The following is a 57671-nucleotide window of genomic DNA, read 5'->3' as shown; positions in this document are numbered from 1 at the left end:
GCTGGGCACGGCCGCCGAATCCGCGGCACGGCTCAAACCGGGCCGGCCGGAACCACGGTTGAGCCGTTACGGTGTCGGCGTGCTCGGCTATTCGCAAACGCTCGACATCACCCGTGCCCGACGCGTGCTCGGCTACCGCCCGAGCGTGTCGGTCCGCGAGGGCATTCGTCGCTTCGCGCAAGGATGGTCGCATCATGACGACGCTTGAATGGCGCGCCTACGAGGTGGGCCACTGCCTGCACCCGGAATGCAGCGTGCGCAAGGGCGGGCGCTGGCGCATGACGCGCTTTCCCGCGCTGGCCTTCCTGATTCGTCACCCGCAGCGCGGCGCCGTGTTGTTCGACACCGGATACAGCGAGCATTTCTTCAGCGCCACGGAGCACATGCCCGAACGGCTCTACCGTACCGTCACGCCACCGCGGCTGAAGGACAACGAGAGCCTGCTACGCCAGCTGCAGCGCGACGGCATTGGCGCCGACGACATCGATGCGATCGTGCTCTCGCACCTGCATGGCGATCATGTCGGCGGGCTGCGGGACTTTCCCTCCTCGTCCATCTTCTGCGCCCGCGAAGGTTGGCAGGACCTGCAACGACGCGGTCGCCTGGCGGCCGTGCGGAAAGGACTGCTGCACGACCTGCTTCCGAGTGATTTCCCAAAGCGCGTTCGCTGGATCGAGGATGCGCCGCGCGCCGCCATGCTTCCGGATGCGTTCGCGGAGCTGGCTCCCGGCTACGACCTGTTCGGCGACGGCAGCCTGACGGCGATCGAACTTCCCGGTCACGCGACGGGCCACTTCGGTCTGTTCTTTCACAGCAGCGATCACGAGCCGGTGCTGCTCGTCGCCGATGCCGTGTGGTCCTCGCGCACACTGCGTGACGGCGTGCCGCCGCCGGCCATGGTCACCTCCTGGCTCGGCGATACCGACGCCTACCGCACCACGCTCGAACGCCTTGCGCGCCTGCATCGCGCCTGGCCGCAGCTGCGCATGGTGCCGTCTCATTGCGCGGAACATCGACCATGACGCAGCAATGGGCCGAAAAAGCGGGTGTGGCGCTGGCCTATCTGGCAGCGCGAAAGCGGAACCGGCTGCGCACACGCGAGCAGATCCGCGCGCATCAGGCGCGACGCTGGCGAGCGCTGAGCCGTTGGCTGACTGCCCATGCACCGTTCTATGCCGCATACGCCGGACAGCCGTTCGAGTGCTGGCCCATGATGGACAAGTCGCAATGGATGCAGCATTTCGACACCCTCAACACCGCCGGCATCGCCCTGCACGACGCCTATAACGTGGCCGAACGCGCCGAACGCAGCCGCGACTTCCAGCCGACCCTCGACGGCATCAGCGTGGGTCTGTCGACCGGCACCTCCGGGGCGCGCGGCGTGTTCCTGGCCAGCGCGTCGGAGCGCCGCCGCTGGGCCGGCGCGATGCTCGCCAAACTGCTGCCCGGTGGCCTGCTGGCCCGCGAGCGGATCGCGCTGCTGCTTCGCGCCGGCAGCAATCTGTACGACACCATCCAGGGCGCTCGGCTCACCTTCCGCTACTTCGATCTGGTGCAACCGCTGGACGAACTCGTCGATGAACTCGACGCCTATGCACCGACCATTCTGGTCGGACCGGCGCAGGCCCTGGCGCTGCTTGCACGCCTTCGCTCGCAGGGCCGCGCACGCATCGCGCCACGCCGGGTGATCTCGGCCGCCGAGGTGCTCGATCCCATCGATCGGACCTGCATGGAGCAGACCTGGGGCATCGCAATCGAACAGATCTATCAGGCAACCGAGGGGTTTCTCGGCCACACCTGCGCGCAGGGCGTACTGCATCTGAACGAGGACGGCCTGATTGTGGAACGCGCATGGATCGACCGTGCGCAACGTCGTTTCGTGCCCATCGTCACTGACCTGTATCGCCGCACGCAGCCGGTCGTCCGCTACCGCCTCAACGACGTGCTGGTGCAGCGCGAATTGCCCTGTTCCTGTGGGTCCGCGCACATGGCGCTGGATCGCATCGAGGGGCGCGAGGACGACATCGTGTGGTTGCGAGCCCGTACCGGCGATGCATCCATTCCGCTGTTCGCGGATGCGCTGACGCGTGCTCTGTTGATTGCGGATCCGGCCATCACGGATTACCAGGTTGACCAAATCGCGCCGAATGCGCTGCGGATCGCCATCGAGCCCGCACTGGACGCATCGCGCGAACAGCTACTGCGCGACGCGCTGCATGCACTCTGCGAACGGCTCGATGCCGACATGCCCGACCTGATCTTTGCCGAGATGCCCGCGCATGCGCTCACCCACAAGCGCCGTCGCGTGCGCGGACTGCGACCGACCCGGGAGACGGAACATGCGTAGCGTGCTGATCCTCGGCGCACGTTCACCGGTGGCGCTCGATCACGCGCGCCGTTTCGCCGCGCAGGGCTGGCGCGTGGTCGTGGCCGACAGCGTGCCCTGCCGCATCACGCGCTGGTCGCGTGGCGTCCATGCCAGCGAATCCCTGCCGTCCGCGCGCGGCGATCTGCACGCCTACGCGAAGGCGCTGAACCGGATCATCGCCATACACCGGATCGACCTGGTGCTGCCGACCTGCGAGGAAGTGTTCTACGTGGCGCGCTGCCGTGCGCGCCTGCCGCAGGACGTGCGTGTCGTCGCGCCGCCGTTCGACACCCTGGCCATGCTGCACAGCAAATGGCGCTTTCTGGACGCCGCGCGCGACTGCGGCATCCATGTGCCCGACAGCGCGCTCGTCGACGATATCGACGAAGCGCGCGCATGGGCGGCGGGGCGACCGGTCGTCCTCAAGCCCGAGTTCTCTCGCTTCGGCGTTCACGTGCGCCGCTACCCTGAAGGTATCCCGGACCGCGCCGCGCGCTTTGCCACACAACAGAAGTGGGTCGTGCAAGCCTACTGCCGCGGCGAGGAACGGTGTTCGTACAGTGTCGTCGACCGTGGCCGCCTGCTGGCCCATGTAACCTATCGGCCCGTGTACCGCATCCGGGGCAGCTCCGGCTATGTCTTCCAGGCCTGCAAAGCGCCGGAGATCGAGGCCTTCGTCCGCACCTTTGCGCGCAAGACCGCCTGTACTGGTCAGCTCTCGTTCGACTGGATGTCCGCCGAACCCAATCAGTACGCGGTCCTGGAATGCAATCCGCGCGCAGTGAGCGGCGTGCACCTCTTCGCACGCGACGCGGCCCTGCCCGCCGCGTTGATGGGCGAAACGGATACCTGCGTGCAGCCGGACTTCAGCAGTTTGCGCATGATCGGACCCGTCATGCTGGCCGCAGCGCTGTCGCCGTCGCTGCGAACGGTCCCGTTACGCCAATGGTGGCGCGACCTGCGCGCCGCGCGCGACGTGCTCGGTGTGGAAGGCGACCGCTGTCCGCTGCTGGGCGGCCTGGCCGACTTGGCGTCCTACGCGGGACTGGCCGCACGGCAGCGCTGCTCGATGCGCGAAGCCTCGACGCGGGACACCGAGTGGGACGGCGAACGCATGGAGTGGCCATGAGCATCGCGCCACACGTGTCGCCGGATGCCTTCAACGCCCAGGTCGATGCCTTTCTCGGCGTGCACTGCTCACGGCCGACCCACTCCTTGATCGCCAACGTGCATGCCCGCGTTGACGCCGTGACAGCCGGCGATGTGCGTCTGCCGACGACGATCAACGACGACGAGGGCGAGCAAGCGTGGATCTGCTCGCCGTACACCACCTACTACCGCTATGCGCTGGAGGAAGTCGCGCGATTCGGTCATCCGCTGCTCTCGGCGCCCCTGCGCCTGCTGATCCACGGCGCTGGAGCGCTGCTTCGCCGCAGCCGCATCGATCGCGCCGTCACCCTCAACCACTGGCTTGTCTCGACCAACAGCTACCCATGTCTGCATGACGTCGATCTCGACCGAGCCATCACCGAGGCGAAGGATCGCTGGCCGGACCATGCCCTGTGGTTCCGCTCGCTCAACACGGCGCATCACGCCGACTGGCTGCGCGCGCTGATCCGGCTCGGCGGCGTGCTGCTGCCGAGCCGGCAGGTCTATCTGTTCGACGACGTGGCGTCGCTGGCCCATCGACACCGGGACCTGAAACGCGACCTCGCTCTGCTGCGCAAAGGCGAAGGCGTGACCTGCGCACCACTGCAGGAAGACGATCACGACCGCGCCGCCGCGCTCTATCACGAACTCTACGTCCGCAAGTACTCGCCGCTCAACCCGCAGTATCGGAGCGACCTGCTGCGCGCCTGGAGCCACGCGGGACTGCTGCACCTGCATGGCTTGCGCGATGATCGCGGCGTGCTGCAGGGTGTGGTCGGCATCCTGCGCATGGGCAACCTTCTGACCTCGCCCATCGTCGGCTACAACACCGCCCTACCGCAGAAGCTCGGCCTATACCGCCGGCTCGCCGCGCGGGTACTGCACGAGGCCGCAGAGCAGGACGACCTGGTCAACCTCAGCGCCGGCGTGGCCGACTTCAAGCGCCAGCGTGGCGGCCGTCCCGCGATCGAGTACAGCGTCGTCCTGGTCGATCACCTGCCGCGCGCGCGCCGCCATGCGCTGCGTGCGCTCGGCGGTATCCTGCGCGGCGTCGGCGTCCCCGTCATGAAAAGGTTCCGGCTATGACGCCCTGGCCCTCGCACCTTCGCAGCCAATGGTTCGCGGTGACCTTGTCGCGCAAGGTCGGCCGTGCGCCGAAGCGCTTTCTGCTGCTCGGTCGCCCGATCGTGCTAGCGCGTCTGGACGGACAACGCGTCGTCGGCTTCGAGGATCGCTGCCCGCACCGCCACGCGCCACTGTCGAAGGGACGCTGCATCGACGGTCAACTGCAATGCCCGTATCACGGCTGGCGCTTCGACGCGCAGGGCCGCCTGCAGGCCTTGCCCGGCGCACCACCCGAACAGCGCCTGCCCGGCATTCACGCACGCAGGGTCTGCGTGACCGAGCGCGACGGCGTGATCTGGGTACGCGAGCGCGACGATGACAAACGCGATCTTCCCGAGCGGGTCCGGAGCATGGACACCTGGAACCGGAAGTTCCTGTGGCAGACCGTGTGGCGCGGAAACATCGTCGACGCGCTGGAGAACGTGCTCGATCCGCTGCACACCCATTTCGTGCATCCGGGGCTGGTGCGCAAGGGCGGCGAACGCTGCGCCATGCGCGTGCGCCTGCAACCGAACAACGAGGGCTTCACGGTCGACTACTCCGGTCATGAAACCCAGTCGGGCCTGCTCTACCGCCTGTTCGAATCTCCGCGCGAATCCGAGCGCGCCCATTTCTGCGCACCGGGTACAGCTCAACTGGAATACCGCTATCGCAATGGCAGTCGGGCCTGCATCTCGCTGCACTTCAGCCCCCAGGACGACCGCAACACGCACCTGATCGGCATGCTGCATGTGCAAGGCCGCCGAGTGCCGGCCTGGGCGGTGCGGCTCTTCCTGTGGCCGTTCATCCGACGCGTCGCGAAACAGGACGCGCGCATGCTCGGCTGGCAGGCCGACAACACGCGCATCTTCGGCGACCGGCAGGACATCGTCACGCGCTGCGACATCGTGCGCAGACACCTGATGTCGGCCTGGCGCGACGATCCCGCAAGCATCGACCTTCCCCCGGACGGCATCGATACCGAGTTGTATCTCTGAATATAAAGCCCGGCACGCTTCCCGACGTTGTACGGGAAGGCGTCCGAGCACATCCCATTCCACACCTCCGATGGCGTGGACGATGCCACACGGATCCGGAAAATCCCCCGGCCCGCCATGGTCGCTGCGGAAGCAGAGAGGAGTCCGTGGCCGCAACTTCTGCGCACAATCGACCGAGCGCCATCGACAGCGGCAAGAGCACCCTCTAGAGTCAAAACGTGCCGTATCGCAGCCCAGTGAGCTGAATTTCGATGCACACCCGGCGCCACCCTTTCATTCAGGCGCGGCATCGGCAATTCAGGCACTGATGCCGGCGAGATGGCGGAGACCGGCTATTTTCTTTTCTCGATTGATGCCGCGATGCACAAGGACGCAGCCCCCGTCGAGGCAGTGGACACGGAAGCATGCACGAAGACATTCCCGGAACCGTGAAGAACACCCGATCGAAGATCGATTCATCGCCTGCTGCGTCCATTCGAGGCGACATGCTTCGCACCACGCGATGGGAGGAACTGGGCAACAAGGATCCACGTGTACCGCCAGCCTTCGTGATCGAATTCTCCCCGGACGCACATACCTCATCGGCTTGCGAGCGATACGGCATTGCGCTTCCTTCACAGCTCCACCATGCCGTAGCCAAGCGACAGGCCGAATTCATCATGGGGCGCCTCGCCGCCCACCAGGCCATCGAACGACTGGGTATCGCCGCCTCCACCCCCGGCATCGGCGCCTCGAGAGAACCGCTGTGGCAAGCAGGCGTGACCGGAAGCATCTCGCACACCGATGACATCGCCGCCGCGATTGCTGTCCCAGCGCCGACCGTGACCGGAGTCGGTATCGATATCGAGAAGGTCCCTAACGCCGAAACGCGCGACGCCATTCGTGCGCTCGCGCTAACGCCCGACGAGCAGCGGCTAATGGAAGCCCGACGTGGACACCTAACCACCAACATGCTTCTCATCACCGGCTTTTCCGCCAAGGAGAGCTTCTTCAAAGGCGTGTTCGCTGTCGTGGGTCGCTACTTCGACTTCGACGCCGTGCGCGTTTCCGGCCTGGATGCCGATGCAGGGCGCCTCACGCTGACACTCAGGCAAACCCTTTGCCCATCTCTTGTCGAAGGGCGCTCGTTCGAAGTCGGCTTCAAGACACTGGCCAGAGATACGGTAGCCACCAGTTTCGTGTGGTGAATCATTTATACAGGCCAACATCCACGCACACATGACTGGATGGGGAAATTTCTGACTGAACTCGAAATCGAGACGCCGTTCAGAGGCTGCGCCCGGAATCGACGCCAACGTCGTTCATGTCCACCGTAGTAAATCAAACCTTTCCGACCTGATTTTTAGCCAGCGATCGAGGCTCGTACCTCTGTCCCCGTGCTGAACTTCAGTCCTTTCGCTCGCGGCCTCGACGAAGGCGATGTCCACCGCAATCCCCGCTCATCGCTGTACCCGCAGCGACATAGCAACCTGCCTGCATTCGATCCAAGCGCGATTTTTTTACGCTGCGTTTACGCCCGAGCGACGATGCGCTATCCGCGCTTTACGCCACCGCGCCTAGAGTGCCGCCTCGCCCATCACGGACAGGCATCAAGACATGGTCTCGACCTCGCTGGCCCGACGCGACGCTCACGACGTGAATCCGGTTCATCGAAAACGCTTCGCGGCGCTGGCGCTGGGCGCCGTCGGCGTGGTCTACGGCGACATTGGCACCAGCCCGCTGTACACGATCAAGGAAATCTTCGGCACCCAGGGTATCGCCACCGCGCCGCAGAACGTGCTCGGCGCACTCAGCCTGATCTTCTGGTCGCTGATCGTCGTGGTATCGGTGAAGTACCTGCTGTTCATCCTGCGCGCCGACAACAAGGGCGAAGGTGGCATCGTCGCCCTGATGGCGCTGGCGCAGCGCTGCGCGCGCAGCCGCCCGCGGCTGGTATCGGCGATCGCGATCCTGGGCTTGTTCGGCGCGGCGCTGTTCTACGGCGATGGCGTCATCACCCCGGCGATGTCCGTGCTGTCGGCGGTCGAGGGACTGGAAGTCGCCGCGCCGCGCCTGGCCCACTGGGTGGTGCCGATCACGCTGCTGGTCATCGTCACGCTGTTCGCGCTGCAGAAGCACGGCACCGAGCGCATCGGCGCGGTGTTCGGACCGATCTGCGTGCTGTGGTTCCTGTGCCTGGCCGCGCTCGGCGTGCACGGTATCGCGCAGGAGCCGGGCGTGCTGCGCGCGGTGTCGCCGACCTACGCCGTCGACTTCTTCGTGCACAACCGCGCGCAGGCGTTCTTCGCGCTGGGCGCCGTGGTGCTGGCCGTCACCGGCACCGAGGCGCTGTATGCGGACATGGGCCACTTCGGCAAACGCCCGATCCAGAGTGTATGGTTCGCGTTGGTGCTGCCGGCGCTGCTGCTGAACTACTTCGGCCAGGGCGCGCTGCTCATGCTGCACCCGGCAGCCGTCGCCAATCCGTTCTACCACCTGGTGCCACGCGCGCTGCTGTACCCGATGATCGCGCTGGCCACGGTCGCCACGGTGATCGCTTCGCAAGCGGTGATTTCCGGCGCGTTCTCGATGACGCGCGAGGCGATGCAACTGGGCTACCTGCCGCGCATGCGTGTGGTGCACACCTCGCGCAGCATGTCCGGCCAGATCTATGTGCCGTGGATCAATCGCATCCTGATGGTGCTGGTGATCGGCGCGGTGATCGGCTTCCGCTCCTCGGACAACCTCGGCGCGGCCTACGGCATCGCCGTGACCGGCACCATGGTCATCACCTCGCTGCTCGCGCTGGTCGTCGCGCGGTTCCGCTGGGGCTGGCGTTGGCCGGTCATCGTGCTGATCGGCGCGGGACTGCTCAGCGTGGATCTGGGCTTCTTCAGCGCCAACGCGATGAAGATCGCCAGCGGCGGCTGCTTCCCGCTGGCACTGGGTCTGTTCGTATTCGCATTGATGACGACCTGGCGCCGGGGCCGTGCTCTGGTCGCACGCACGATCCGCCAGGGAGGCGTGGCGCTGGAGCCGTTCCTGCAAAGCCTGGCCGAACATCCGCCGCACAGCGTGCCGGGTACGGCGATCTTCATGACCGCCGACCCCGGACAGGTACCAAATTCGATGCTGCACAATCTCAAGCACAACAAGGTCCTGCACGAACGCAACGTGCTGTTGACGGTGGAAATGCTGAACACGCCCACGGCCGACGCCGACGAGCGCATTGCCCTACGCGATCTAGGACACGGCATGTACCGGTTGCAGCTGCGCTACGGCTTCGACGAGGACCCGGACGTGCCCGCCACGCTGCTGCAGTGCGGGACCGTGGGCGCGAGCTTCGACCTGATGGACACCACCTTCTTCCTGTCACGCGAGACCGTTGTCTCCGGCCATCATGCCGGCGGCATGGCGACCTGGCGCGACCGCCTGTTCGCATTCCTGTCGCGCAACGCGATGACCGCCACAGCGTTCTTCCGCATCCCTGGCAACCGCCTGATCGAGCTGGGCGCACACGTGGAAATCTGAGTCGTGCGCCGCTCCCGCATCACGCCTGCGACAGACCGATATCCGCAGCCTCACGGATGCATTAGGCTTACGCACCAAGCATGAGCGCCCACGCTTCCGACGCCGTCACCGAACCACTTCCGTCCCGCCGGCACAGCGGTTTCGGCGCGTATGTCTACGCGACACTGGCGACGGCGCTCGCGTTCGTGCTCGCCTTCCTCGCCGACCACTATCTCAGTGTCGCCAACCTCGCGCTGATCTTCCTGACCGCCGTCCTCGCCGTCGCCGTGCGTACGCGCATGCGCGTGGCGGCCTACACGGCGGTGCTGTGCTTTCTCGGCTACAACTTCTTCTTCACACCGCCGCGTTACACCTTCACCATTGATTCCGCCGACGATGTGCTTACCGTCGGTCTGTTTCTGGTCGTAGCTTTGGTGTGCAGTCGGCTGGCGACGCAACTGGCCGACAAGGTCGCCTCCCTGCGCGCGGCGCAGGTACGCGCCGGCGCACTGCTGGAACTGGGACAGCAACTGAAAGCCGATAGCGACGAAACCTCCCTGCACAGGGTCACGGTCGAGATCGCCGCACGCACGCTGCAGACCACGACCGCCCTGCTCGTGCGCGATGGCGAACCGCCCACCTGGCGCGTGGCCGCATCCGCGCCGCAGATGCCCACGCTGTCCCCGGAAGACCTCGCCGCCGCCGACTTCTGCGACCGCCTTGCCGCACCGGCCGGACGCGGCACCCGGCGCGCCTCGCGCGCGCGCGGCTGGATGATCCCGCTGCATGCCGAAACCCGACGTCACGGCGTGCTGGCGCTGTTCGACGCCGAGAGCCGCGACCTGCCAGACAACGAGCAGCGCCACCTTGCCGAGGCATTCGTGCGCACGATCACGCAGGCGCTGGAACACGCACGACTGACCGAGGCGCTGGAAAAAGCACGCGTGGAAGGCGAGACCGAGCGCCTGCGCAACGCCCTGCTGTCGTCGGTCTCGCACGACCTGCGCTCGCCGCTCGTGTCGATGATCGGCGCCGCCGACACCTTGTCCAACTACGACCGGGACCTTCCCGAACCGGAACGCCGCCAGCTGCTTGAGGCCATCATCGAAGAAGGCAAGCGACTGGATCGCTACATTCAGAACCTGCTCGACATGGCGCGGCTCGGACATGGCGAGTTGAAGCTGCATAGAGACTGGGTCGATGCCGCCGAAATCGCCGTGGCCGCCGTCGCGCGTCTGCACCGGCTGCACCCGGAACAGACGGTCGAATCGCGACTTCCACGCGACACAGTGCTGCTGTACGTGCATCCCGCCCTGGTCGAACAGGCAGTGTTCAACATTCTGGAGAACGCGGCGCACGTCTCGCCACCGCATAAGCCCATCGACATGAATATCACGCTGCACGACGATTGGCTGCACATCGACATCATTGATCGTGGCCCTGGCATTCCCGACGCCGAACGCGAACGCATCTTCGACACCTTCTATTCGGTTGCACGCGGCGATCGCCAAGCACGCGGCACCGGGCTTGGACTGTCGATCTGTCGGGGCCTGATCGGCGCACACGGCGGTCGCGTCGAAGCTTTATCCACGCCATACGGCGGCAGCATGCTGCGCATCAGCCTGCCGCTGCCCGACCGACCGGAGATGGACGCATGAACGCCATCGCGCCGCGCATCCTCGTCATCGACGACGAGCCGCAGATCCGCCGCTTTCTGGACATCGGCCTGCGTGCCGAAGGCTATCGAGTGCTGCTGGCGGCCAGCGCCGAAGAGGGCCTGAACCTGGCTGCTACGCAGGAACCCGACGTGGTGGTCCTTGATCTCGGACTGCCCGATCGCGAGGGACACGAGGTGCTCGCGGAGCTACGGCAGTGGAGCTCGACGCCCGTGCTCATGCTCTCCGTGCGCGATGCCGAAGCCGAGAAAGTTCGCGCACTGGACCTTGGCGCCCACGACTACGTGACCAAGCCTTTCGGCATTCAGGAACTCATGGCGCGACTGCGTGTGCTGCTGCGCAACCGGGTCGAGGGGGATGGCGAGAACGCGCCCCTGTATGACGATGGCTGCCTGTGCATCGACATGCTGCGTCGCGAAGTTCACCTGGACGGACAACCCGTCGAGCTCACACGCAAGGAGTACGCGGTGCTCTTGATGCTGCTCGCGCATGCCGGCCGCGTGGTCGCTCAGCAATTGCTGCTGCGAAAGATCTGGGGTGCAACGCATGTGCACGATACGCACTATCTCCGCGTCGTGATCGGCCGCCTGCGCCAGAAGCTCGGTGACGACCCGTCCTCGCCGCGCTGGCTGAAAACCGAGCCCGGCGTCGGCTACCGCTTCATCATGGCGGAACCGGCCACCGATTAGACGCGCCCAGGGATGCGCAAAGGAGACGCCGAGCGCATTTCAAAAACGCTGACCGCTCTCTCGCACCATGCCGTGAGAGCGACATGGCGCGAGATAATAGATAGAAGTTTATACGTCCAAAATAGTGATACGTTGCACAAAAAAGGCCTCTCCCGGTTAATTTAAATTTTCATTAAAATATAGATAAATCAACCTCTTGTGATTTATGACCAAGGAAATAAAAAAGAAAAACGATCGAATCGTTTGCCACTGCGGCGCACAGCGGAGTATGTTTTTTATCGACGCAGGACGATCCCCTCGACCTGCGCCTCCAGTCCGCGCAGGCTCGCAGCCTTGCCCGTCAAGGAGGACATATGAATGGCAATCGCGCGCCACGCGGCTCCGCTCACACGGAGGATATTGCTATGAGAATCACCAAATCCCTGACGTCAATGACCGCCCTGGCCTTGTGCCTCGCCGCCGTGCCGGCGTTCGCTGCTCACGCAGCGGGAGCTTCCGTCAACATCGCGCAATCCACGCCGCAGACCACGACGGACGCCTCGTCTTCCCGCATCGTCGTGACAGTTCGCAAGGTGTATTTCTTCGATCAGCTGGATCGCAACCACAACGGCTTGCTCAGCCGCGCCGAGCTGCCGCTCGACCTGCGTGATCTGCGCCGGAACTTCCTGCGCGCCGACTTCGATCACAACGGGCAGATCTCGCCGATGGAATATGTGCTCTTCACGCGTGGCCTGGCGCCGCAGTATGCGGGCGTCTCCCATGCCTATATCTACGTGTATGGCCGTCCCCACGAATACCCGCGACGGATCAGCACGGAAGAAATGTAGCCCTCTACGCGCGGGACCTTCATCGCCCGGAAGGTTCCGCGCGCATCGCGCCGGAAGCGGCTTCAGGACGTGATGCCTTCCCTCGCAGCCGCAACACATAAACGCGCTGCGGGAGTCATCGTCCCACCATCAACGGGTATCGTTTGCGACCGCCTGGTCGCTCCATTCGCGCGCCAGCAGCGCGAAGACCAGATCATCCACCCACTCGCCGCGGAAATACAGGCTCTCCACGTGATGCGCCTCCTTGCGAAAGCCGAGCGCGTGAAGCAACGCGACACTGGCGTGATTGCGCGGATCGACCGACCCCACGATGCGCCGATAACCGAACTCGCCGAAGAGATGTCCGATCACAGCCCGCATGGCTTCGCGCGCATAGCCGCTGCCCTGGTGTGCCGGCATCAGTGAAATACCCAACTCGACGGCATCCTGCTGGCTGGGCGGAAAATGGATGCCCAGGTCGCCGACCAGCTCCCCGCTTTCACGCAGACGAATCGCCAGCTGATTCCAGCCATCGGGTTCGGCGAATCGCCGTGTCGACTGACGCGCAATGAACGCAGCGGCGTCCTCCACGGCATCCGGACGCCAGCCCTGGTACCGCGCGATGCGCGGATCGCTGCGGTACGCGAACAGATCCTGCGCATCCTCTTCGCGCAGCGCATCCAGGCGCAGACGCGCCGTGTGCATGGGGAGATGGGATTCTGCTGGCATGCGGCATCAGGGCATCAGGAACACCGCCCCATTATGCGGCACGTCACCCGGTACCGCAGCCGAACTCGTCCGCGCATCGCTCATGCGTCTCCGGACGGCTGCACCGCATGCTTGTGCGTGTACATGTCGCGATCCGCGGAGGCATACAGGCGGGAGACATCGTCCCCGTCATCGGGGTAGACGGACACTCCGATGCTGGCACTGGCCTGCAACGAGAACGACTCGACCTCGATCGGCGTCTTCAGCACGTCCTGCAGTTTCTCCGCGACCCGCGCGGCAGCGTCGCGGTTCGGCAGGTCCGTCAGAATGACGGCGAACTCGTCCCCACCCAGGCGCGCCAGCATGTCACGCTTGCGCATGCAGGCCGCGAAGCGCTGCGTGATGCCCTGCAGCAGAAGATCCCCGACTGCATGCCCATGCAGATCGTTGACCTGCTTGAAACCATTCAGATCGATGACCAGCACGGCCAGTTTCGATTTCCGCTCGCGGCTCTCGCGCACGGCCTGCAGCAGATAGCGCAGGAACAGGCGCCGGTTCGGGAGATCGGTCAGCGCATCATGCAGGGACGCATGCTCGGCCTTGTTCATCTGCTCTTCGAGCAAGGTGAAGATCAGGCCGGTCGCGACCAGGAACTTGGGCAGGTTCCAGACTTCGTGCTCCACGTGAAGATGCGGCCAGAAGATCCGAATCACCACGCTGACCGGGAACGCCAGCGACCAGGCCAGAAAGCTGAGCGTCGTGAAGCGCACGCCCACACCGGGCTGGTCGCTGGCCATGCGGAAAAACACTGCGGCCGCCAGGTAGTGCCAGAACAGCGACCAGTTCAATGCCATCCCGCCTTGGTCCAGGTACAGCAGAACGGCCTGCACGGCGTAGACCAGCACCAGAATCGCGCCACGCATGCGACGCTCGGTCCGGTCGTCGAGACGTCGCCCGCTGCAGAACACCCACAACGATGACGCCAGGCCGGCCGCGGTCAGAACGTAGTAGAGCGCTCCCTGCTCCACGCCGTAGATCAGCCCGACGTAGAACAGCGCATCCGGAATCGAGGACAGCAGCGTGAGCGGCAGATCGTGTGATCCGGCATCGCGCCGCATGTCGTTGCCGGCCCAGATGAAGGCCAGACTGGTCAACAGCAGCATGACCACAGAGATCGCGCTGGCCGACTCGGCCACGGCCGGAACGTTCTGGCTGACGAACTGAGCCGCGATATGGATCAGGATCAGCACCCAACCCACCAGCCAATAGCGCAGTCGGGTCTGCTGTGTGCGTTTGAGCAGGGACCAGAAAGCCGCAACCAGACCGCCGATCGCCAGAAAATCCGGTAGAACCGTGAAATTCATTTCAACCCACGCACCTGCAACCCGAACACGCGAGATAGGCGGGACGCCGGCCGGGTCTGCATCGGCAAGCGCGCGCATGACACGCGTGCCGACGAGTATAGGGCACGATATCGCCCCACCGCCCAGCGGCTTCCCGCGCGCGGCATCTCAACGATCCCGGATCTTCAGACCGCTCATCAGCAGCTTGAGTTTCGCTGCCATCTTCGGCTGTGGCTGGGCGCCCTCGCTGTGATAGTAGACCGGATACAGCACCTGCGGATCGGCTTCGGCCACCGGCCCGGCCACCGACGTGATCTTCATGATGTCGTCGTCGTTGCGAGCCACGCCGTCATAGGGATGCCGACGATGCTCGACCTTGTGCCAGGTGCTCTTGAAGCTGTCCTCCATGTCCGCGGTCGGCTGCGCCACCCGCGCCACGTTGATGGCGTCGCGATCATAGGGATTGGGCGCGGCCCACACATCGGCCACGTCCCACACCACCTTGCCGTGGTCTTTGAAGAAACTGAAACCGAGGGTGAGCATGCTCTCCGGATCGATCTTCTGCAGTTTCGGCGTCCACGAGAGCTGGAGCTGCTTCGAACGGTAGTCGAAGCGCTTGCCGTAGTCGAAATCGATGTGAATGTGCTTGAACGCATCCGGCAGCAGGTCGCGCTGCGTCAGGAAAGTCTTCCACTGCTTGAGCATGCCGTCGTAGGTGACGTACATGAAATCGCTCAGCGCCTCGGCATTGATCAGGTAGTCGTAGGTCTGGGAAGCCTTGGCGAACTGCATCATGCCGACATAGCCATCCGGCACCGGCAAAGTCATCAGCACTACGTTGGTATTGGCGTAGGGCATCGGCCAGATGCGGATCTGCCAGCGGCGATGCCATTTGTCCTCGTGGACAAAATCGCGCACTGGCTCGCCCATCGAAGTGATCTTCACCCGATCGTTGCCCACCCGGCGCTTCATGTAGCCGGTACGCAGGATCAGGTCCATCAGCGTCTTCGGATCGTGATACAGCTTGGTCGCCGACAAGCTGTCCGGCTTGCGCAGGTGCATCAGCAGGTTGTTGCGGAACGAGCCGACCTCGATGTAGCCGTTGTCGGACAACGTGACCTTGCGCTGCCGCTTGGCGGACAGATCCCACTGCCCGTTGTTGTCGCGCGCGACGACGCTGGGGAAGTTGCTCATGCTGGGCACTTCGTGCAGCAGCTCGTTCGATCCTTCGCCGTTGGGGAACATCTTCGCCGGGTCGTGCGCCAGCAGCTTCGCGAGCTGGTTCTTCGAGTAGGCGCGCTGCAGCTTGTCGTAGGCCTTGAAGAAGCCGCTCTGACTGAGCGGCAGCGCGAACGTGCCCTTGAAGATGTTGTGCAACGTGGTGTCGAACACATCGAACTGGTAGGACACACGCTCGTCGATGACGGCCTTGTCGTCCGGGGCATTCAGCACTTCGCCGATCGGCAGCGCGTAGTTGAGGTTCTCGTTGGCCGACTTCATCAGCACCACGCCCACCACCTTGCCGTGGGTGTCCAGCAGCGGCCCGCCGCTGTTGCCGGGCGAGGCCGCCGCCGAGAAGCGCATCCACTTCCAGCTGCCGGCCTGCTGCTCGGGCGTGTCGGAGGTGTACAGGCCGTCCCGAATGACGATACCGGTGCCCAACGCATTGCCGACCGCGTAGACCACCTTGTTGAGCTGCGGGTGGATGTTCACCGGCAGCGATGCCTCGCTCGGCGGGTTCTTCAGCGAGAACATCACGAAGTCCTTGCGCAGCGAGAACTTCAGGATCTTGTCGATGGGATAGACCTTGCCGCTGGCGTCGCGCAGCGCCAGCGGACCCCACAGGCTGTCCAGGCCAACCATGAGCACATGGCCGGCGGTAACGTAGCGGTTGTGTCCGATCGCGAACGCGGTGCCGATCGAGTAGTACTTGTCAGTGCGCTGCTGGAACGGGAGCAGCTCCATGGGCAGCTTGCGCGCGTAGGTCAGCGGATCGTGCGTGGGCTTGTGCGCGACCACCTCGAAGGTGGAGGCCTGCACGTTAGGCAGAAGTGTCGGTTCCATGCTGGCCGCATGCGCAGTCGCCTGCATCCCCAGCCCACAGAGCATCAGCAGCGCCAGCGCAGCGCCTCGCATCCTTCGCATCATCGTATCCGCCTTTGTCATTCGCATCCGTTGTGTTCCTGTTCCGGTCGCCGTGCCGTCCTTGCGGCGTGTTCTCCGAAACATGCCACAAGCCGAGCCGGGACGCACCGCCCGATTGGCTGCGCCCGACGGCCCGCGTAATTGCTACCCTGTGGGTTCTCCCGCCACCTTCCCCGACCGGACACGCCATGGGCTGCTTCCCGCTGATCCTGACCTTCGTGCTTGGCACCGGCATCGGCTACGCCATCGATGGCCGCGCCGGCGCGCTCTGGGGCGCGGGCATCGGCCTGCTCGTGGGCATTGTGTCCGGAGTGGCCTTGATGAACATGATGCGCCGTCGGCACTGAACGGCCGCGTCACCGCATCGAAGCGCCCGCCGGCTCCCCGTCATGCCGCGATACCCGAGCCGGCGCGATTCCCAGATTCAACCGGAGTACTCCACCATGCAACGTATCGAGCAACACGCCAGTTTCGACGGTTCGCAGGAAGTGTGGTCGCACGACTCGGCGACGCTCGACTGCACCATGAATTTCGGCGTCTACCTGCCGCCGCAGGCAAAACAGGGCCCCTGCCCCGTGCTGTATTGGCTGTCCGGCCTGACCTGCACAGAGCAGAACTTCATCACCAAGGCCGGCGCGCAGCAGTACGCCGCCGAGCACGGCATCGTGGTGATCGCGCCGGACACCAGCCCCCGCGGCGAGAACGTGGCCGACGACGAAGCCTACGACCTCGGCCAGGGCGCGGGCTTCTATCTGAACGCCACGCGCGAACCGTGGGCGAAGCACTACCGCATGTACGACTACGTCACCCGGGAATTGCCGGCCCTGGTCGCCGAACATTTCCCGGTAACGGACGCCCGCTCGATCTTCGGCCATTCGATGGGCGGCCACGGCGCACTGGTCATCGCGCTGAAGAATCCGGGCATGTTCCGCAGCGTGTCGGCATTCGCGCCGATCGTCGCGCCCACGCGCGTGCCATGGGGCGAGAAGGCCTTCTCGGCCTACCTCGGCGACAATCGCGAGGCCTGGAAGGCCTGGGATGCCTGCGAACTCATTGCGCAAGCCAGCGAGAAGCTGCCGCTGCGGATCGACCAGGGCGAGGCCGACCCGTTCCTGGCCGAGCAGCTGCGCCCGCAATGGCTCGAGGACGCCTGCGCCCGCGCGGGCCATCCGTGCGACGTGCGCCTGCGCCCCGGCCACGACCACAGCTACTACTTCATCGCCAGCTACATGGGCGAGCACTTCGCCCATCACGCCGCGGCGCTGAAGGGCTGACCCGCGCCTGCGCGACGAAAGCGCGCGGCCGTTCGGGTCGCGCGCTTTCCGGGAACCGGCACCCGCCGCGCGCCCGGCCGTCGGCCACGGTCGCGCAGCGGGAACCAGGGAATCAGTCGCTCGAAGCGACCTTCAGGTGGCCGGCCTCGACGGCCTTCACGCCCTTGACGCCTCGCGCGTCGCGAATGGCCAGCTGCTTCTCGGCCTCGCTGTGGACGGTGCCGGTCAGCATGACCACACCGTCGGTGGTATCGACCGAGATGTCGGTCATGTGCACGGCCTTGGCCGTGGCGAAGGCGGTCTTCACTTTGGTGGTGATCCAGGTATCGGTGACCTTCTGACCCATGCTGGTGCCGCTGCCATCGGTGTCGGCGGTCCGGTCATCGTCCTCGCCGACCTTCAGCTTGTCGGCCTGCACCGCCTTCACGCCCTTGACGGAATGCGCCGTACGGATCGCCATCTCGCGTTCGGCCTGCGACGGCACCATGCCGGTCAGCATGACCACGCCATCCTTGGTGTCCACCGAGATGTCGGGGAAACGGACGCCCTTGGTGGTGGCGAACGCGGTCTTGACCTTGGTCGTGATCCAGGTGTCCGAAGCCTTCTGGCTCATCGAATCGTGGCCGGCATGCATCGCGGCCGTCGCGCCCTCGTCAGGCGTCGGGCTGGCCAGGGCCGGACCGGTGCTGAAACCGAAAGCAGCCACGAAGCCGGCCGCGATCATCGTCGTGCGAAGCGTCTTGGTCATCATGTGCTGTCTTCTCCTTGTTGAGGATGAGTCGGCGTGCCTGCCGGATAAGCGAACGTCGTGGGGGAGGCACGTCGTTCGGCACAGGACTCAGACAAACATCGTGAAAATGAACAACACATGCACGAATGTGGACACGGCCGGTCGTTCGGCCCACAGCACCCTGCGCGATGGGTCGTGCAACCCACTGCCCATATTGAAAAATTTTTTCCGCGTTCAGCGAAGACTCGATTAGCTGAACGTGATGCGCGCACCCCGATTCCGGGATCTCGCCCCCTGAGACCAGCACGCCTTAAGCTTTTCGTTCCGCTGCCTTCCGGCGCAGCGGGTATCCTGGACACGTGGCGCATGCCCGACCAACAGCCATGCCTCTAGAGCACTTCCATCCCGCTGTCGCTGCCTGGTTCGAGCGCAGCTTCGAAGCGCCGACGCCGGCGCAGGTCGCAGCGTGGCCGTCGATCCGTGCCGGCCAACACACACTGGTTGCCGCGCCGACCGGATCGGGCAAGACCCTGACCGCCTTTCTCGCCGCCATCGATGCGCTGGTGCGCGAAGGGCTGGAGCACGACGGCACGCTGCCGGACGCCACGCAGATCGTCTACGTCTCGCCGCTGAAGGCGCTGTCCAACGACATCCATCTGAATCTGGAGCAGCCGCTGGAAGGCATCCGCGCCGAACTGGAACGGTACGGCCTGCCCGACGTGGTGATCCGCACTGCGGTGCGCACCGGCGACACTCCGCAGCGCGAGCGCACGGCGATGCGCAAGCAGCCGCCGCACATCCTGGTCACCACGCCCGAGTCGCTGTACGTGCTGATGGGGTCGGAATCGGGCCGCGCCACGCTGGCCACCGCGACCACGGTCATCGTCGACGAAATTCACGCCATCGCCGGCTCCAAGCGTGGCTCGCATCTGGCGCTGACGCTGGAGCGGCTCGAAGCGCTGTGCCAGCGACCGCTGACGCGCATCGGCCTGTCGGCGACGCAGAAACCGATCGAACGCGTAGCCCGCTTCCTGGTCGGTGCCGGACGGCACGCTGCCCTGCCCGTCGATGCGCCGACGCCCGACACGAACGACGCGGCACCGGACTGCGTCATCGTCGATGTCGGCTACACCCGCGAACGCGATCTCGCACTGGAACTACCGCCGCTGCCGCTGGATGCGGTGATGTCCGGCGATGCCTGGACGCTGGTGTACCACCGCATCGCCAATCTGGTCGAAAGCCACCGCACCACGCTGGTATTCGTCAACACACGGCGCATGGCCGAACGCACCGCGCGCGCGCTGGCCGAACGGCTGGGCGAGGATGCCGTCGCCGCGCATCACGGCAGCCTGTCCAAGGAACACCGCCTGGCCGCCGAGCGGCGCCTCAAGCAAGGCGACCTGCGCGTGCTGGTCGCCACCGCCTCGCTGGAGCTGGGCATCGACATCGGCGACGTCGAACTGGTCTGCCAGCTCGGTTCGCCGCGCTCCATCGCCGCCTTCCTGCAACGCGTGGGCCGCTCCGGCCATAGCGTTGGCGGCACGCCGAAAGGCCGCCTGTTCCCGAGCACGCGCGACGATCTGATCGAATGCGCCGCGCTGCTGGACTGCGTGCGCCGCGACGAACTGGACGCCTTGCTCGTGCCGCCCTCGCCGCTGGACGTGCTGGCACAGCAGATCGTCGCCGAGGTCGCCAGCCGCGACTGGGACCAGGACGCGCTGTTCGACACCCTGCGCCGCGCGCAGCCCTATGCAGACCTCAAGCGCGACACCTACGACGCCGTGGTGCGCATGCTCGCCGACGGCTTCACCACCCGCAACGGTCCGCGCGCGGCCTACCTGCACCGCGACGCCGTGCACGGCCGCCTGCACGGTCGTCGCAACGCGCGCCTGACCGCGCTGACCTCGGGCGGCACCATTCCCGACACCGGCGACTACTTCGTCGAACTGGAACCGCAGGCGCAGATCATCGGCACGGTGAACGAGGACTTCGCCGTCGAGAGCATGGCCGGCGATATTTTCCAGCTCGGCAACCAGAGCTACCGCATCCTGCGCGTCGAACGTGACCGCCTGCGCGTGGAAGATGCGCGTGGCCTGCCGCCCAGCATTCCGTTCTGGATCGGCGAAGCGCCCGGTCGCACCGATGAACTCTCGGCTGGCGTGGCGCGGCTGCGCAAAACCGTCGGCGAGCGCCTGCACGCGGACGGCAGCGATGCGACGCGCGCATGGCTGCAAGGCGAACTCGGCCTGCCCGAGGCCGCCGCCGTGCAGATCGTCGACTACCTCGGCGGCGCGCAGGCCGTGCTCGGCGCGCTACCGACGCTGGACACGCTGGTCATGGAGCGCTTCTTCGACGAATCCGGCGGCATGCAGCTGGTGATCCACTCGCCCTATGGCAGCCGCATCAACCGCGCCTGGGGCCTGGCGCTGCGCAAGCGCTTCTGCCGCAGCTTCAATTTCGAGCTGCAGGCCGCCGCCACCGAGGACGCCATCGTGCTGTCGCTGTCGACCAGCCACAGCTTCCCGCTGGACGAAGTCGCGCAGTACCTGCACTCGAACACCGCCGAACACGTGCTGGTGCAGGCGCTGCTGGACGCGCCGCTGTTCCCGGTCCGCTGGCGCTGGAACGCTACCAACGCGCTGGCGCTGCCGCGCATGCAGGGCGGCCGCAAGGTGCCGCCGCAACTGCAACGCATGAAAAGCGAGGACCTGCTGGCCAGCGTGTTCCCCGATCAGGTCGCCTGTCTGGAGAACATCGTCGGCGAGCGCGAGATTCCCGATCATCCGCTGGTCGCGCAAACCCTGCACGACTGTCTGCACGAGGCGATGGACATCGACGGTCTGCTGGGCGTGCTGAAGGGCCTGGAATCCGGCGCCATCCGCATGCTCGCGCGCGATCTGCCGGCGCCCTCGCCGCTGGCCGCCGGCGTGCTCAACGCCGCGCCCTACGCCTTCCTCGACGACGCGCCGCTGGAGGAGCGCCGCACCCAGGCCGTGCAGACCCGCCGCTGGCAGGACCCGGACAGCGCCGACGACTTGGCCGCGCTCGACCCCGAGGCCATCGCCGCGGTGCGCGAGGAGGCCTGGCCCGACGTGCGCGATGCCGACGAAATGCACGAGGCGCTGACCGGCCTCGGCGCGATCACCGCCGACGAAATCGCCACGCACGACGGTTGGAACGACTGGCTGCACGCACTGGCAAAAGCCTCTCGCGCCACGGCCACGCGCGACGCCGACGGCCAGGTCCGTTGGGTCGCCGCCGAACGCCTGCCGGCGTGGCAGGCGCTGCATCCCGACGCCACGTTGCAACCGGCCATCACCGCGCCCGCCGAATACGCCGCGCAGGACTGGACGCCCGAGACCGCGCTGGTGGACCTGCTGCGCGGTCGTCTCGGCGGCCTCGGCCCGACGCCGGTCGCCACGCTGGCCGCCGATCTCGGCGCCGGCGAAGGCGACATCGCCATCGCCCTGGCCGCGCTGGAACGCGAAGGCACGGTGATGCGCGGCCGCTTCACCCCCGACGCCCAGACCGAGGAATGGTGCGAACGCCACCTGCTGGCGCGCATCCACCGCTACACGCTGGGCCGCCTGCGCCGCGAAATTCGTCCGGTCCCGCGGCGCGACTTCATGCGTTTCCTGTTCGCCTGGCAGCACGTCGCCCCGGACGCGCGCGTGCGCGGTCCGGACGCGCTGGCCGGCGTGCTGACCCAGCTGGAAGGCTACGAAGCTGCCGCCGGTGCGTGGGAAAGCGAGATCCTGCCCATGCGCGTAGCCGACTACGAAGCCGGCTGGCTGGACGCGCAATGTCGCGCCGGTCGGCTGGTGTGGATGCGCCTGCGCGCACGCAGCGGCGAGCACGCCGCCGCCGGCCCGGTGCTGGCCACGCCGCTGGTGCTGCTGCCGCGCCGCGAACGTGCGCTGTGGACGTCCATCGCCGCCAGCGACACTAGCGAGATGCCGAAGCTGTCTTCCCGCGCCCAGGCCGTCGCCGAGGCGCTGGCCGAGCACGGCGCGCTGTTCTTCGACGAACTCACCGAACACGCGCGGCTGTTGCAGGTCGAGCTGGAGGACGCACTCGGCGAACTGGTCGCCACCGGCATGGTCACCGCCGACAGCTTCGCCGGCCTGCGCGCGCTACTGATTCCCGGCAGCAAGCGCCGCCAGCACAAACGCCGTCGCGTGCGCCATCACGCACTGGGCGAGATCGCCGATGCCGGACGCTGGTCGCTGGTGCGCGCGTCCACGGCCGAACCCGACCCGGACGCGATCGAACACGTCGCCCGCACCCTGCTGCGCCGCTATGGCGTGGTGTGCTGGCGCATTCTGCAGCGCGAGGCGCCGTGGCTGCCGCCTTGGCGTGCGCTGCTGCGCGTCTATCATCGACTGGAGGCGCGCGGCGAGATCCGCGGCGGCCGTTTCGTGGATGGCCTGGTCGGCGAGCAATTCGCCCTGCCCGAAGCCATCGAGCTGCTGCGCCAGACGCGACGCCGCGAGGCCGACGGCACGCTGGTGTGCGTGTGCGGCGCCGATCCACTGAATTTGGTCGGCACCCTGCTGAGCGGACAGCGCATTCCGGCCGTGACCGGTTCGCGCATCCTCTATCGCGACGGCATCGCCATCGCGGCACAGGTGGCCGGTCAGTTCCAGGCGCTCGTCGAGCTTTCATCGGCCGAACAGGCCGCCGTGCGGCAGATCCTGCTGCGCCACGATGCGCGAGCCGAGCCACCCGCACCGTTGCCCGCACCCGATGCGCAGGCGCCATCGGGCCGGCGTTCGTCGGGCTGAAGCGCCCGAACCGGAGAGACCATGCGCAGGCTGCCGGAACCGACCGGCAGCCTGCGCAAAGGACGCCGATCAGCCGTGATCGGTCGAGCGGATGAACGCGGCCACGTTGTCGTGCAGTTTCTTCAGCGACGGCAGGTGCGCGTAGACCATGTGGCCCGACTGGTACAGGTGCACGGAAATGTTCTTGTGCAGACGCTGCGGAATCGGCAGATGGTCCAGCTCGTACTCGGCGGCGAAGAACGGCGTGGCCATGTCGTAGTAACCGCCGTTCATCATCACCTTCAGGTCCGGGTTGGCCTTCATGGCCTCGGCCAGGTCGGTCATGACATTGAGCGACTGCTGGTTGTGGTCATGCGTGAAGTCCCAGTGATCAAAGCCGGCGAACAGGCGGTAATGCTTGTCCTGGCCGAACTTCAGCGTCTTGCGCACGTAGTTGTTGAAGGTCGCCACGTAGGCCGAGCTGATGGCCGAGGACTGCGGATCGTACTGGATGGTCTTGCTCATCGGGTCCATGCTCGGACCGGCGAAGCGCGTGTCCAGACGACCGGTGGAATCGCCTTCCTTGCTGAGCAGCTCGTGCTCGAACATCGGCCCGCTGACGCGCAGGTCCGCCTTCACCAGATAGGCCACCGGCAGGCCGGTGTACTGGTGCAGTTTCTCGGCCACGGCCTGCTTGCGCGCCGGGTCCAGCATGGAGCCGGCGGCCAGCGCCTGGCTGTATTCGCCGGTCGCGAAGGACTCGACCTGCTTCATCAGGGTCGGCAGATCGGCCGGCGGCTGCGGCAGCTTGTGGTGGTACCACGCGGTCGCGGCGTAGGTCGGCAGCGCCAGCACGTACGGTTGGTCGACGCCGGGGTTGTCCGACGGGCTGTCCGGGCTGTTGTCGAAGCTGAGGATCTGCGACAGCAGCACCACGCCGTTGAGGTCGACCGAATCCTGGTTCTCCAGAATGTTCGAGAGTACCGCCGAGCGCGTGGTGCCGTAGCTTTCGCCGAACAGATACTTGGGCGAATTCCAGCGCCCGTAGGTCGACAGGAAGCGGGTGACGAACTGCGCGAACGCCTGGCCGTCGCCGTCGACACTGTAGAACTGCTTGGCGCGCTTCTTCATCAGCGCGTCGCGCTTGTCCTTGCCGGTCTGCGCGATCAGACGCGAAAAGCCGGTGCCCGGTGCGTCGATGAACACCAGATCGCTGGCGTCGAGCAGGCTGTAGTCGTTGTTGACCAGTTTGTACGGTGCCGCCGGCGTGTGGGTGTGGTCGCTGGTCTGCACGCGACGCGGTCCGAACGCGCCCATGTGCAGCCAGACCGAGGCCGAGCCCGGACCGCCGTTGTACAGAAACGTGACCGGCCGCTTCGACGGGTCGGCGCCCTTCTTGAAATAGGCCACGTAGAAGAGACTGGCGGTCGGCGTGTTCTCGTCGTCGCCCTTGCCATGCAGGACGATGGTGCCGGCCACGGCGGTGTACTGGATGCGTTTGCCTTCGACCGTGACGCTGCCGCTGGACACGGATTTCTGCGGTGTGGCGAGGGCCGCGTCGGGCGAAGACGCGGCGTCCGATGCCTTGTTGGCGTCTTTGGCACTGGCGATCATCGGCGTCGCGCACAGGCACAGCGCGGTCAGCGCGGCCCAGGATGCGAATTTACGCATGAGGTTCTCCTACGAGGAACGGGGGACGGCCGCGAACGCGGTCATCCCTTCAGCATACGCCTGAACCACGCGCGCCCCATGGGCATGAAGTCACGCTTCGCTTGCGTATCGGCGGCGCAGACCGCATAACCCGTGCATGCCCGAATTGCCCGAAGTCGAAACCACCCGCCGCGGCATCGCCCCGCATCTGACCGGCCGCCGCATCGAGACCGTGACGCTGCGCCGTCCCGACCTGCGCTGGCCGATCCCGGCCGCGATCGGCGAATGCCTGCCCGGACGCACCGTCGACGCCATCACGCGCCGCGCCAAGTACCTGCTGCTGGAAACCGAAGCCGGCAGCGCGCTGCTGCATCTGGGCATGTCGGGCATGCTGCGCGTGCTGCCGCCGGACACGCCGGTCGGTCGCCACGATCACTACGACCTGCTGCTGGATTCGGGGCAAGCGCTGCGTTTCACCGATCCGCGCCGCTTCGGCTGCCTGCTGTGGCAGGCGCCGGGTGAGGTGCACCCGCTGCTGGCCTCGCTCGGTCCGGAACCACTGTCGGATGCCTTCGACGGCGACCTGCTATGGCACCTGTCGCGCGGTCGACGCAGCGCGGTGAAGACCTTCATCATGGATCAGGCCGTGGTCGTCGGCGTGGGCAACATCTACGCCAGCGAGGCGCTGTTCGCGGCCGGCATCCACCCGGCGCGAGCCGCGGGTCGCGTGTCGCGCGAACGCTACGCCGTGCTGGCCGACGCCATCCGGCGCATTCTCGCGCACGCCATCGAACGCGGCGGCACCACCCTGCGCGACTTCCTCGCCCCGGACGGCGCGCCGGGCTACTTCGAACAGGAGTTGGCCGTTTACGGCCGTGCCGGCGAACCCTGCCGGCAATGCGCGACGCCGGTGCGGTCCGTGACCCTGGGCCAACGCACGACGTTCTACTGCCCGCGCTGCCAGCGCTGAAATCAACCGGCCGGAATGCCGAACACGACGACGGCAAACGCCAGCACCGCGCCTAGCGCGAACAGCACGCGGCGCAACGGCCGCCCTTCGGCGAGCACGAAGGCCAGCAGGCACTGCATCGTGTAGTACACCGCAAAGGCGCGGCTGGCGAAGGCGATGAGGCCGAAGATATCGACGCTCCAGGTCAGAATCAGTGCCGCCACCGTGATGCCGAGATACGCCATGCGCGGCGACACGCGCTGACTGGTGACTTCGTGCAGCAGGCCGCCCGCGCCACCCATGTCCGCGACCGCGGCGGACAGTTGCGAGGCCACTGCGGCCAGCACCAGCAGCGGACCGAGCACGGCGGCGACACCGCCGACAATGTCGACGATCTGTGTCTCCGCGCCCAGGCCCAGCGCGCGCTGCGGCACATGCGGCAGCACCAGTGCAATGAAGGCCACGTAGATACCCGTGGACAGCAACTGCGCCCAGCGCATGCTGCGCACACGCGTGGTCGCGTCGTAGTGTCTGCCGAGGAAGCGCGACGTCTCGAAGCCCTGCACCAGAATCACCGTGCCCAGCAGCACGCGCGCGACGTGCCAGCCGGTGCCGTCCTCGGCGGCCGGCGCATGGCCGTGCACGTCGCCGAGCGCCAGCACCAGGGCCAGCGCCACCAGCAAGCCGCCGATCACCGCCAGCTTGAAGCTGACCGCGAACACTTCCACGCGCTCGATGGCCTTGAAGCCGCGCCAGTATCCGAGCACGCCCAGCGCCAGCACGATCACACTGGTCGCCATACGCTCCCAGGTCGGGTCGACCACGCCGAAACCCTTGAGCAGATACGCGCCAAGCAGGTTCAGGTAATAGGCCACGGAGATGAAATAGGCGAACGCCAGCATCACCTCGGAAAGTCGGTCCAGGGCCTGCAGGTGCGGACGCGTCTCGCTGTCGCGCAATGGTTCGGCATGGACAATGTTGAAGCGGATGGCGGAACCGAACAGCCAGGCCAGCACGCACAGCCCGATCATCGCGGCCGTGGCCCAACTTCCCGCGACGCCGGCCAGCACCGGCCCGACGACGAGAAAGCCCGAACCGATGATCGAGGCCAGCGGCGTCACGGTCGCCCGCCAGGCAGGTCGCCGACGCACGGTCGGCCACAGCAGCACGCCCAGCGCCACCGCGGCCACCACCACTGTCAACGCATTCAGCGCAGGCGCGTGCGAACCCATCAACCTCTTCCCTGAAGCGGTGTGGCGATCACTTCGGCCAGACCAGCTCGACGTGCGTGTTGTTGAAATGCGGATCGTCCAAACTTCCGCCTCGCCGCGCCTTCAATACATCCGGCAGACCCTCGATCTCCAGTTCCTGACCATCGCTGAAATGCGTGCCCATGACCTGCATCTCGACCAGGCGCAGGCACAGCTCTCCGGCGGCGTCGGCCTGCTTGTGCGGCACGCCGCGGATGCTGATGTCGGGGCGACCGAACTTGCGCATGCCGCGCGTGCGTACCCAGGCCATGCCGCCCCCCGCGTCTTCGTCCTCGTTGCACAGGATCAGTACGTGATGGCGCGGCGGAGCGCCGCCCTCGACCATGAAGCGATCCTGCCAGGTTTCCTGGTCGAACAAGCTCAGGATCTGCGGATCGGCCACAGCCACGCCGCCGATATCCATCAGCCCGGCAATCACGCCCAGGGTGTCGCGCAGGTAGTCGAGGCTGGCTGCATCCTCCAGCCGACCGCGCACACTGAGCACTTCCGGCGCCGCCATCGCGGCCTCGAACGCGGTCGGATGATCCTGCCGCAGCATCTCGCCCAGCGCGCCGTGCAGAGGAAAGCCCTCCCACTGCTCCAGCGTCTCGCGCGGATAGCGGAACAGCTCGACGCCCGCGGGCAGGCCCTTGCTGCCGTGCCGCGCGGCGGGAATGCGCAGCTCCTTGGCGAACGTGCCGAAGACGAAGAACAGCAGGACCGCATGTTCGTCGCCGGCCGACCAGTTGGGACGCGGCCATTCGCTCGCGGTGGATCGCGTGTCGCTCATCAGTCGGCTCCGTGTACGTGAAAGGTCAGTCGTCGGCCCGGTCGCCCAGCGGCAGCACATCCTGCTGCAACTCGACGCGGCCCTCGCCGGCCATGATCTTCTTGAATTCGGCGCGGCTCACGGAGACATAACGATCGTTGCCGCCGATCTCAACCTGCGGGCCGTCGCTGACCACCCGACCCTGCTCGTCCACACGCACCACCATCGTCGCCTTGCGGCCGCTGTGGCAGATGGTCTTGATCTCTTCCAGGTTGTCGGCCCAGGCCAGCAGGTGCCGGCTGCCCTCGAACAGATCGCCGCGAAAATCGGTGCGCAGGCCGTAGGCCAGCACCGGGATGCCGAGTGCGTCGACCACGTCGGTGATCTGCCACACCTGCGCGCGGGTCAGGAACTGCGCCTCGTCGACCAGCACGCAGTGCAGGTCGCCACGCTCGGCGATGTCCTTGCGCACGGTGGCCAGCAGGTCGGCGTCGCCGGCGAAGCGCCGCGCGTTCGCCTTCAGACCGATACGCGAAGCCACCACGCCCTCGCCGTAACGGTTGTCCAGCGCTGGCGTCAGGATCAGCGTGCGCATGCCGCGCTCGTGGTAGTTGTACGCGCTCTGCAGCAGCGTGGTGGTCTTGCCGGCGTTCATCGCCGAATAATAGAAATAGAGTTTGGCCATGATCGCCGAAATGTCGTTGGACGGTGCATCGCGCGGCGATGCGTGGACGGCACAGTGTAGCGCGCGCAAAGACCACACTCAGGCCGCCGGCTCCTCTGGTTCGGCATAGCGGCTGCTCACCTGCACGCGACGATCGCGCCGCGCTGCGTGCCAGCGGCGCAATCCGGTCAGCACGAAGGCCGCGTGCATCAGCTTGAACAGCAGCAGTCGACCGCGTACCGCACGCGAATCGAACACGTCGCCGGCCAGCATCGAGATCACGCCGCGCTCCACGCCGAGAATGTCGCGCGGCGCACGGAACATTTTCTTGATCGCAGGCGTGTTGAAGCGGTGTATGAACCAGGCCACGCGCGCCATGCCGCGACGCATGCGTCGTTCCAGCCGCCGCTGCAGACGCCGCTCGCAAGCGGGATCGACAAGCGCACGGTCCACGACCTCGGCGGCCTGCTCGGCGCCATCCATGGCCAGGTACACGCCGGTCGAGAACACCGGATCCAGAAACGCGAAGGCGTCGCCGATCAGCATCCAGCCAGGGCCACCCATGCGGCACGAGTCGTAGGAATAGTTGCCGGCGGCATGCACCTTGCCGTCGATCAATTCGGCGCCGCGCATGCGCTCGCGCGCAATGCCGTGCATGTCCAGCGTATCGCGCAGAAAGGCGGTGCGTCCGCCGCGTCGCTGCTTGAGATAATCCGGGCGGCACACCGCGCCGACGCTCGTCACGCCGTCAGGCAGCGGAATCATCCAGATCCAGCCATGCTCGAAGTGGTAGATGCCGATGTTGCCGGCCTCCTCGCCTTCGCGCCGACGCACGCCCCGGTAGTGGCCGAACAACGCCGCGGTCTGGTGCACGCGACTGCGACGCACCAGCTTGCGCGCACGCCCCAGCACGGCGTCGCGACCGCTGGCATCGATCACGTACTCGGCACGGATACGTATCTCGCCCTGCGCAGTGGCCGCATGCACCCACGATTCACGCGGGCTGCGCTGGTCCACCGCCGTCACACAGGCCTCCTCGCGCGCATCCACGCCTTCGGCACGGGCATGCTCGAACAGCATGCAGTCGAAATCCTCGCGCCGCACCTGATAGGCATGCGGCGGACTGTCGCCAAAACTGCGCTTGAACTCGAACGTGTTGTAACCGCGCTCGTTGTCGGCCTCGAACTCGGCACCGTTCTTGTGCACGCCCAGCGCGCGCACCTTGTCCAGCACGCCCAGGCGCTCGAAGATCGGCAGGTTCATCGGCAGCAGCGATTCACCGATGTGGAAGCGCGGATGACACGCCTTTTCCAGCAGCATCACACGGTAGCCGCGCCGCGCCAGCAACGTGGCAGCCGTGCTTCCCGCCGGCCCGCCACCGATCACCAGTACCTGACACGACATGGTCGTTGTCGCGCTGCTCGCCTGCACTTCGTCTGTACTCCCCGGAACGGCCTTCACGACCGGGATGCTCCACCCCATTCAACGTTGCCGGCATGATATCCAGAAAGCCCGTTTCGTTGTCCGGGACACCGTGCCGACTGACTACCCGTGCGAACAGCGGACAGCGCGCTGCGGATTTTACGAAAATCAGCGCTCCATGCCGGACCCAGCGCTCGGGAACGATGCACCCTGCCGAGCCCGCTTCCGACAGACACCGATTCACCTTCTTCGTCGTCCCCATGGCCGGGACATCTCTGGTGATCGCCGCGGAAAACCCGCGTCCCACCGACATCTTTGCGAACCGGCTTGCATCGCGCGGCACGCCCCGCGATCCTTTGCGCCTGCAGTCCCGCCCGGTTTCCCATGCTCAATCCGCAACAACACGCCGCCGTCGAATACGTGGACGGCCCGCTGCTGGTGCTCGCCGGCGCCGGCTCGGGCAAGACCCGCGTCATCACCGAGAAGATCGCCCACCTGATCGCGCGCCGGAACCTGGCGCCGCACAAGATCGCGGCCATCACCTTCACCAACAAGGCCGCGCGCGAGATGCGCGAGCGCGTGGCGAAGATGATCAGCGCCGAGGCGGCGCAGGCGCTGACCGTGTGCACCTTCCATGCGCTGGGCCTGAAATTCCTGCACATCGAGCACGAACGCGCCGGTCTGCGGCGCAATTTCTCGGTACTGGATGCCGACGACAGCGGCGCGCTCATCAAGGAACTGGCGCCGGCCGGCATCAAGCCGGACGCACTGTGGCGACTGCGCAACCTGGTCTCGCAGGCCAAGAACGCGGGCCTGACGCCGAAGCAGGCCGCCGATGCCGCGCGCGGCGCGCCCGAACTGGAGGCCGCCAGCATCTACGAGCGCTACCAGGCCCGGCTGGCCGCCTACAACGCGGTCGATTTCGACGATCTCATCCGCCTGCCGCTGCAGGTGCTGGAAAGCGACGCCGAGGCACGCGCCGGCTGGCAGGAACGTCTGCGCTATCTGCTGGTGGACGAATACCAGGACACCAACGACGCCCAGTACCGCCTGCTGAAGTGCCTGATCGGCCCGCGCGGCGGCATCACCTGCGTGGGCGACGACGACCAGTCGATCTACGCCTGGCGCGGCGCCAACCCGGAGAACATCGACCAGCTGGGCCGCGACTGGCCCAAGCTGAAGGTCATCAAGCTGGAGCAGAACTACCGCTGCGCCAAGCGCATCCTGCGCGCCGCCAACACGCTGATCGCCAATAACCCGCATCTGCACCAGAAGAGCCTGTGGAGCGAGCTGCCGGACGGCCCACCGATCCGCGTGCTCGAATGCAATGACAACGACCACGAGGCCGAGCGCATCGCCTCCATCGCCTCGCACCTGGCCGAGAAGCACAAGGCGCGCTGGAACGAGTTCGCGATCCTCTACCGCGGCAACCATCAGGCCCGGGCACTGGAAAAGGCGCTGCGCCTGGCACGTGTGCCGTACCACTTGTCCGGCGCGCTGTCGTTCCTCGACCGTGCCGAGGTCAAGGACGTGCTGTGCTACCTGCGCCTGATCGCCAACCCGTCGGACGACGCGGCCTTCCTGCGCGTGGTCAACTGCCCCAAACGCGAGATCGGCGCGACCACGCTGGAAAAGCTGGGCACGCTGGCGCAGACGCGTCACACCTCGATGCTCGACGCCGCCCGCAACGACAGCGCGCTGCGTGCGCTGGCCTCGCGCCCGGCCGCCGCGCTGGCCGGCTTCGTGCGCCTGATCGACGGTCTGCGCCAGACCGCCGCGACCTCCAGCGCCGCCGATCTGGTCGAAGCCGTGCTCGAACGCACTCACTACGGTGCCTACCTCGCCGCGCAGGCGCCCGATCCCGCGCAGCGCGAACGCCGCATGGGCAACCTGCGCGAACTGGTCGAATGGTTCCGCGCCATGGGCAAGGACGGCGGCCGCGCCGGCGACCTGACTTCGCAGCTGGCGCTGCTGACCCACGCCGACCGCGACGATCCCGGCAACGCGCTGCGCATGATGACGCTGCACGCGGCCAAGGGGCTGGAATTCCGCTTCGTGTTCATCGTCGGCTGCGAGGACGGTACCCTGCCGCACGAGGGCGCGATGGACGAGGGCCGCGTCGACGAGGAACGGCGCCTGATGTACGTCGGCATCACCCGCGCCAAGGAACTGCTGACGCTGTCCTTCAGCGCGCGCACACGCCGCTTCGGCGAGCTGCTGACCAACCAGCCCAGCCGCTTCCTGAAGGAACTGCCCGAGGCCGAACTGCACTGGCAAGGTCGAGACCCCAACGCCGACGCCGAGGTCGCGCGCGAAACCGCCGAGTCACACATCGCCAAGCTCGCCGCGCTGCTGGGCGACTGATTCCGCAACAGAGACCGCCTGCGGCCGCGCTACACCAGCGCGGCCTTTTCCAGCTCGCCCTTCAGATAGGCATAGAAAATCGGCGCGGCGATCACGCCCGGCAGGCCGAACGCGGCTTCCATCACCAGCATCGCAATCAGCAATTCCCAGGCGCGGGCGCGGATACGCGTGCCGATGATGGTGGCGTTGAGGAAGTACTCGAGCTTGTGGATGCCGATCAGGAACACCAGCGCGGCGATGCCCGTGCCCAGCGACACCGACAGCGCCACCACCGTGATCAGCGTGTTGGAGATCAGGTTGCCGATCACCGGCAGCAGCCCGGCGATGAAGGTCACCAGCACCAGCGTCTTGGCCAGCGGCAGATGCACGCCGAACAGCGGCAGCACGCCGAGCAGGAACGCCCCGGTGAACACCGTGTTGACCAGCGAGATCTTCACCTGTGCGAAGACGATGTCGTGGAACGCGCCGGCCAGCCGCTCGGCACGCTCGGCCAGCGCCTCCGCCAACGGTCCGCCTTCACCGTGCGGACGCACGTGGCTCAACGCCACCACCGCGCCCAGCACCAGTCCGATGAGAATGTGCACCAGCACGCGCGCGGCCTCCTTGCCGGCCAGCTGCAACGTGCCGGCGTGGGTCTGCAGCCAGTCCAGCGTGGAGTTGCGCAAGTCGTCGACGCTGTCCGGCAGATGGTCGACCACCCAAGGCGGCAGCTGCTGGCGCGCCTTGTCGACCAGCGGCATCAACTGGTCGCTCCAGAAGTCCTGCGGATTGCCCAGTTCGGCATGCAGTACCGAAACGATGCCGAGCACGGCCAGAATCAGCAATCCGACCAGCACCACGGCCAGCACACTGACCACGACCCAGCGGGCGCGGGCGCGGCTGCCGATCCAGCGCCGCTGCAGCATGTTGGTGGAGATCACGATCAGCTCGTAGACCAGCAGTCCCGCCAGCAACGCCGGCAACAGGTGCAGATAGAGCGTCAGCAGCAAGCCGGCCGCAGCCAGTACGTAGCTGGTCAGGGTCAGGTTGCGGGACAAGAAGGCGATGGTGTTCATGGGGCGACGCGCGGCCAGGGAACCGGCAGTCTGTCAGCGACCGCCCCCGCGTGACCAGCCCCGTCGGTCACGCCCGTCTGTCACGACGCTGTCGTACACTTCGCCGAAACTTGCGCCTTTGGCGTGCACTTTTCCCACGGAGAGATTGATGAGGATCGCCCTGCCCCTGTTCGCCGGTCTGCTGCTGGCCGGCTGCGCCGCGACCGCGCCGCAACCCAAGCCCGTTCTCGCACCCGCCCCGGCTCCGGTCACAGCACCCGCGCCCCAGCCGGTCGGTCCGGCGCCCAACGACCTGCTCAACGCGACAGCCTGGACGCAGAACGCGGTCGAGCATGACCTGGTCTTCCGCGAAATCTATCGCGATGCGCAGGAAAAGCTGCTCAAGGCGCTGAAGAACAAGCACTGGGACGCGCTGCCGCACAACGAGCGCACCGGTCCGGTCGCCAAGCTGAAGCCGGCGGTGATTCTCGACATCGACGAGACCGTGCTCGACAACTCGCCCTACGAAGCGCGCCTGATCCAGAGCGGCAAGGCCTACAACGAAGCCACCTGGGGTGCCTGGGTGAAGGAAGCCAAGGCCAAGGCGCTGCCCGGCGCGCTGGCGTTCACCAAGTTCGCCGACAAGCACGGCGTGCGCGTGTTCTACATCTCCAACCGCGCGCAGGATCTGGACCAGGCCACGCTGGAGAACCTGCGCAAGGCCGGCTTCCCGGTCCACGGCAAGAACGCGTTTCTCGGCCTGGGCACCTTCGTCAAGGGCTGCGAGCAGATCGGTTCGCAGAAGACCTGCCGCCGCCAGCTGATTGGCGAGCACTACCGCGTGCTGATGCAGTTCGGCGATCAGGTCGGCGACTTCATGACTGTGCTGAACAACACCACCGAGGGTCGCCGCAAAGCCATGGCGCCCTACGCGGCCTGGATCGGCGAACGCTGGTACGTGTTCCCGAACCCGATGTACGGCTCGTGGGAGCCGGCCATGTTCGGCAACGACTGGGAGCAGCCGGCCAACGTGCGGCGCAAGGCAAAGATCGATGCCTTGCATGCCGATAACTAGCAAGAACATGAAGTTATGAATCAAACCTAGTGCGTTGCATTAGGTTTTGCGCCTCGCTATGCTGAAACCGCCGGTCCCGCCGCACGCGCTGCCCGATCGGCCATTTCCCTACCGGCATGTTTCCGGATCGCCCCGCGTCGGGATCGACGCGGGGCTTTTTCATGCCGACGGTGCCGCCAAGGCATGACTTCCGACCGTGTGTCGATCCACACTTGCCTGCGATCGGACACGCCTCTACGCTGCCGGTCCACACCTTTTCAGGAGTTCGCCCGCATGCTCAACGTCCGATCCCGATGGCTGGTCGCGGCCTTCGCCTTCGCCCTGTTGCCGGCCTGCGGCAAAAGCGACAAGGCGGCGCAGCAGTCCGCTACGGCCAGCACTACGCCGGCCAAGACCGTGCTGACCAGCATCGAGCTGCTGAAGAACGGCCAGTTCGACCCGCTGCTGCAACACGTGCTGCCGCCCGCGGACTACAAGGAAATGCGCGCGCAGTGGACGGCGCAGCACAGCAAGATGAAGCAAATCAGCGAACACGACCGCCAGCAGTTCGCCGAGAACATGGCCAAACTGACCGCGCCGGACGCCGAACAGAAGATCTGGGCCGAGACGCAGCCCAAGCTCCAGCAGCTGGACAAGAAGTACAAGACCCAGCTGCCGATGATGATCGGTGTCGGCCAGATCATGCTCGACACGCAGATCAGCAACGCCAAGAACCTGACGCCGGACCAGAAGAAGCAGGCCACCGACGTGGTCAGCGCGCTGGGCCAGTGGGCGCAGAAGGTGCCCTGGACCGACCCGGACAAGCTCAAGCAGGCCATCGGCGTGCTGACGTCCACGGCGCGCAAGCTCGACATCAAGACGCTGGATCAAGCCACTTCGATGGGCTACGACGAGTCCATGAAGAAGTACGGCGTGGTCTGGGGGGGCGTGAAGAAGGCGCTGAAGGTGTACGGCCTTTCCCTCGACAAGACCCTGGATTCGGCCAAGGCCAAGACGCTGACCAGCGATGCACACACTGCCACGGTGAAGGTCGACTACACCCTGCTGGGCCAGCCGCAGAGCATGACCCTGGATCTGGTCAAGGTTGACGATCGCTGGTACGACAAGGACTTGCTGGACCACTGGCGCAAGGCGCTGGACAGGCATGCGCCCGCCGCAGCCTCCAGCACCGCGACTGCAGGCAACGCCCCCGCCGCGCTGCCCGCCGATTCGGCCAGCAGCGCCAAGTAAGTGCGTTCACGCGATCCGGCATGCCTTGATCACGGCATGCCGGATCGCGACCGTTCCCCGGTACAATATCCGGCATGAACACCCCCGATTCTCCGGCCGAGCGCGGCATGCCGCGTGCGGGCCAGCGCTGGCATCGCTCGCTGCTGTCGCGCCTCATGGAACCCTGGGTGCGCATCAAGCGCGATCCCGCCGAACCGGCCGCCCTGCTGCAGCCGGACGTTCCCGTTTGCTACGTGATCGAACGCCACGGCCTGTCCGATGCGCTGATCCTCGACCGCGCCTGCCACGAAGCCGGCCTGCCCGATCCCGATCAGGCCATCGCCGGCCTGCCGCTGCGCCGCCAGCGTGCGATGTTCGCGCTGAGTCGCCGCTACGGCTGGATCTTCGGTCGCCGTCGGCGCGTCGCCCATGCACCGCTGACGCAGCTGCTGCAGGCGCTGAAGCAATCGCCCGACCGGGACGTGCAACTGGTGCCGGTCTCGATCTACGTCGGCCGCGCGCCGACGCGCGAGAGCGGCTGGTTCCGCGTGCTGTTCTCGGAAAACTGGGTCGTGGTCGGCCGTTTCCGGCGTCTGTTGGCGCTGATGCTGAACGGCCGCGACACCGTGGTGCATTTCTCCGCACCGATCAGCCTGCGCCAGAGCCTGGCCGAGGAATCGCCCGAGGACGTGGTCGACGTCGAGCGGCTGTCGCGCAAGATCGGCCGCGTGCTGCGCACGCATTTCCGCCGCATCCGCGCCGCCGTGATCGGGCCCGATCTGTCGCACCGCCGCACGGTGCTCGACAGCGTGCTCAACGCCGAACCGGTGCGCGCCGCCATCGCCGCCACCGCCACGCGCGAGAAGATCGCGCTGGCCAAGGCCGAACGCCGCGCCTATGCCATGGCCCGCGAGATCGCCGCCGACTACTCGCATCCAGTCGTGCGTTCGGCGTCGTTCCTGCTGTCGTGGTTCTGGAACAAGCTGTACGACGGCATCGCCATGCACCACTTCGACAAGGCGCGCGCCGTCGCGCCCGGTCACGAAGTGGTCTACGTGCCCAGCCACCGCAGCCATGCCGACTACCTGCTGATGAGCTATCAGCTGCACGTGTCCGGCGTGGTGGTGCCGCACATCGCCGCCGGCGCCAACCTCAACCTGCCGGTGCTCGGCAGCTTCCTGCGTCGCGGCGGCGCGTTCTTCCTGCGCCGCAGCTTCCGCGGCAATGCGATGTACTCGACCATCTTCAAGGAGTACCTGGCGCAGCTGGTCGATCGCGGCGTGCCGATGGAGTACTTCATCGAAGGCGGACGCTCGCGCACCGGCCGCCTGCTGACGCCGCGCGCCGGCATGCTGTCGATGACGGTACGCGCGTTCCTGCGCGCGCCGCGCCGCCCGGTGCTGTTCCAGCCGGTCTATATCGGCTACGAGAAGCTGATGGAAGGCACCTCCTACATCGGCGAGCTATCGGGCAAGCCGAAGGAGAAGGAATCCTGGTTCAACCTGCTGCGCGGCGCGCGCCAGGTGCTGCGCCAGCACTTCGGCCATGTCGCGCTGAGTTTCGGCGAACCCATCGAGCTGACACCGATGCTGGACGCGGCCAGCGAAGACTGGAAGAACACACCGCTGGACCCGGAAGCCAAGCCCGAATGGCTGTCGCAGGTCACCGATCAGCTGGCCGAGCGCATCCAGGTCAACATCAACGCCAGCGCCGACGTCAATCCGATCAATCTGCTGGCGCTGACGCTCCTGGCCACGCCCAAGCACGCGATGGCCGAGACCGACCTGCTGGCGCAGCTGGAGCTGACCACGGCCCTGCTGACCGAACTGCCCTATTCCGACCGCGTCACCGTGACCCCGTCCACACCGGCACAGATCATTGCCTACGGCGAGGAAATGGGCTGGGTGCGACGCGTGCAGCATCCACTGGGCGACGTCATCGTGGTCGACGACGAGCAGGCCGTGCTGCTGAGCTATTTCCGCAACAACGTGCTGCACCTGATCGCCTGCGCGGCGTGGGTCGCCACCTGCTTCCTCAACAACAAGCGCATGAGCCGCCCGTCGGTGCTGCGGCTGGGGCAGATCATCTACCCGTTCCTGCGCGGCGAGCTGTTCCTGCGCTGGGACGAAGACGGCTTCCGCGAGCAGCTGCAAGCCACTATCGACTTCTTCCTCGGCCGCGGCCTGCTGGAACCGCAGGGCGACGAGCGCAAGCTGAAACGCGGTCGCGGCGGCGACGACAGCGCCTTCCAGCTGCGTGTCATCGCGCGCAGCCTGATGCAGGCCTTCGAGCGCTACTTCATCGCCATCGCCGCACTGGTGAAGAACGGCCCCGGCACCCTGACCATGGGCGAACTGGAGAAGACCTGCATCCTCACCGCACAGCGGCTGGGCCTGCTGCAGGAACTGACCGCACCGGAGTTCTTCGACAAGTCGCTGTTCCGCGGCTTCATCCAGAAGCTGCGCGAGCGCAAGATGCTGTGGACCGACGACGACGGCAAGCTGGACTTCGACCCGGTGCTCAACGACCTGGTGCGCGACGCGCGCGTGGTGCTGAGCCGCGACATCCGGCACTCGATCCTGAAGATCACGCCCGGCGGCGACGAGAACGACGGCGAAACGCCCGCGGACGCGTCGCCACCCGGCAAGGATTCGAGCGCCTGAGACGCCGGCTTCGTGTAGCATGCGCGGCATGAATAAGCAGTCATCCACCACCCATTTCGGCTTCCGCGACGTCCCCGTCGAGGAGAAGCAGAAACTGGTCGGCCAGGTCTTCACCTCGGTCGCGCGCAACTACGACCTGATGAACGACCTGATGTCGTTCGGCGTGCATCGCCTGTGGAAGCGCCACTTCGTCGCCGTCAGCGGCGTGCGCAAGGGTGACCGCGTGCTGGATCTGGCCGGCGGCACCGGCGACATCGCCGCACTGCTCAAGCCGGTCGTGGGCGAGACCGGCGAAGTGGTGGTCGGCGACATCAACGCCGCCATGCTGTCGGTCGGCCGCGACCGCCTCACCGACCGCGGTCTGGTCCGCGGCCTGCGCTGGGCACAGATGAACGCCGAGGCGCTGCCGTTCCCGGACAACAGCTTCGACGCCGTGACCATCGCCTTCGGCCTGCGCAACGTCACCGACAAGGACAAGGCGCTGGCCGACATGTGCCGCGTGCTCAAGCCCGGCGGACGCCTGCTGGTGCTGGAGTTCTCCCGGGTCCATAACGAGACATTCGGCAAACTGTACGACTTCCATTCGTTCCAGGTGCTGCCGCGCCTGGGCCGCCTGTTCGCCGGTGACAGCGACAGCTACCGCTACCTCGCCGAATCGATCCGCAAGCACCCGGACCAGGAAACCCTGAAGAGCATGATGGAACGCGCCGGCTTCGGTCGCGTCGACGTGCGCAACCTGACCGGCGGCATCGTCGCGATCCATCGCGGCTACAAGTTCTAGTCGACCGGCCCGACCTTCGTCACGCGAAGCCGTTTGGGCAGCGATGGCATACTGGCGCACCTGTTCCCGCCGGATGTCTGCCATGCGACTGCTCGCCACCCTGGCTCTGACCGCCCTGCTGCTGCCGCTGACCGCGCAGGCGGGCGACCCGCATTCCTACGCCCAGCCCGACAAGGTCGTGGTCACCCACCTCGACCTCGACCTGCACATGGATTTCGCGCACAGGGAACTGCGCGGCGATGCCACCCTGTCGCTGCACTGGAAGGATCCGAAGGCGCGCGACCTGGTACTCGACACCAGCGATCTGAAGATCGCCAGCGTGAAAGCGGTGTCCGAGGACGGCACCACCCGCAAGCTGTCGTACGTGCTGGCACCGCCGCAGAAGAACATGGGCCGCAAGCTGACCATCGCCGCGCCGAAGCATCCGGGCATGGTGCGCATCGCCTACTCCACCTCGCCCGACGCCGGCGGCCTGCAGTGGCTGCCGCCGGCGCAGACCGCGGACAAGAAGCATCCGTTCATGTTCTCGCAGTCCGAGTCGGTCTACGCGCGTTCCTGGATTCCGCTGCAGGACTCGCCGGCGGTCCGCTTCACCTACGACGCCCACATCACCGCGCCGGAGAACCTCCGCGTACTGATGAGCGCGCCCAACGATCCCGAACATCCGCTCGACGGTGACTTCCGCTTCGAGCAGACGCACCCGATCCCGTCCTACCTGATGGCGATCGCGGCCGGCGATATCGACGTGCGTCAGACCGGACCGCGTAGCGCGGTCTACGCCGAACCGTCCGTAGTCGCCAAGGCGGCGCACGAGTTCGAGGACACCGAGAAGATGATCGCCACCGCGGAGTCGCTGTACGGCCCCTACCGCTGGGGCCGCTACGACATCCTGGTGCTGCCGCCGAGCTTCCCCTACGGCGGCATGGAAAACCCCAACATGACCTTCGCCACGCCGACTGTGCTGGTCGGCGACAAGAGTCTGGTGTCGCTGGTCGCGCACGAGCTGGCGCACTCGTGGTCGGGCAACCTGGTCACCGCCGCGACCTGGCGCGACATCTGGCTCAACGAGGGTTTCACGACCTACGTGCAGGGCCGCATCACCGAAGCGCTGTACGGCAAGCGCCTGGCCGATGAGGAAGTGCTGCTGTCCGCGCGCGCGCTGCAGAAAAGCATCGGCCACATGCCGCCGAACAGCCAGAAGCTGGCGCCCGATCCGCGCGGCGTCGGTGCGGACGACTCGCTGTCCGACGTCGCCTACGACAAGGGCTCGTGGTTCCTGCGCACGCTGGAACGCCGCTTCGGTCGCGCACATTTCGACGCCTACCTGAAGGGTTACTTCGACCACTTCGCCTGGCATTCGATCACCACCGAGCAGATGCTGGCGTACCTCAAGCCCCATCTCATCGACAAGTACCCGGGCAAGATGAGCTGGGACGAAGTGAAGCAATGGGTCTACGGCACCGGCATCCCCAAGGACGCCAAGCTGCCCGATTCGCCGCGCTTCGACGCCATCGACACCGAGCGCGCCGCGTTCCTCGCCGGCAACCTGCCCGCCGCGAAGCTGGACGCGAAGGACTGGAACACGCAGGAATGGATGTACTTCCTCGACCGCCTGCCCGACGCACCGCCGTTGGCGAAGATGAAGGCGCTCGATGCCGCCTGGCACCTGACCGGCACGCCGAACGCGGAGATCGGCATGCGCTGGTACATCCACGCCATCGCCGCCGGCGACAAGGCCGTGTGGCCGGCCGCCGCCGAGCACATGACGCGGATCGGCCGCCTGTATCTGACCCTGCCGCTGTACCGGGCCCTGGCGAAGACACCGGACGGCCTGGCGTTCGCGCGGAAGGTCTACGCCCAGGCCCGGTCCGGCTACCACCCGCTGACCCAGGAAGCGGTGGAGAAGCTGTTCGCCCGCGCCGACCGGCGCATGCATCACTGAACTTGCACGACCCTGCGGGGTCTGCGTTCGCGCATACGGCCCCCGCACACTCCGACACACGAGACTTCCGCCCGTCATGAATCATTCCGTCCCGACCGACCGACCGCTGTGGAAATACCTGCTGCTGCGCCGCCTGAAGATGCTGCTGGCGCTGGCGGCGCTGATCGCGGTGGTCGGCGGCGGGTTGTACTTGTTCGCGCCGCAGTGGCTGATGCAGGTCAACACCTGGCGCAAGGCCGAGCAGGCGGGGCTGAGCACGCACCACGTGCAGATCGGCGACACCGACTGGGCCTACTACGAAGGCGGCAAGGGACCGACCATCGTGCTGCTGCACGGCTACGGCGCCGACCGCAACGTATGGCTGAAGGTCGCACCGACGCTGACGCGCAACTTCCACCTGATCATTCCCGACCTGCCCGGCTGGGGCGAGTCCACCCGCCACCCCGGCGACAACTACGACATCAGCCACCAGGCCGAACGCCTGCAGGCGTTCGTGCATACCCTGCAACTGCAGCGCTTCGTGCTGGTCGGGCATTCGATGGGCGGTGCCATCGCCGGCGTCTACGCCAGCGAGCACCCGAACCGGGTCAGCGCGCTGGCCCTGGTCAGCAGCTTCGGCCTGGACTTCGTGAAGAACGATTTCGCGCGCCAGGCGCTGAGTGGGCACAACCCGTTCGCCTACGACAGCCGCGCCGGTTTCGAGCGCATGATGCGCCGGGTCTTCGCGCAACCGCCGAAGATGCCCTCGCGCTTCGCCGACGTGATGGTCCAGCGCGAGCGTGCCAGCAGCGCGTTTCTGAACAGGGTATTCAAGGAACTGGTGCAACCGGACCAGTACACGATTCTCGACAAGCGCCTGGGCAAACTGACCATGCCGGTGCTGGGTCTGTGGTGCCGCCACGACAAGATCATCGACGTGTCCGCGCTGAGCACGCTGCGCAACGGCCTGACTCACGCCCCCAGCATCAGCGCCACCGTGCTCAACGGCTGCGGTCACGTGCCGGAACTGGAGAAGCCCGACGAGACCGCGCGCATCCTCGCCGGTTTCGCCGTCGCGCACTGAGCGGCACCGTTGCAGCGATGCCGCACCTCCCCCGCCTGTGCAGCTGCACGTGCGGGGTGAGCCGACCCGCCGGTCCTACGCTTCGTCCTTCAGCAATTCCTCGATGACCTGCTGCGCCAGCACGTCGGGCGCCGTGTCGGCGGTGTGCAGATGCACCTCGGCATGCTCGGGCAGTTCATAGGGCGAATCGATACCGGTGAAGTTCTTCAACTCGCCGGCGCGGGCCTTGGCGTACAGTCCTTTGGGATCGCGCCGCTCGCAGATCGCCAGCGGCGTGTCGACGAAGACCTCGTGGAAGTCGCCCGCGTCGAACAGCGCGCGCGCCATCTGACGTTCGCTGCGAAACGGGCTGATGAAGCTGACCAGCACGATCAGTCCGGCGTCGGTCATCAGCTTGGCCACCTCGGCCACGCGGCGGATGTTCTCGACGCGATCCTCGTCGGTGAAACCGAGATCGCGGTTGAGGCCGTGCCGCACATTGTCGCCGTCCAGCAGAATGGTGTGATAGCCCATCGCGTGCAGGCGCTTCTCGACCAGATTGGCCACGGTCGACTTGCCCGAACCGGACAGGCCGGTGAACCACAAGCAGGCCGGATGCTGACCCTTGATGCGGGCGCGCGCCTCGCGGTCGACGTCGATGTGCTGCCAGTGAATGTTGTCGGCACGGCGCAGAGCGAAGTCCAGCGCACCGGCCGCCACCGTGGCGTTGGTCTGACGATCGATGAGGATGAAGCCGCCCAGCTCGTGGCAATCGGCATAGGCCTCGAACGGAATCGCGTGATCGACGCTGACGTTGATGTAGCCGACTTCGTTCAATTCCAGCCGCTTGGCGGCCAGATGATCCTGCGTGTTGACGTCGATCTTGTGCTTGATCTCGGTGACCTGCGCGCTGACCGTGCGGGTGCCGATTTTCAGCCAGTAGGGGCGACCCGGCAGCAGCGCATGGCCGTCCATCCATAGCAGATGCGCGGCAAACTGATCCGCCACCTGCGGCGGCGAGGCCGTGCCGGCGATGACGTCGCCGCGACTGATGTCGCGCTCGTCCTCCAGTGTCAGGGTGATCGCGTCGCCGGGCTGCGCGACGTCGAGATCGCCATCGGCGGTGACGATGCGCGCGATGCGCGAACGCGCCCCGCCCGGCAGCGCTACCACTTCGTCGCCGGGACGGATGGTGCCGGCCGCGACCTGTCCGGCGTAGCCACGGAAGTTCTGGTCGGGACGGCAGACCCACTGCACCGGCATGCGGAAGCCCAGGGTCTGGGCGGGCCGCTCGATCTCCACCGTCTCCAGATGCTCGAGCAGGGTCGGACCGTCATGCCAGGCCATCGCGTCCGAACGCGTGCTGACGTTGTCGCCCTTCAGCGCCGACACCGGGATCGCGGTGACCTGCGCGATGCCGAGCTGGTCGGCCAGTTCGCGGTAGCCGGCCTCGATATCGGCGAACACGTCCTCGGCGTAGTCGACCAGATCCATCTTGTTCACCGCCAGCAGCACGTGACGGATCCCCAGCAACGCGCAGATGTAGCTGTGCCGGCGCGTCTGGGTCAGCAGACCCTTGCGCGCATCGACCAGCACCACGGCCAGATCGGCGGTCGAAGCGCCCGTGGCCATGTTGCGCGTGTACTGCTCATGGCCCGGACAGTCGGCGACGATGAACTTGCGCCGGTCAGTGCCGAAGAAGCGGTAGGCGACGTCGATGGTGATGCCCTGCTCGCGCTCGGCGGACAGACCGTCCACCAGCAGCGCGAAGTCGAGCTCGCCGTTCTGCGTGCCGTGACGCTGGCTGTCACCCTCCAGCGCGGACAGCTGGTCGTCGAACAGCAGCTTGGTGTCGTACAGCAGGCGGCCCAGCAGCGTGCTCTTTCCGTCATCCACGCTGCCGCAGGTGATCAGGCGCAGCAGGCCCTTGGTCTCGTGCTGGCGCAGGTAGGCGTCGATGGCGGCAGTGGCGGAATCGGTAGCCATCAGAAATAACCCTCCTGCTTCTTCTGCTCCATGGACGCGCCGGCGTCCTTGTCGATCACGCGGCCCTGGCGCTCGGACGTGGTCGCGACCAGCATTTCCTGGATGACCTTGGGCAACGTGTCGGCCCCCGACTCGATGGCGCCGGTCAGCGGGTAGCAGCCCAGCGTGCGGAAACGCACCGTGCGCATCTGCGGCGTCTCGCCATCCTCGAGCGGCATGCGGTCGTCGTCGACCATGATGAGCGTGCCATCGCGCTCGACGACCGGGCGCTCGGCCGCCAGGTACAGCGACGGCACCTCGATGTTCTCGCGGTAGATGTAGAGCCAGATGTCCAACTCGGTCCAGTTCGACAGCGGGAACACGCGCACGCTCTCGCCCTTGCGAATGCGCGCGTTGTAGAGATTCCACAGCTCCGGGCGCTGGTTTTTCGGGTCCCAGCGATGCTGCGCATTGCGGAACGAGAACACGCGCTCCTTGGCGCGCGACTTCTCTTCGTCGCGACGCGCGCCACCGATGGCGGCGTCGAACTTGTACTGGTCCAGGGCCTGTTTCAGGGCCTGGGTCTTCATGATGTCGGTGTGCACCGCCGAACCGTGCGTGAACGGCCCCACGCCATCGCGCAGACCGTCCGGATTGGTGTGCACGATCAGCCGCGCACCGGTTTCCCTCGCGCGGCGATCGCGGAAGGCGATCATCTCGCGGAACTTCCAGGTCGTATCCACGTGCATCAGGGGAATCGGCGGCGGCGCGGGATGGAACGCCTTCTGCAGCAGATGCAGCAGGACCGAGGAATCCTTGCCGACCGAATACAGCATCACCGGATTGGCGAACTCGGCCGCCACTTCGCGCATGATGTGGATGCTCTCGGCTTCCAGGCGCTTGAGGTGGGAACCCCGCGCCAGCGTGTCGATGTCCGTCATGGGTCTTCCGTTTCGCATATCTTTGCAAGTGTACTGCGCTTGGCCGCGCCGGACCCGGCAAACGCCGGGGAGCCACTCAATGAAAAGGCCACACGTGCGGAATCACCCACAGGACCACAGCGCCGACCAGGATCGACAACGGCGTACCGACCTTCACATAGTCCATGAACCGGTACCCGCCCGGCCCGTAGACCATCAAGTTGGTCTGATAGCCGATCGGCGTGATGAAGGCGGCCGAGGAACCGACCATGACCGTCATCACGAAGGGCATCGGCAGCACACCCAGCTGCGCGGCCGCCGCCATGCCGATCGGGAACATCAGCACGGCCGCAGCATTGTTGGTCAGCAGCTCGGTGAAGATCACCGTGCAGACATACAGCAGGATCAGCGTGCGGAACGGATCGCCGCTCGCCCCCTCCAGCAGCAAGTGAGCCACTTCATTGGCCAGACCGGTGGTCTGGGTGGCTTTTCCAATGGCAAATGCGCATGCAATAACTACGATCAGTGGGAAATCCACCGATTTTCTCGCATCGCGTAACGGCAGGCAGCCGCTCACCAGCATCGCCAGCCCCGCTGCCAGCGCGGACACGAAGATATCCACGCGCAGCAGTGTGTTGGCCACGATCATCGCCCCCAGGATGCCCAGCGACAGCAAAGCTTTGCGGGGCTGCACCGGCGGCGTGTCGTCGAGCAGGTTGACCATGGCGAACTCGTGCGACTGCGCGAAGCGGTCGGTGAAGCCCGGCGTGGTCTCCAGCAGCAGCGTGTCGCCGGTCTGTAGCACCGCGTTGCCGGGCTTGTCCGTCAACTGGCGCCCGTGACGGTTCACGGCCACCACCACGGCGTCGTAGCGATGGCGGAAATTGCCCTCGCGCAGCGAGCGCCCGACCATCGGCGACAGACGCGAGAGCACTACCTCGACGAAGTGCCGCCCCTCGACGCCGCCGATCTTGAACACCTGATCGTCGGCATGACGCAATCCGGGCCACTGCCGCACTTCGCGCAGGCGCTCGGCGGAACCGACGATCACCAGTCGATCATCGCCACGCAGGCGGGTGTATGTAGCCAATGCCGGAAGCAGGCGCCCGTCGCGCTGGATTTCGGCCAGAAACAGCCCCGGCACGCTGCGCAGCCCCGCGTCCTCCAGGGTCTGCCCATTCAGCGGGCCATCGGCCTCGACGCGCATTTCCAGCACGTATTCCTTGGTGTCGCGCGCCTGCTCCATCGCGCCGCGGCGGTCGGGCAACAGCCAGCGCCCGAAGGTCAGCAGGTAGACGAAACCGACCAGCGCCGCCGGCACGCCGACCCAGGCCGGGTCGAACATGTGCAGGTGCGGCAGGCCGGGATAGTTCTGCGCCAGACCGTCGACGATCAGGTTGGTGCTGGTTCCGATCAGGCTGCACAGCCCACCGAGGATGGTCGCGTAGCTCAGCGGCAGCAGCAGCTTCGACACGGAGATGCCGCTCTTGCGCGACCAGTTCTCCACCGCCGAGGTCAGCATCGCCACCACCGGCGTGTTGTTGATGAAGGCGCTGAGCGTCGACGAAACCCCGATCAGCCGGGCCTGCGCCAGGAACGCGCCTCGCGGCTTGCCCAGTACCCATGCACCGACCCAGCGGATCGCACCGGTGGCGCGCAATCCGGCGGCGACAATGAACAGGACAGCCACCGTCAGCACCGCCGTGTTGGAGAATCCGGCCAGGGCCTCCACCGGCGTCAGCACGCCGAACAGCAGCAGCACGGCCACCGCGCCCATCAACACGAATTCCGGCGCGAAACGCTCCCACACCAGCATCGCCATGGTGCCGACGATCACCGCGACCGTCAGCCAGGCATCGGGACCCAGGCCCGTCATCGGGCGGCCTCCGCGCACCAGCGCAGGAATCGCGGCATGCGCCGCAGGAACGGGAACGACGTTGTCGACACGGCAGGCCCGGATGGAATGGGCATGCCAACATGCCACAGATGCAGGTCGACGGGGAATGTCACCAACGGCCCACGACGGACGGGCGACGCGTCAGTCGGCGATGTCGTCCACCAGGCGCTCGATCTGCAGCTTCAGCTCCGCGCCGTGATCGCGCAGCCAGGCGCGCTGCGCCTCCCAGCCCGGATCGAGCTCGCCGACCTGTCGCCAGAAGCGCGGCGAGTGATCGCGCACTTTCAGGTGACACAGCTCGTGCACCAGCACGTAGCGCAGCGCCGCCGCAGGCGCCAGCGCCAGGGAAAGATCCAGATTGATGCGGTCGCGCGTGTCCAGGCTGCCCCACTGGCTCTGCATGGGTCGCACACGCAGGGCCGTCGGCGCATGCCCCAGCTGCGGCACGTAGCGCGGCATCCAGCGCCCGACATCCCGGCGGATGCGGTCTTCCAGAAAAGCGGCCAGCAGCCCGCGCGCTACCGGCAGGAACCGCGGCTGCAGGCGCGGCAGCACCAGTACCACGGCATCGTCGGCGTCACGCTGGATACGCGGATACGGCCCCTCACTCCAGCGCAGCGGCACTTGCCGACCGCGCAGGGGCATCTCAGTCTCGCGTCCCACGTTCAGCCGGGACAGGGGCTTGAGCCGCTGACGCTGCTCGCCCAGTTCGCGTTCCAGCCAATCGGCGTGCTGACGCAGGAACGCCGATACGCGGGCTGGGTGCGTGCCCTGCGGATAACTCACGCGGGCGCCGCCGGGCGTGATGGTGAGCCGCAGTCGCTTCGAGCGCGGATGCGCGTTGCCCAGCACCTTGATGCGGGCGCCACTGGCCGTGGAGAGCTCCAGCCAGTTGTCCGTTACCCGTTCGCGAACCATCGTTTGTGCATGCCCGTTGTCAGGCCCCGTCGGGACGGGGCAGGCCGAACCATTCGTCCAGTTTCGCCAGCAGGCGCTCCAGCTCCAGCGTCATCAGCGCGAAGCGCGCATCCATTTCCTCGGCGACCGAATCGGCCTGGGCATGGTCGAGCTCGTCGGTGATGACGTCGAAGAATTTCAGCTTGCGGATGACCATGTCCTCGCCGAGCACGAAACCGATGCGCTCGTCGAATTCCAGGCCCAGCTGGAACACCTGCTTGCCACCGCGAAGATGCTCCCGAATCTCGTCCGATTCAAGCTCCTGATGACGACAGCGGACCACCGCGCCGCCGGCGTTGGCCGGATCGCGCAATTCGCACTCGTCGGACAGCGTCAGACCGGCCGGCAGATCACCGCTGGTCAGCCAGTCGGTCATGATCTGGCGCGGCGACTTCTCCGGCGCCAGCGGCAGCGCGGGGAAGCTGCCCAACGCCTCGCGCAGGTTGGTCAGGCCCTGCTCGGCGGCCTTGCGACTGGAACTGTCGAACACCACCCAGCCGAGCTTTCGCTGCAGCCAGACCTGCATGCGCGACGGGCGCGAGAAGGCGCGCGGCATCAGTTGGTCCAGGATTTCCTGCTTCAGCCGCTTGCGCTCGCGGCCGCCGACGCGGCGGCCTTCGTCCTCGGCCACCTTGCGCACCTTGCGCGACAGCTCCTCGTTGACCACCGAGGCCGGCAGCAGCTTGTCTTCGCTGCCGACGGTGACCAGCAGACTGTCGCCAACGCCGTGCGTCAGGGCCTCGGCATCCGGTCCCAGCGGCGACACGAAGCCGTGCGTGGACATCTCCATGGCCCCGCAGGGGCGCAGGCGATGCTCGTCGAGCGCGGCTTCCAGTTCACCGAGATTCTCGGCGACGGCGGGCGAAAAGCGGAACAGCGTGAGATTGCGGAAGAACATGGGCAGTCCGTGATCGGGACAGCCCGGCCGTGCGCCGGGCCGTGGAAACAAAGATCACGATCATACCCGAGGCCGCCCCGGTCCAACCGGTATCCGTACAGCGCGATTCAGCGACCGACCGCCGCGATGGCGCCGGCGACGGTGTCGAGATTGCCTTCGTTCAGCGCCGCCACGCAGATGCGCCCGGAGGACACCGCGTAAATGCCGAATTCCTCGGCCAGCCGCGCCACCTGCGCGGCGTCGAGGCCGGAATAGGAGAACATGCCGCGCTGACGCTCGATGAAACCGAAATCGCCGGTGGCGCCGTGCGCGGCCAGCCGCGCGACCAGGCCGCGACGCATGGCGCGGATGCGCTCGCGCATCGCACCCAGCTCGTCCTCCCACATCGCGCGCAGCGCCGGCGTGTGCAGCACGTGACTGACCAGCGCGGCGCCGTAGGTCGGCGGGTTGGAATAGTTGGTGCGGACCACTCGCTTGAGCTGCGACTGCACGCGCCGCGCCTCGTCGTCGCTGGCGGCGACGACGGACAGCGCGCCCACACGTTCGCCGTACAGCGAGAACGACTTGGAGAACGAGCTGGCCACGAACATCGGCAGCCCGCTGGCCTCGAACAGACGGATCGCGGCCGCATCGGGTTCGATGCCGTCGCCGAACCCCTGGTAGGCGATGTCCAGGAACGGCACCAACTCGCGCGCCTGCATGCGTTCGACCACCTGCCGCCATTGCGCGGTATCGAGATCCACGCCGGTCGGGTTGTGGCAGCAGGCATGCAGCACCACGATGGTGCCGGGCGCAAAACCGTCCAGCGCGGCGAGCAGACCGTCGATATCGACCGCGTGACTGGCGGCATCGTAGTAGGGGTAGTCGATCACCTCGAAGCCGGCGTTCTCGAAGATACCGCGGTGGTTGGCCCAGCTCGGCGTGCTGATCGCGACCTTCGCGGACGGATCGAGCGCATGCAGGAAGTCCGCGCCGACCTTCAGCGCGCCCGTGCCGCCCAGGCTCTGCACGGTGACCACGCGGCGCTCGGTCACGGCGGCAGCCTCGGCGCCGAACAGCAGCTGCTGCACGGCCGCGTCGTAGGCAGCGATCCCGTCGATGGGCAGATAGCCGTGCGCCGTGGGCGTCGCCAGGCGCTCGCGCTCGGCCTCACGCACCGCGCGCATCAGCGGCAGCCGGCCTTCGGCGTCGTAGTACACACCGACGCCGAGATTGACCTTGCCGGGCCGCGTATCGGCGGCAAAGGCCTCGTTGAGGCCCAGAATCGGATCGCGGGGCGCCAGCGCGACGGAGTGAAACAGGGACATGGCGGAACTCGTGCTAGTCGGGGGACGGAGAACGCCAAGTGTACGGCTTGTTCGCGCGCGCACCGACCGTCGATTTATGACGTTTCGGCGTGAGCGCCAGGATCGGCCCGCAACCCGGCAAAATCGAACAGCGACGGATCGGCCAGGTGCGAAGGCGTGACGTGGCCCAGCGCGCGCAGGATGTTGTCGACGCGGCCGGGATGTTCGCGATCCCAGGCATCGAGCATGCCCTGCACGGCCTGGCGCTGCAGGTTGGGCTGGCTGCCGCACAGGTTGCAGGGAATGATCGGGAAGCCCTGCTCGGTGGCGTAGGCCTCGATATCGCGTTCGCGGCAATAGGCCAGCGGACGAATCACCACGTGGCGGCCGTCATCCGAGCGCAGCTTCGGCGGCATGGACTTCATCGAGGCCTGGAAGAACAGGTTCAGGAACAGCGTGGCGACGAGATCGTCGCCGTGATGACCGAGCGCGATCTTGGTGATGCCGTTGGCGGCCGCCCAGGTGTACAGCGAGCCGCGCCGCAACCGCGAACACAGCCCGCAGGTGGTCGCGCCCTCGGGAATCACCCGCTTGACCACGCTGTAGGTGTCCTGCTCGATGATGTGGAACGGCACGCCCCTGGCGCGCAGGTAGTCCGGCAACACGTGCTCGGGGAAGCCGGGTTGCTTCTGGTCCAGGTTCACCGCGATCAGCTCGAAGCGCACCGGTGCACGCGCCTGCAGCTGCAGCAGCATGTCGAGCAGGGTGTAGGAATCCTTGCCGCCGGACAGGCAGACCATGACCCTGTCGCCGTCCTCGATCATGCCGAAGTCGGCGATGGCCTTGCCGGTCAGCCGGCGCAGCTTGCGGTTCAGGGACTCACCGCGGCGCGCGCCGCGCAGGCCGTCGAGCGGGATGGCAATTTCACGAGCGTTCATGGCGAGTCATTGTACCGACGTCGACGGCGCTACACTTGGCACTTGGAGATTCCGCCACGGAGCATCCCGTGCATCCGCCCGACCCGGTCGAAACCGCCCGCCAGCTGGAAGCCCTGCGTCTGGAACATCGCGACCTGGACGACGCCATCGCGCGTCTGAGCGCGAACCCGCTGTGCGATCAGCTGCGCCTGAACCGCATGAAGAAGCGCAAACTACTGCTCAAGGACAGCATCGCGCGGCTGGAAAGCCGAATGATTCCCGACCTCGACGCCTGAGCGGGGCGCGACCGTCGCCGCGCCCGCGCGATCAGTTGCCCTGGACCGGATAGGTCTGCGCCGAACCGCTCTGCGGTTGCGCTCTCGTGTTCGGCATCGCCGCGGCCGGCTTCATGGTCGCCTTGCCGCACTGGTACGCGCCCCACGCCTGCTGGCCGTCGAGCGGCTCGCCCAGCGGCTTGACGGTGTCGGCACCCATGCTGGCGGCCTCGTTGCGCGCCATCACTTCCAGCTCGTCGCGCACCTTGATGTCGTTGCGGTCGATCGGACCGACGCGATCCATCACCGACACCGTGACCCGCCCCAGCTGCTTGCACTGGGTGACATCCTGGTTCCAGGCCGTGCGCACCTGCTTGCCGCCTTCGTTGAGTTTGATGCCCCAGGTGCAGCCGGCGACCGTCAAGGTCAGCGCGGCCAGCGCGAGCAACGGAATCTTGTGCATGGAATTCTCCGGAAAGGAAACGCATCCAGTGGATCAACGCGCATCGTACCGCGCGAACGTGACTTGCGGCTTAAAGTCCGGCGGCGGAACCGGGCGGGCATGTGTAATCGTGCAGCGCGCCGCGCATCCGCGCGCGGTCGGCACGCGTAGCTGAAGAGAGTGACGCCGCGATCGACGCGCGCACACCCGATTCGCACACGGAGCCGCCATGCTTTCCGCCCTGCTGCTGTCCCTGGCCGCGCTTTCCGCCGGCACACCTACCGGCCCGATCCGCCAGTACACGGGCATCGCCCGCGCCGCACCGGACGCCAGGGTGCTGTACCGCGAAGTGCACTACCTGTTCGACAGCGCCGACGGCCCTCGCGAAATGGTCCTGTACCGCTGTCCGGACGGACGACCGTTCGCGCGGAAGTGGCTGGACACACGCACGCCGCAAGCCCCCGACTTCGCCTTCCGCGATGCACGCAGCGGCTACCGCGAGGGCGTGCGCACGCAGGCCGGCCTGCGCGTGGTCTACGTGCACAAGGTCGGCGCGAAGAAGACTCGCAGCGCACCGCTGCCGATGGTGCCGACGCCGGTCATCGACAGCGGCTTCGACGCCTTCGTGCGCGCGCACTGGGACGCACTGGCGGCGGGTCAGACGCTGAAGCTGCGATTCCTGGTGCCCAGTCGCCTGAAGTTCCTCGATTTCGCCATCGCCCGACGCCACGACCCCGACGCGGCCCGTCAGGGCCTGATGGTGCTGCGCCTACGGCTGGACAGCTGGCTCGCCTTCGCCCTGCCGCACATCGATGTCGGCTACGCGCGGGACACGCACCGCCTGCGCTGGTTCCGCGGATTGTCGAATCTGCGCGACATCCATGGCGAGAATCTCACGGTCGTGCTGCGCTATCCACCCGACCTGCGCGAGACGGGCGTGCCGGCCGAACGGCTGCGGACAGCACGCGAAGCGAAGCTGGACGGCCGCTGTCGCCTGCGCTGAGGACCCCTCAGACCGGCGCGTCGAGCTCGATCCGCCGACCGCTGCCGCCTTCGAAAAAATGCATCTGCGCCGGATCGTAAGCGACCCGCACACGGCGCCCCGGCTCGGGCAGCGCCTGCGGCGGCACCCGCGCCACCAGCACGTGTGCGCCCAGACGCATGTTCAGGAAGGCCTCGTTGCCGACGTGCTCGATCACGTCCAGATCGGCGTCCAGACTCGCCGGGACCACCGCGCCTGCAACCGCCATGGTCAGGGCCTCCGGGCGCAGTCCGACGACGATCTCCCGGCCGTCGTGGGCGGCCAGCGCACGGCGCACGCGAGGCACGTCGGGCAGGCTCAGACGACCCGCGCCGTCCACGTGCACACAGGCCGCGGCGCATTCCAGCCGTCCGCGCAGCAGATTCATCGACGGACTGCCGAGAAACCCGGCGACGAAGAGATTGGCGGGCCGCTCGTAGATGCGCATCGGCGTGTCGTCCTGCTGCACGCGACCGCCGTCCATCACCACGATGCGCTGGCCCAGCGTCATCGCCTCGACCTGATCGTGGGTGACGTAGACCATGGTCGCGCGGACCGCCCGATGCAGGCGCGCGATCTCCATGCGCATGCTGGCGCGCAGCCCGGCATCCAGGTTCGACAGCGGCTCGTCGAGCAGGAACACGCGCGGCTGGCGCACCAGCGCGCGCCCCAGCGCCACGCGCTGTCGCTGACCGCCGGACAGCGCACCCGGTCGTCGATCCAGCAGCGCCTCCAACCCCAGCATGGTGGCCGCTTCCTGCACGCGCCGGGCGATCTCCTTGCGCGGGCGACGGCGCAGCTTCAGGCCGAAGGCCATGTTCTCGGCCACGCTCATGTGCGGATACAGGGCGTAGTTCTGGAACACCATGGCGATATCGCGATCCTTGGGCTCCACGTCGTGCACTTCACGGCCGTCGATCAGAATGCGTCCGCTGTCGACCGAATCCAGTCCGGCGATCATGCGCAACGTCGTCGACTTGCCGCAGCCCGATGGCCCCAGCAGCACCAGCAGCTGCGCGCCGTCGACACGGAAACTGACATCGTCGACCGCGCACACGCCTTCGCCGTATGCCTTGGTCACGTTTTCGAGTACGACACTCCCCACAGCTTGTCCTCGTCGTGTCCTGCCGGCTGCCATCGAACGGGCGGTTGCGCTATTCTGCCATGTAATCGTTTTCAAACCCGGTCGCGCACGTCCAGGGGGCTTCTCGAATCATGCCGGAAAACACGCGCTTTCCCGAATCCTTTCTCTGGGGGTGCGCCACCAGCGCCTACCAGATCGAAGGCTCGCCGCTGGCTGACGGCGCCGGCCCCAGCATGTGGGAGCGGTTCGCGCACACCCCGGGCATGATGCACAACGACGACAACGGCGACATCGCCTGCGACCACTACCGCCGCTTCCGCGACGACGTGCGTCTGATGCGCGATCTGGGCCTGACCAGCTACCGCTTCTCCATCGCCTGGTCGCGCATTCTTCCGTCCGGCACCGGCGCCATCAACCAGAAGGGCCTGGATTTCTACCGCCAACTGGTCGACGCGCTGCTGGAAGGCGGCATCACGCCGATGGCCACGCTCTACCACTGGGACCTGCCCGAGGCGCTGGACGACCGCGGCGGCTGGCTCAACCGCGACTGCGCCGACTGGTTCGCCGAATACGCCTCGACCTGCTTTGAAGCGCTGGACGACCGCGTGCCGCGGTGGGTGACGCTGAACGAACCGTGGGTCGTCACCGACGGCGGCTACCTGCACGGCGTGCTCGCGCCCGGCCATCGCAACCCCTACGAGACCGCGCGCGCTTCGCACAACCTCATGCGCGCGCACGGCGCAGCGGTACAGGCCTACCGCGCCGTCGGCGCGCACCAGATCGGCCTGGTGGTGAATCTGGAACCCAAGTATCCCGCCAGCGAAAGCGCCGAGGACCGCGCCGCCACGCAGCGCGCCGACGCTTACATGAACCGGCAGTATCTGGACCCGGCCCTCAAGGGCACGTACCCGCCGGAGATGCGCGAGATCTTCGGCGACGCCTGGCCCGACTGGCCGGCGGCCGACTTCGAACAGATCCGCCAGCCGATCGACTTCCTGGGCATCAACTACTACACGCGCGGACTCACCGCGCACGATCCCTCGGCCTGGCCGCTGTACGCCCGCACCGTGCGCGTACCGCAAGCGACCTATACCGAGACCGACTGGGAAGTGCACGAAGAGAGCTTCACCGACATCCTGCGCTGGGTCCGCGACCGCTACGGCGACATCCCGCTGTACGTCACCGAAAACGGCGCCGCCTTCTACGACCCGCCGGTAGCCGCCGACGACGGTGTGCACGACCCGCTGCGCATCGACTACCTGCGCCGCCATTTGCGCGCCGTGCACACCGCGATCAAGCAAGGCGCCGACGTGCGCGGCTACTACCTGTGGTCACTGCTCGACAATCTGGAATGGTCCCTCGGCTTCGCCAAGCGCTTCGGCATCGTGCACGTGAACTACGAAACCCTCGAACGCACACCCAAGGACAGCGCGAAATTCTACGCCGAAGTCATCGCCAGCCACGGCGAGTCGCTGTCAGAGCCGCGTACAAAATAGTCATAACTGCCGTCGTCCATGTTCGGAAAACACCTCGACTGACTACCACTGCTTTGCATCATGATCCAGCCTGCCCCACGTACCTGCTGCAACAGGTACGCGACGCATGAAGCACCGAGCCCCAACTCACCGTGTAGCTGCCATTGTTTGGGCTGGCATCGAAGCTGATATCCAGCAAGTTCAGCGTCAGCTTGACCGCATCGCTCCGAATCCTGACGACCAATTCGATATCGATACAATCCAAACAATCGTAAGTGAACCTGGAACCGTTGTTTGGTCGATCAGCTGAGTGTGCCCGCATGAACCTGCATGAAAACGTGGGGAAACCTCAGAACCTGGAACCGTTGTTTTGGAACCGTTGTTTTGAACCTGGAACCGTTATTCTCCTTTCGCCAAACAACTTACTGGCACCACTTCTTCTGAAAACGCCCCTTTTTACAGAGACCCACTTCATGGGGCGGACTTCCAACACAGACCAAATTTCCGCCTCACGGCAGTAGCTCGCAAAAAATTCAAGCAACAGCCCACCTTAATATCAACAAATCAGTGAACTACGGTTATACCATCCATTTTTATTTTTACCCCAGACGGAATCCTTTTAGAAAAAGAAATTTTAATTATATTATTTATATACCCAAGCTGCGGCATTCCCACAGCACCCTTGTTAATACCAGCATTAAAAGATCCAACCACGGCAACCGGGTACGCCCCCACCTTCGCTTTTCTTAGAACTTCTTCAGATATCGAAAAAGGCCTTATCAACCGTATACTCTCTACGTTAGACCCACTTTCGTAGACTCCCTTGCTTGGGTACAAAATTAAATCTCCAAAATCACTTTTTAAGTACCCAATAATAGCCACAAATTTACCGTCAAATCTTGACGGGCTGGCAACCAAAGAAATATAAGACTCCAAGCAAACATTTGTGTTTTTTAAACCCGCACCATAAGCCTTAAAGCAATTTCCATAATTTATTTTTTCAGCAGCCATAACTTGACATGCAAAAAAAGCAGAAGAAAAAAAGACCAAAAGCAACGAGGCGGCACGTCGAAAATTAATTGATTTCATTTTTTGCCCTCCTACTGAACTCTGATGTATGTTTTTTTATCAACGTGAGCCTGATACGTAGGTTGATAATTTTTCCGCATCTCATCTGTAGACCAGCGATATACATGTCCGTTCGAGAGGGTAACATAAGCAGAAAAGTCATTTTCCACAAAACTATGCCTGCTTAATTCATATGCCGCATATATGTCATCAGCGCTAAAGTTATCATTGTACGGGTGAGTATGAATATACCCAGACAGCATTCCTCCCGGCACGTTACCACCTAGACGCACATTAACTTCACAACCAGCATTCAACGAACACAAGATACCATCACTAGTCGGAGAGCCAATTTTAGTCTTGCCAGAAGGGTTGCCATCCATAGTAAAAAGCTTTGAACCTATTTCAGTATTAAACCTGTCTGCCAAAGGTTGAACAATCGCAGCCCACGCTTTTGCTGCGGCATCTCTAGTTTTATATGTATTTTCCATAGCATCTTTAAGCGCTTTAGTAGCAACCGCTATGACCTCATTTTCTAAACCAGATTCTTGTTCTCGCAGACCTCGACTTGCCACAACATTTTTTACAACCTCTCCACCCCCTCCAGAATAGGCATCTCCCGAGCTACATGGAAAAGATGCATCACACATGCTATAGCTTGAACCAGCCCGCACCCCGCCGGATCCATATTAACAATCGGATTATTATATGCATAAGCATATCTGTTGAAGTCAAAAATTCCACCAGGGGATGAACCCAAAGGGTCGCGACTTAAAAACCTACCCGTCATTTGATCATAGTACCGCGCCTGCATGTACACGAACCCGGTATCCGGATCATTCACATGCCCGGTATACCCCGGGCTCAGCCTGCGGTGCGCCGCTCTGCTGCTGGCCGTACGGCCGATATGCGGCCTCGTAGGTCGTGTTGCCCTGGTTGTCCATTTCCGCCACCACCGTGCCTTGCGCGTTGGTGACGAAATAGGTGGTGTGCTGGGTCGCTCGGGCGGGCGTGATGGCTGCGCACGCGAGTCCTAGCGCCACCACAGCGCCGATTCGATGGGCGATCGATCGTGCCGCGTGATCACGCCGCCCCTCTGAACCCTTTTCACCGACATGCCGGGCGGCTCTCCCCATGCCGAGCAGCCCGAACATGTCCACCAGCCCTCTGGCTCTCTTGAGCCGATGCATGATTCCGTTCACTTCATTCCCCCTGTTTCGATCTCGCTCGTTTCCCGTTCCACTCGCTACTGGCTCTTCACCCAACTCGAGCAGCCATTGGCGTAGCAGGCGCGCACGTAGGCGGTATGGGCCGGAGGGAAGTCGGGCGGGACCGAGCTGGCGATGCGGTAGCTGGTGGCCGTTCCCGAATACACGGTGCCGTTGCTCGTGCTATCCAGCTTCACGTCGT

Annotated in this window: 48 protein-coding genes (1 of these 48 running past the window's edge); 25 read left to right on the top strand and 23 right to left on the bottom strand. The window is 65.8% G+C overall.

The features are described from left to right. From HF690_RS12640 to HF690_RS12590, 11 genes are all read left to right on the top strand, one after another. A protein-coding gene (locus HF690_RS12640) for an NAD-dependent epimerase/dehydratase family protein (RefSeq protein WP_168609702.1) crosses the window boundary here: on the top strand, window positions 1–208 show its end. 788 nt of this gene lie to the left of the window's left edge; the window shows 208 of its 996 coding nt (coding positions 789–996); its start codon lies off the left edge, out of view; its stop codon occupies window positions 206–208. Then, window positions 195–1022, top strand: a complete 828-nt coding sequence (locus HF690_RS12635) for an MBL fold metallo-hydrolase (RefSeq protein WP_168609701.1) — start codon at window positions 195–197, stop codon at window positions 1020–1022. The genes HF690_RS12640 and HF690_RS12635 overlap by 14 nt, the downstream gene beginning before the upstream one ends. Then, window positions 1019–2347, top strand: coding sequence for a F390 synthetase-related protein (locus HF690_RS12630; RefSeq protein WP_168609700.1), 1329 nt, complete (start codon window positions 1019–1021; stop codon window positions 2345–2347). Before HF690_RS12635 ends, HF690_RS12630 begins: the two co-directional genes overlap by 4 nt. Continuing rightward, entirely contained in the window at window positions 2340–3497 is a 1158-nt protein-coding gene (locus HF690_RS12625; protein WP_168609699.1) for an ATP-grasp domain-containing protein, read from the top strand. Before HF690_RS12630 ends, HF690_RS12625 begins: the two co-directional genes overlap by 8 nt. Then, window positions 3494–4603 carry a GNAT family N-acetyltransferase gene (locus HF690_RS12620; RefSeq protein ID WP_168609698.1) on the top strand — a complete coding sequence of 370 codons (1110 nt, stop codon included), beginning with the start codon at window positions 3494–3496 and terminating at the stop codon, window positions 4601–4603. The genes HF690_RS12625 and HF690_RS12620 overlap by 4 nt, the downstream gene beginning before the upstream one ends. Continuing rightward, window positions 4600–5619: a Rieske 2Fe-2S domain-containing protein gene (locus HF690_RS12615; protein WP_168609697.1), complete on the top strand. Its 1020-nt coding sequence runs from the start codon at window positions 4600–4602 to the stop codon at window positions 5617–5619. Before HF690_RS12620 ends, HF690_RS12615 begins: the two co-directional genes overlap by 4 nt. Window positions 5620–6023: 404 nt before the next feature. Further along, window positions 6024–6806 (top strand): 4'-phosphopantetheinyl transferase family protein, encoded by a 783-nt coding sequence (locus HF690_RS12610; RefSeq protein WP_168609696.1) that lies wholly within the window; start codon window positions 6024–6026, stop codon window positions 6804–6806. A gap of 409 nt (window positions 6807–7215) precedes the next feature. Next, on the top strand, window positions 7216–9129 hold the full coding sequence (locus HF690_RS12605) for a potassium transporter Kup (protein ID WP_168609695.1): 1914 nt from the start codon (window positions 7216–7218) through the stop codon (window positions 9127–9129). A gap of 80 nt (window positions 9130–9209) precedes the next feature. Continuing rightward, the gene (locus HF690_RS12600; protein WP_168609694.1) at window positions 9210–10766 is read left to right on the top strand and encodes a DUF4118 domain-containing protein; all 1557 of its coding nucleotides are present in this window, start codon (window positions 9210–9212) and stop codon (window positions 10764–10766) included. Next, on the top strand, window positions 10763–11473 hold the full coding sequence (locus HF690_RS12595; protein ID WP_168609693.1) for a response regulator: 711 nt from the start codon (window positions 10763–10765) through the stop codon (window positions 11471–11473). Before HF690_RS12600 ends, HF690_RS12595 begins: the two co-directional genes overlap by 4 nt. A gap of 353 nt (window positions 11474–11826) precedes the next feature. Then, a complete protein-coding gene (locus HF690_RS12590) occupies window positions 11827–12300 on the top strand; it encodes an EF-hand domain-containing protein (RefSeq protein WP_146742333.1) in 474 nt (157 codons plus the stop codon). Between the two features lie 129 nt (window positions 12301–12429). On the opposite strand, the gene HF690_RS12585 is transcribed toward HF690_RS12590, so the two are convergent. From HF690_RS12585 to HF690_RS12575, 3 genes are all read right to left on the bottom strand, one after another. Beyond that, entirely contained in the window at window positions 12430–13008 is a 579-nt protein-coding gene (locus HF690_RS12585) for a GNAT family N-acetyltransferase (protein ID WP_168609692.1), read from the bottom strand. Between the two features lie 80 nt (window positions 13009–13088). Beyond that, the gene (locus tag HF690_RS12580; protein ID WP_168609691.1) at window positions 13089–14351 is read right to left on the bottom strand and encodes a GGDEF domain-containing protein; all 1263 of its coding nucleotides are present in this window, start codon (window positions 14349–14351) and stop codon (window positions 13089–13091) included. 147 nt (window positions 14352–14498) lie between these two features. After that, a complete protein-coding gene (locus tag HF690_RS12575) occupies window positions 14499–16475 on the bottom strand; it encodes a S1 family peptidase (protein ID WP_168609808.1) in 1977 nt (658 codons plus the stop codon). A 188-nt stretch (window positions 16476–16663) separates the two neighbouring features. Between HF690_RS12575 and HF690_RS12570 the strand changes: the two genes are divergently transcribed. Next, a complete protein-coding gene (locus tag HF690_RS12570) occupies window positions 16664–16822 on the top strand; it encodes a hypothetical protein (RefSeq protein ID WP_168184728.1) in 159 nt (52 codons plus the stop codon). Between the two features lie 96 nt (window positions 16823–16918). Then, the gene (gene fghA, locus HF690_RS12565) at window positions 16919–17749 is read left to right on the top strand and encodes an S-formylglutathione hydrolase (RefSeq protein WP_168609690.1); all 831 of its coding nucleotides are present in this window, start codon (window positions 16919–16921) and stop codon (window positions 17747–17749) included. Window positions 17750–17861: 112 nt separating this feature from the next. Here fghA and HF690_RS15155 read toward each other — a convergent pair whose 3' ends face one another. Beyond that, window positions 17862–18500 (bottom strand): BON domain-containing protein, encoded by a 639-nt coding sequence (locus HF690_RS15155; protein ID WP_240151763.1) that lies wholly within the window; start codon window positions 18498–18500, stop codon window positions 17862–17864. A gap of 362 nt (window positions 18501–18862) precedes the next feature. On the opposite strand from HF690_RS15155, the gene HF690_RS12555 reads away from it, so the two are divergent. Further along, on the top strand, window positions 18863–23263 hold the full coding sequence (locus tag HF690_RS12555) for a DEAD/DEAH box helicase (protein WP_168609689.1): 4401 nt from the start codon (window positions 18863–18865) through the stop codon (window positions 23261–23263). Between the two features lie 69 nt (window positions 23264–23332). Here the strand turns inward: HF690_RS12555 and HF690_RS12550 are convergent, their stop codons facing one another. Beyond that, a complete protein-coding gene (locus tag HF690_RS12550; RefSeq protein WP_168609688.1) occupies window positions 23333–24913 on the bottom strand; it encodes a S10 family peptidase in 1581 nt (526 codons plus the stop codon). A gap of 136 nt (window positions 24914–25049) precedes the next feature. On the opposite strand from HF690_RS12550, the gene mutM reads away from it, so the two are divergent. Then, on the top strand, window positions 25050–25862 hold the full coding sequence (gene mutM, locus HF690_RS12545; protein ID WP_113065582.1) for a bifunctional DNA-formamidopyrimidine glycosylase/DNA-(apurinic or apyrimidinic site) lyase: 813 nt from the start codon (window positions 25050–25052) through the stop codon (window positions 25860–25862). Window positions 25863–25864: 2 nt separating this feature from the next. Here the strand turns inward: mutM and HF690_RS12540 are convergent, their stop codons facing one another. From HF690_RS12540 to HF690_RS12525, 4 genes are all read right to left on the bottom strand, one after another. After that, window positions 25865–27073 carry an APC family permease gene (locus HF690_RS12540; RefSeq protein ID WP_168609687.1) on the bottom strand — a complete coding sequence of 403 codons (1209 nt, stop codon included), beginning with the start codon at window positions 27071–27073 and terminating at the stop codon, window positions 25865–25867. Window positions 27074–27101: 28 nt separating this feature from the next. Beyond that, window positions 27102–27881 (bottom strand): hypothetical protein, encoded by a 780-nt coding sequence (locus HF690_RS12535; RefSeq protein ID WP_113065580.1) that lies wholly within the window; start codon window positions 27879–27881, stop codon window positions 27102–27104. Between the two features lie 25 nt (window positions 27882–27906). Further along, entirely contained in the window at window positions 27907–28545 is a 639-nt protein-coding gene (locus HF690_RS12530; protein ID WP_113065634.1) for a thymidine kinase, read from the bottom strand. A gap of 78 nt (window positions 28546–28623) precedes the next feature. Next, window positions 28624–29928 carry an NAD(P)/FAD-dependent oxidoreductase gene (locus HF690_RS12525; protein WP_168609686.1) on the bottom strand — a complete coding sequence of 435 codons (1305 nt, stop codon included), beginning with the start codon at window positions 29926–29928 and terminating at the stop codon, window positions 28624–28626. Between the two features lie 402 nt (window positions 29929–30330). On the opposite strand from HF690_RS12525, the gene HF690_RS12520 reads away from it, so the two are divergent. Then, window positions 30331–32310 (top strand): UvrD-helicase domain-containing protein, encoded by a 1980-nt coding sequence (locus HF690_RS12520; protein WP_168609685.1) that lies wholly within the window; start codon window positions 30331–30333, stop codon window positions 32308–32310. A 29-nt stretch (window positions 32311–32339) separates the two neighbouring features. Here the strand turns inward: HF690_RS12520 and HF690_RS12515 are convergent, their stop codons facing one another. Next, entirely contained in the window at window positions 32340–33365 is a 1026-nt protein-coding gene (locus tag HF690_RS12515) for an AI-2E family transporter (RefSeq protein ID WP_168609684.1), read from the bottom strand. Window positions 33366–33513: 148 nt separating this feature from the next. On the opposite strand from HF690_RS12515, the gene HF690_RS12510 reads away from it, so the two are divergent. The 6 genes from HF690_RS12510 (at window position 33514) to HF690_RS12485 (ending at window position 42077) form a co-directional block, all read left to right on the top strand. Beyond that, complete coding sequence (locus HF690_RS12510) at window positions 33514–34419, top strand: 5'-nucleotidase, lipoprotein e(P4) family (RefSeq protein WP_113065576.1); 906 nt, start codon at window positions 33514–33516, stop codon at window positions 34417–34419. Window positions 34420–34692: 273 nt separating this feature from the next. Next, complete coding sequence (locus HF690_RS12505; RefSeq protein ID WP_168609683.1) at window positions 34693–35649, top strand: hypothetical protein; 957 nt, start codon at window positions 34693–34695, stop codon at window positions 35647–35649. A 74-nt stretch (window positions 35650–35723) separates the two neighbouring features. Then, entirely contained in the window at window positions 35724–38291 is a 2568-nt protein-coding gene (plsB, locus tag HF690_RS12500) for a glycerol-3-phosphate 1-O-acyltransferase PlsB (RefSeq protein WP_113065574.1), read from the top strand. Between the two features lie 28 nt (window positions 38292–38319). Then, window positions 38320–39072, top strand: coding sequence for a bifunctional demethylmenaquinone methyltransferase/2-methoxy-6-polyprenyl-1,4-benzoquinol methylase UbiE (gene ubiE / locus HF690_RS12495; protein WP_168609682.1), 753 nt, complete (start codon window positions 38320–38322; stop codon window positions 39070–39072). An 82-nt stretch (window positions 39073–39154) separates the two neighbouring features. Continuing rightward, window positions 39155–41014, top strand: coding sequence for a M1 family metallopeptidase (locus HF690_RS12490; RefSeq protein ID WP_168609681.1), 1860 nt, complete (start codon window positions 39155–39157; stop codon window positions 41012–41014). A gap of 76 nt (window positions 41015–41090) precedes the next feature. Beyond that, entirely contained in the window at window positions 41091–42077 is a 987-nt protein-coding gene (locus tag HF690_RS12485; protein WP_240151762.1) for an alpha/beta fold hydrolase, read from the top strand. Window positions 42078–42152: 75 nt separating this feature from the next. Here the strand turns inward: HF690_RS12485 and cysN are convergent, their stop codons facing one another. The 7 genes from cysN to ttcA form a co-directional block, all read right to left on the bottom strand. Beyond that, entirely contained in the window at window positions 42153–44042 is a 1890-nt protein-coding gene (gene cysN / locus HF690_RS12480; RefSeq protein WP_168609680.1) for a sulfate adenylyltransferase subunit CysN, read from the bottom strand. After that, on the bottom strand, window positions 44042–44962 hold the full coding sequence (cysD, locus tag HF690_RS12475) for a sulfate adenylyltransferase subunit CysD (protein WP_168609679.1): 921 nt from the start codon (window positions 44960–44962) through the stop codon (window positions 44042–44044). Before cysD ends, cysN begins: the two co-directional genes overlap by 1 nt. Before the next feature lie 76 nt (window positions 44963–45038). Then, a complete protein-coding gene (locus HF690_RS12470) occupies window positions 45039–46817 on the bottom strand; it encodes an SLC13 family permease (RefSeq protein WP_205300836.1) in 1779 nt (592 codons plus the stop codon). 162 nt (window positions 46818–46979) lie between these two features. After that, a complete protein-coding gene (locus tag HF690_RS12465) occupies window positions 46980–47756 on the bottom strand; it encodes a M48 family metallopeptidase (protein ID WP_113065566.1) in 777 nt (258 codons plus the stop codon). 19 nt (window positions 47757–47775) lie between these two features. Continuing rightward, window positions 47776–48693, bottom strand: coding sequence for a recombination-associated protein RdgC (locus HF690_RS12460; protein ID WP_168609678.1), 918 nt, complete (start codon window positions 48691–48693; stop codon window positions 47776–47778). A 107-nt stretch (window positions 48694–48800) separates the two neighbouring features. Beyond that, window positions 48801–50000, bottom strand: a complete 1200-nt coding sequence (locus HF690_RS12455) for an amino acid aminotransferase (protein ID WP_168609677.1) — start codon at window positions 49998–50000, stop codon at window positions 48801–48803. Window positions 50001–50074: 74 nt separating this feature from the next. Then, entirely contained in the window at window positions 50075–50917 is an 843-nt protein-coding gene (ttcA, locus tag HF690_RS12450; protein ID WP_168609676.1) for a tRNA 2-thiocytidine(32) synthetase TtcA, read from the bottom strand. A gap of 68 nt (window positions 50918–50985) precedes the next feature. Between ttcA and HF690_RS12445 the strand changes: the two genes are divergently transcribed. Continuing rightward, on the top strand, window positions 50986–51192 hold the full coding sequence (locus HF690_RS12445; protein WP_113065562.1) for a YdcH family protein: 207 nt from the start codon (window positions 50986–50988) through the stop codon (window positions 51190–51192). A 31-nt stretch (window positions 51193–51223) separates the two neighbouring features. Here HF690_RS12445 and HF690_RS12440 read toward each other — a convergent pair whose 3' ends face one another. Beyond that, complete coding sequence (locus tag HF690_RS12440) at window positions 51224–51634, bottom strand: DUF4156 domain-containing protein (RefSeq protein WP_168609675.1); 411 nt, start codon at window positions 51632–51634, stop codon at window positions 51224–51226. Window positions 51635–51842: 208 nt separating this feature from the next. On the opposite strand from HF690_RS12440, the gene HF690_RS12435 reads away from it, so the two are divergent. Further along, a complete protein-coding gene (locus tag HF690_RS12435) occupies window positions 51843–52616 on the top strand; it encodes a hypothetical protein (RefSeq protein WP_168609674.1) in 774 nt (257 codons plus the stop codon). Between the two features lie 7 nt (window positions 52617–52623). Here HF690_RS12435 and HF690_RS12430 read toward each other — a convergent pair whose 3' ends face one another. Continuing rightward, the gene (locus HF690_RS12430) at window positions 52624–53739 is read right to left on the bottom strand and encodes an ABC transporter ATP-binding protein (protein WP_338042916.1); all 1116 of its coding nucleotides are present in this window, start codon (window positions 53737–53739) and stop codon (window positions 52624–52626) included. 110 nt (window positions 53740–53849) lie between these two features. Here HF690_RS12430 and HF690_RS12425 point away from each other — a divergent pair, with 110 nt between their 5' ends. Then, window positions 53850–55214, top strand: coding sequence for a GH1 family beta-glucosidase (locus HF690_RS12425; RefSeq protein WP_193568499.1), 1365 nt, complete (start codon window positions 53850–53852; stop codon window positions 55212–55214). A gap of 543 nt (window positions 55215–55757) precedes the next feature. Here the strand turns inward: HF690_RS12425 and HF690_RS12415 are convergent. The 4 genes from HF690_RS12415 to HF690_RS14980 are packed head-to-tail and all read right to left on the bottom strand — an operon-like array spanning window position 55758 to window position 57463. Then, window positions 55758–56282 (bottom strand): hypothetical protein, encoded by a 525-nt coding sequence (locus HF690_RS12415; RefSeq protein WP_168609671.1) that lies wholly within the window; start codon window positions 56280–56282, stop codon window positions 55758–55760. Window positions 56283–56293: 11 nt separating this feature from the next. Further along, window positions 56294–56911 carry a hypothetical protein gene (locus HF690_RS12410; protein WP_168609670.1) on the bottom strand — a complete coding sequence of 206 codons (618 nt, stop codon included), beginning with the start codon at window positions 56909–56911 and terminating at the stop codon, window positions 56294–56296. Further along, window positions 56845–57075, bottom strand: a complete 231-nt coding sequence (locus HF690_RS12405) for an RHS repeat domain-containing protein (protein WP_240151772.1) — start codon at window positions 57073–57075, stop codon at window positions 56845–56847. The genes HF690_RS12410 and HF690_RS12405 overlap by 67 nt, the downstream gene beginning before the upstream one ends. Window positions 57076–57097: 22 nt before the next feature. Next, window positions 57098–57463, bottom strand: coding sequence for a hypothetical protein (locus HF690_RS14980; protein ID WP_205300835.1), 366 nt, complete (start codon window positions 57461–57463; stop codon window positions 57098–57100). Between the last annotated feature and the right edge of the window lie 208 nt (window positions 57464–57671).

It is taken from the genome of Oleiagrimonas citrea, from assembly GCF_012395255.1.
Lineage (GTDB): Bacteria > Pseudomonadota > Gammaproteobacteria > Xanthomonadales > Rhodanobacteraceae > Oleiagrimonas > Oleiagrimonas citrea.
Note: the sequence above shows the minus strand (reverse complement) of the source record. Positions and strands in the feature narration are given on the sequence as shown.

Bases quoted from the DNA above. Each gene is read 5' to 3' on its own strand.
- ttcA (WP_168609676.1), bottom strand. From the start codon at position 50,917: ATGAACGCTCGTGAAATTGCCATCCCGCTCGACGGCCTGCGCGGCGCG.
- HF690_RS12515 (WP_168609684.1), bottom strand. From the start codon at position 33,365: ATGAACACCATCGCCTTCTTGTCCCGCAACCTGACCCTGACCAGCTAC.
- HF690_RS12585 (WP_168609692.1), bottom strand. From the start codon at position 13,008: ATGCCAGCAGAATCCCATCTCCCCATGCACACGGCGCGTCTGCGCCTG.
- HF690_RS12485 (WP_240151762.1), top strand. From the start codon at position 41,091: ATGAATCATTCCGTCCCGACCGACCGACCGCTGTGGAAATACCTGCTG.
- HF690_RS12460 (WP_168609678.1), bottom strand. From the start codon at position 48,693: ATGTTCTTCCGCAATCTCACGCTGTTCCGCTTTTCGCCCGCCGTCGCC.
- HF690_RS12455 (WP_168609677.1), bottom strand. From the start codon at position 50,000: ATGTCCCTGTTTCACTCCGTCGCGCTGGCGCCCCGCGATCCGATTCTG.
- HF690_RS12610 (WP_168609696.1), top strand. From the start codon at position 6,024: ATGCACGAAGACATTCCCGGAACCGTGAAGAACACCCGATCGAAGATC.
- HF690_RS12415 (WP_168609671.1), bottom strand. From the start codon at position 56,282: ATGAAATCAATTAATTTTCGACGTGCCGCCTCGTTGCTTTTGGTCTTT.
- fghA (WP_168609690.1), top strand. From the start codon at position 16,919: ATGCAACGTATCGAGCAACACGCCAGTTTCGACGGTTCGCAGGAAGTG.
- HF690_RS12505 (WP_168609683.1), top strand. From the start codon at position 34,693: ATGCTCAACGTCCGATCCCGATGGCTGGTCGCGGCCTTCGCCTTCGCC.
- HF690_RS12575 (WP_168609808.1), bottom strand. From the start codon at position 16,475: ATGCGAAGGATGCGAGGCGCTGCGCTGGCGCTGCTGATGCTCTGTGGG.
- HF690_RS12435 (WP_168609674.1), top strand. From the start codon at position 51,843: ATGCTTTCCGCCCTGCTGCTGTCCCTGGCCGCGCTTTCCGCCGGCACA.
- HF690_RS12465 (WP_113065566.1), bottom strand. From the start codon at position 47,756: ATGGTTCGCGAACGGGTAACGGACAACTGGCTGGAGCTCTCCACGGCC.
- HF690_RS12470 (WP_205300836.1), bottom strand. From the start codon at position 46,817: ATGACGGGCCTGGGTCCCGATGCCTGGCTGACGGTCGCGGTGATCGTC.
- HF690_RS12600 (WP_168609694.1), top strand. From the start codon at position 9,210: ATGAGCGCCCACGCTTCCGACGCCGTCACCGAACCACTTCCGTCCCGC.
- HF690_RS12570 (WP_168184728.1), top strand. From the start codon at position 16,664: ATGGGCTGCTTCCCGCTGATCCTGACCTTCGTGCTTGGCACCGGCATC.
- HF690_RS12540 (WP_168609687.1), bottom strand. From the start codon at position 27,073: ATGGGTTCGCACGCGCCTGCGCTGAATGCGTTGACAGTGGTGGTGGCC.
- HF690_RS12440 (WP_168609675.1), bottom strand. From the start codon at position 51,634: ATGCACAAGATTCCGTTGCTCGCGCTGGCCGCGCTGACCTTGACGGTC.
- HF690_RS12535 (WP_113065580.1), bottom strand. From the start codon at position 27,881: ATGAGCGACACGCGATCCACCGCGAGCGAATGGCCGCGTCCCAACTGG.
- HF690_RS12425 (WP_193568499.1), top strand. From the start codon at position 53,850: ATGCCGGAAAACACGCGCTTTCCCGAATCCTTTCTCTGGGGGTGCGCC.
- HF690_RS12605 (WP_168609695.1), top strand. From the start codon at position 7,216: ATGGTCTCGACCTCGCTGGCCCGACGCGACGCTCACGACGTGAATCCG.
- HF690_RS12555 (WP_168609689.1), top strand. From the start codon at position 18,863: ATGCCTCTAGAGCACTTCCATCCCGCTGTCGCTGCCTGGTTCGAGCGC.
- HF690_RS12510 (WP_113065576.1), top strand. From the start codon at position 33,514: ATGAGGATCGCCCTGCCCCTGTTCGCCGGTCTGCTGCTGGCCGGCTGC.
- HF690_RS12530 (WP_113065634.1), bottom strand. From the start codon at position 28,545: ATGGCCAAACTCTATTTCTATTATTCGGCGATGAACGCCGGCAAGACC.
- ubiE (WP_168609682.1), top strand. From the start codon at position 38,320: ATGAATAAGCAGTCATCCACCACCCATTTCGGCTTCCGCGACGTCCCC.
- HF690_RS12595 (WP_168609693.1), top strand. From the start codon at position 10,763: ATGAACGCCATCGCGCCGCGCATCCTCGTCATCGACGACGAGCCGCAG.
- plsB (WP_113065574.1), top strand. From the start codon at position 35,724: ATGAACACCCCCGATTCTCCGGCCGAGCGCGGCATGCCGCGTGCGGGC.
- HF690_RS12590 (WP_146742333.1), top strand. From the start codon at position 11,827: ATGAATGGCAATCGCGCGCCACGCGGCTCCGCTCACACGGAGGATATT.
- HF690_RS12410 (WP_168609670.1), bottom strand. From the start codon at position 56,911: ATGTGTGATGCATCTTTTCCATGTAGCTCGGGAGATGCCTATTCTGGA.
- HF690_RS12620 (WP_168609698.1), top strand. From the start codon at position 3,494: ATGAGCATCGCGCCACACGTGTCGCCGGATGCCTTCAACGCCCAGGTC.
- cysD (WP_168609679.1), bottom strand. From the start codon at position 44,962: ATGACGGACATCGACACGCTGGCGCGGGGTTCCCACCTCAAGCGCCTG.
- HF690_RS12580 (WP_168609691.1), bottom strand. From the start codon at position 14,351: ATGAATTTCACGGTTCTACCGGATTTTCTGGCGATCGGCGGTCTGGTT.
- HF690_RS12635 (WP_168609701.1), top strand. From the start codon at position 195: ATGACGACGCTTGAATGGCGCGCCTACGAGGTGGGCCACTGCCTGCAC.
- HF690_RS12550 (WP_168609688.1), bottom strand. From the start codon at position 24,913: ATGCGTAAATTCGCATCCTGGGCCGCGCTGACCGCGCTGTGCCTGTGC.
- cysN (WP_168609680.1), bottom strand. From the start codon at position 44,042: ATGGCTACCGATTCCGCCACTGCCGCCATCGACGCCTACCTGCGCCAG.
- HF690_RS12520 (WP_168609685.1), top strand. From the start codon at position 30,331: ATGCTCAATCCGCAACAACACGCCGCCGTCGAATACGTGGACGGCCCG.
- HF690_RS12615 (WP_168609697.1), top strand. From the start codon at position 4,600: ATGACGCCCTGGCCCTCGCACCTTCGCAGCCAATGGTTCGCGGTGACC.
- HF690_RS12630 (WP_168609700.1), top strand. From the start codon at position 1,019: ATGACGCAGCAATGGGCCGAAAAAGCGGGTGTGGCGCTGGCCTATCTG.
- HF690_RS12405 (WP_240151772.1), bottom strand. From the start codon at position 57,075: ATGCAGGCGCGGTACTATGATCAAATGACGGGTAGGTTTTTAAGTCGC.
- HF690_RS12625 (WP_168609699.1), top strand. From the start codon at position 2,340: ATGCGTAGCGTGCTGATCCTCGGCGCACGTTCACCGGTGGCGCTCGAT.
- mutM (WP_113065582.1), top strand. From the start codon at position 25,050: ATGCCCGAATTGCCCGAAGTCGAAACCACCCGCCGCGGCATCGCCCCG.
- HF690_RS12525 (WP_168609686.1), bottom strand. From the start codon at position 29,928: ATGTCGTGTCAGGTACTGGTGATCGGTGGCGGGCCGGCGGGAAGCACG.
- HF690_RS15155 (WP_240151763.1), bottom strand. From the start codon at position 18,500: ATGATGACCAAGACGCTTCGCACGACGATGATCGCGGCCGGCTTCGTG.
- HF690_RS12490 (WP_168609681.1), top strand. From the start codon at position 39,155: ATGCGACTGCTCGCCACCCTGGCTCTGACCGCCCTGCTGCTGCCGCTG.